Source organism: Arthrobacter terrae (assembly GCF_015708085.1).
In the GTDB taxonomy this organism is placed as follows: Bacteria; Actinomycetota; Actinomycetes; order Actinomycetales; family Micrococcaceae; genus Arthrobacter_M; species Arthrobacter_M terrae.
In genome coordinates, this window is sequence record NZ_JADNYM010000006.1 from 1 (window position 1) to 57,288 (window position 57,288).

Annotated in this window: 56 protein-coding genes (1 of these 56 only partly in view); 14 read left to right on the top strand and 42 right to left on the bottom strand. The window is 62.0% G+C overall.

The window, feature by feature from the left end:
- The first annotated feature begins 459 nt into the window (after nt 1-459).
- Both IV500_RS05350 and IV500_RS05355 read left to right on the top strand, forming a co-directional pair.
- A complete protein-coding gene (locus tag IV500_RS05350; protein WP_196395804.1) occupies nt 460-1,488 on the top strand; it encodes a hypothetical protein in 1,029 nt (342 codons plus the stop codon).
- A complete protein-coding gene (locus IV500_RS05355) occupies nt 1,478-1,780 on the top strand; it encodes a DUF4193 domain-containing protein (RefSeq protein WP_196395805.1) in 303 nt (100 codons plus the stop codon). The genes IV500_RS05350 and IV500_RS05355 overlap by 11 nt, the downstream gene beginning before the upstream one ends.
- Before the next feature lie 33 nt (nt 1,781-1,813).
- Here the strand turns inward: IV500_RS05355 and IV500_RS05360 are convergent, their stop codons facing one another.
- Genes IV500_RS05360 through IV500_RS05370 form a run of 3 tightly spaced genes read right to left on the bottom strand, consistent with a single transcriptional unit; the run spans nt 1,814 to nt 3,592 of the window.
- Nucleotides 1,814-2,287 (bottom strand): hypothetical protein, encoded by a 474-nt coding sequence (locus tag IV500_RS05360; RefSeq protein WP_196395806.1) that lies wholly within the window; start codon nt 2,285-2,287, stop codon nt 1,814-1,816.
- A 52-nt stretch (nt 2,288-2,339) separates the two neighbouring features.
- Nucleotides 2,340-2,936 (bottom strand): signal peptidase I, encoded by a 597-nt coding sequence (locus tag IV500_RS05365; protein WP_230854554.1) that lies wholly within the window; start codon nt 2,934-2,936, stop codon nt 2,340-2,342.
- Nucleotides 2,937-2,989: 53 nt separating this feature from the next.
- Nucleotides 2,990-3,592, bottom strand: a complete 603-nt coding sequence (locus IV500_RS05370) for a TasA family protein (RefSeq protein ID WP_196395807.1) — start codon at nt 3,590-3,592, stop codon at nt 2,990-2,992.
- 381 nt (nt 3,593-3,973) lie between these two features.
- Here IV500_RS05370 and IV500_RS05375 point away from each other — a divergent pair, with 381 nt between their 5' ends.
- Nucleotides 3,974-5,674, top strand: coding sequence for a P-loop NTPase family protein (locus tag IV500_RS05375; RefSeq protein WP_196395808.1), 1,701 nt, complete (start codon nt 3,974-3,976; stop codon nt 5,672-5,674).
- A 47-nt stretch (nt 5,675-5,721) separates the two neighbouring features.
- The gene (locus tag IV500_RS22480; protein ID WP_512699633.1) at nt 5,722-7,086 is read left to right on the top strand and encodes a DUF723 domain-containing protein; all 1,365 of its coding nucleotides are present in this window, start codon (nt 5,722-5,724) and stop codon (nt 7,084-7,086) included.
- 74 nt (nt 7,087-7,160) lie between these two features.
- Here IV500_RS22480 and IV500_RS05385 read toward each other — a convergent pair whose 3' ends face one another.
- The 14 genes from IV500_RS05385 to pilM all read right to left on the bottom strand — a co-directional run bounded on the left by IV500_RS05385 (nt 7,161) and on the right by pilM (nt 22,608).
- The gene (locus tag IV500_RS05385; RefSeq protein ID WP_196395810.1) at nt 7,161-8,297 is read right to left on the bottom strand and encodes a hypothetical protein; all 1,137 of its coding nucleotides are present in this window, start codon (nt 8,295-8,297) and stop codon (nt 7,161-7,163) included.
- 136 nt (nt 8,298-8,433) lie between these two features.
- On the bottom strand, nt 8,434-9,267 hold the full coding sequence (locus IV500_RS05390) for a hypothetical protein (RefSeq protein WP_196395811.1): 834 nt from the start codon (nt 9,265-9,267) through the stop codon (nt 8,434-8,436).
- 53 nt (nt 9,268-9,320) lie between these two features.
- Nucleotides 9,321-10,424 (bottom strand): hypothetical protein, encoded by a 1,104-nt coding sequence (locus IV500_RS05395; RefSeq protein WP_230854555.1) that lies wholly within the window; start codon nt 10,422-10,424, stop codon nt 9,321-9,323.
- A 45-nt stretch (nt 10,425-10,469) separates the two neighbouring features.
- Nucleotides 10,470-13,907 carry a fibronectin type III domain-containing protein gene (locus tag IV500_RS05400; protein WP_196395813.1) on the bottom strand — a complete coding sequence of 1,146 codons (3,438 nt, stop codon included), beginning with the start codon at nt 13,905-13,907 and terminating at the stop codon, nt 10,470-10,472.
- Between the two features lie 50 nt (nt 13,908-13,957).
- Nucleotides 13,958-15,238 (bottom strand): hypothetical protein, encoded by a 1,281-nt coding sequence (locus IV500_RS05405; protein ID WP_196395814.1) that lies wholly within the window; start codon nt 15,236-15,238, stop codon nt 13,958-13,960.
- Entirely contained in the window at nt 15,235-16,431 is a 1,197-nt protein-coding gene (locus IV500_RS21885) for an S-layer homology domain-containing protein (protein ID WP_196395815.1), read from the bottom strand. Before IV500_RS21885 ends, IV500_RS05405 begins: the two co-directional genes overlap by 4 nt.
- Nucleotides 16,428-16,631, bottom strand: coding sequence for a hypothetical protein (locus IV500_RS05415; protein WP_196395816.1), 204 nt, complete (start codon nt 16,629-16,631; stop codon nt 16,428-16,430). The genes IV500_RS21885 and IV500_RS05415 overlap by 4 nt, the downstream gene beginning before the upstream one ends.
- A gap of 105 nt (nt 16,632-16,736) precedes the next feature.
- Nucleotides 16,737-17,213, bottom strand: coding sequence for a prepilin-type N-terminal cleavage/methylation domain-containing protein (locus IV500_RS05420; protein WP_196395817.1), 477 nt, complete (start codon nt 17,211-17,213; stop codon nt 16,737-16,739).
- 258 nt (nt 17,214-17,471) lie between these two features.
- Nucleotides 17,472-18,731 (bottom strand): type II secretion system F family protein, encoded by a 1,260-nt coding sequence (locus tag IV500_RS05425; RefSeq protein ID WP_196395818.1) that lies wholly within the window; start codon nt 18,729-18,731, stop codon nt 17,472-17,474.
- 103 nt (nt 18,732-18,834) lie between these two features.
- Nucleotides 18,835-18,966, bottom strand: a complete 132-nt coding sequence (locus IV500_RS21890; RefSeq protein WP_281063989.1) for a hypothetical protein — start codon at nt 18,964-18,966, stop codon at nt 18,835-18,837.
- Between the two features lie 280 nt (nt 18,967-19,246).
- On the bottom strand, nt 19,247-19,798 hold the full coding sequence (locus IV500_RS05430) for a hypothetical protein (protein WP_196395819.1): 552 nt from the start codon (nt 19,796-19,798) through the stop codon (nt 19,247-19,249).
- A 136-nt stretch (nt 19,799-19,934) separates the two neighbouring features.
- The gene (locus IV500_RS05435) at nt 19,935-20,672 is read right to left on the bottom strand and encodes a hypothetical protein (protein ID WP_196395820.1); all 738 of its coding nucleotides are present in this window, start codon (nt 20,670-20,672) and stop codon (nt 19,935-19,937) included.
- Nucleotides 20,669-21,553, bottom strand: coding sequence for a PilN family protein (locus tag IV500_RS05440; RefSeq protein WP_196395821.1), 885 nt, complete (start codon nt 21,551-21,553; stop codon nt 20,669-20,671). The genes IV500_RS05435 and IV500_RS05440 overlap by 4 nt, the downstream gene beginning before the upstream one ends.
- Nucleotides 21,553-22,608 (bottom strand): pilus assembly protein PilM, encoded by a 1,056-nt coding sequence (pilM, locus tag IV500_RS05445; protein ID WP_196395822.1) that lies wholly within the window; start codon nt 22,606-22,608, stop codon nt 21,553-21,555. Before pilM ends, IV500_RS05440 begins: the two co-directional genes overlap by 1 nt.
- 141 nt (nt 22,609-22,749) lie before the next feature.
- Here pilM and IV500_RS05450 point away from each other — a divergent pair, with 141 nt between their 5' ends.
- Both IV500_RS05450 and IV500_RS05455 read left to right on the top strand, forming a co-directional pair.
- On the top strand, nt 22,750-24,459 hold the full coding sequence (locus IV500_RS05450; protein WP_196395823.1) for a GspE/PulE family protein: 1,710 nt from the start codon (nt 22,750-22,752) through the stop codon (nt 24,457-24,459).
- A gap of 13 nt (nt 24,460-24,472) precedes the next feature.
- Complete coding sequence (locus IV500_RS05455) at nt 24,473-25,606, top strand: type IV pilus twitching motility protein PilT (RefSeq protein ID WP_196395824.1); 1,134 nt, start codon at nt 24,473-24,475, stop codon at nt 25,604-25,606.
- A gap of 50 nt (nt 25,607-25,656) precedes the next feature.
- On the opposite strand, the gene IV500_RS05460 is transcribed toward IV500_RS05455, so the two are convergent.
- Nucleotides 25,657-26,352, bottom strand: coding sequence for a hypothetical protein (locus IV500_RS05460; protein WP_196395825.1), 696 nt, complete (start codon nt 26,350-26,352; stop codon nt 25,657-25,659).
- 164 nt (nt 26,353-26,516) lie between these two features.
- Between IV500_RS05460 and IV500_RS05465 the strand changes: the two genes are divergently transcribed.
- Complete coding sequence (locus tag IV500_RS05465; protein ID WP_196395826.1) at nt 26,517-27,203, top strand: prepilin peptidase; 687 nt, start codon at nt 26,517-26,519, stop codon at nt 27,201-27,203.
- A 63-nt stretch (nt 27,204-27,266) separates the two neighbouring features.
- On the opposite strand, the gene IV500_RS05470 is transcribed toward IV500_RS05465, so the two are convergent.
- A complete protein-coding gene (locus tag IV500_RS05470) occupies nt 27,267-27,428 on the bottom strand; it encodes a hypothetical protein (protein WP_196395827.1) in 162 nt (53 codons plus the stop codon).
- Nucleotides 27,429-27,561: 133 nt separating this feature from the next.
- On the bottom strand, nt 27,562-27,969 hold the full coding sequence (locus IV500_RS05475) for a hypothetical protein (protein ID WP_196395828.1): 408 nt from the start codon (nt 27,967-27,969) through the stop codon (nt 27,562-27,564).
- 104 nt (nt 27,970-28,073) lie between these two features.
- Here IV500_RS05475 and IV500_RS05480 point away from each other — a divergent pair, with 104 nt between their 5' ends.
- On the top strand, nt 28,074-28,295 hold the full coding sequence (locus IV500_RS05480; protein ID WP_196395829.1) for a hypothetical protein: 222 nt from the start codon (nt 28,074-28,076) through the stop codon (nt 28,293-28,295).
- Nucleotides 28,296-28,299: 4 nt separating this feature from the next.
- Here the strand turns inward: IV500_RS05480 and IV500_RS05485 are convergent, their stop codons facing one another.
- Nucleotides 28,300-29,169 carry a hypothetical protein gene (locus IV500_RS05485; protein WP_196395830.1) on the bottom strand — a complete coding sequence of 290 codons (870 nt, stop codon included), beginning with the start codon at nt 29,167-29,169 and terminating at the stop codon, nt 28,300-28,302.
- A gap of 193 nt (nt 29,170-29,362) precedes the next feature.
- Between IV500_RS05485 and IV500_RS05490 the strand changes: the two genes are divergently transcribed.
- The 5 genes from IV500_RS05490 (at nt 29,363) to IV500_RS05510 (ending at nt 34,640) form a co-directional block, all read left to right on the top strand.
- A complete protein-coding gene (locus IV500_RS05490) occupies nt 29,363-30,283 on the top strand; it encodes a hypothetical protein (RefSeq protein ID WP_312875839.1) in 921 nt (306 codons plus the stop codon).
- Between the two features lie 39 nt (nt 30,284-30,322).
- Nucleotides 30,323-31,150, top strand: coding sequence for a hypothetical protein (locus IV500_RS05495; protein WP_196395831.1), 828 nt, complete (start codon nt 30,323-30,325; stop codon nt 31,148-31,150).
- Nucleotides 31,151-31,477: 327 nt separating this feature from the next.
- Nucleotides 31,478-32,182 (top strand): hypothetical protein, encoded by a 705-nt coding sequence (locus IV500_RS05500; protein WP_196395832.1) that lies wholly within the window; start codon nt 31,478-31,480, stop codon nt 32,180-32,182.
- Nucleotides 32,179-33,912, top strand: a complete 1,734-nt coding sequence (locus tag IV500_RS05505) for an RCC1 domain-containing protein (protein ID WP_196395833.1) — start codon at nt 32,179-32,181, stop codon at nt 33,910-33,912. The genes IV500_RS05500 and IV500_RS05505 overlap by 4 nt, the downstream gene beginning before the upstream one ends.
- The gene (locus IV500_RS05510) at nt 33,912-34,640 is read left to right on the top strand and encodes a hypothetical protein (RefSeq protein ID WP_196395834.1); all 729 of its coding nucleotides are present in this window, start codon (nt 33,912-33,914) and stop codon (nt 34,638-34,640) included. Before IV500_RS05505 ends, IV500_RS05510 begins: the two co-directional genes overlap by 1 nt.
- 105 nt (nt 34,641-34,745) lie before the next feature.
- On the opposite strand, the gene IV500_RS05515 is transcribed toward IV500_RS05510, so the two are convergent.
- From IV500_RS05515 to IV500_RS05580, 14 genes are all read right to left on the bottom strand, one after another.
- Entirely contained in the window at nt 34,746-35,273 is a 528-nt protein-coding gene (locus tag IV500_RS05515) for a hypothetical protein (protein WP_196395835.1), read from the bottom strand.
- Nucleotides 35,274-35,322: 49 nt separating this feature from the next.
- Nucleotides 35,323-36,099: a deoxynucleotide monophosphate kinase family protein gene (locus IV500_RS05520; protein WP_196395836.1), complete on the bottom strand. Its 777-nt coding sequence runs from the start codon at nt 36,097-36,099 to the stop codon at nt 35,323-35,325.
- Between the two features lie 187 nt (nt 36,100-36,286).
- Entirely contained in the window at nt 36,287-37,477 is a 1,191-nt protein-coding gene (locus tag IV500_RS05525) for a fibronectin type III domain-containing protein (RefSeq protein WP_196395837.1), read from the bottom strand.
- 119 nt (nt 37,478-37,596) lie between these two features.
- Complete coding sequence (locus IV500_RS05530; RefSeq protein WP_196396008.1) at nt 37,597-38,811, bottom strand: hypothetical protein; 1,215 nt, start codon at nt 38,809-38,811, stop codon at nt 37,597-37,599.
- A gap of 177 nt (nt 38,812-38,988) precedes the next feature.
- On the bottom strand, nt 38,989-39,201 hold the full coding sequence (locus IV500_RS05535) for a hypothetical protein (RefSeq protein WP_196395838.1): 213 nt from the start codon (nt 39,199-39,201) through the stop codon (nt 38,989-38,991).
- 10 nt (nt 39,202-39,211) lie between these two features.
- On the bottom strand, nt 39,212-39,787 hold the full coding sequence (locus IV500_RS05540) for a hypothetical protein (RefSeq protein ID WP_196395839.1): 576 nt from the start codon (nt 39,785-39,787) through the stop codon (nt 39,212-39,214).
- 213 nt (nt 39,788-40,000) lie between these two features.
- A complete protein-coding gene (locus IV500_RS05545) occupies nt 40,001-41,140 on the bottom strand; it encodes a MoxR family ATPase (RefSeq protein WP_196395840.1) in 1,140 nt (379 codons plus the stop codon).
- Nucleotides 41,141-41,242: 102 nt separating this feature from the next.
- Entirely contained in the window at nt 41,243-41,797 is a 555-nt protein-coding gene (locus tag IV500_RS05550) for an RES family NAD+ phosphorylase (protein ID WP_196395841.1), read from the bottom strand.
- Complete coding sequence (locus IV500_RS05555; protein ID WP_196395842.1) at nt 41,797-42,267, bottom strand: hypothetical protein; 471 nt, start codon at nt 42,265-42,267, stop codon at nt 41,797-41,799. Before IV500_RS05555 ends, IV500_RS05550 begins: the two co-directional genes overlap by 1 nt.
- A 149-nt stretch (nt 42,268-42,416) precedes the next feature.
- Nucleotides 42,417-43,331, bottom strand: a complete 915-nt coding sequence (locus IV500_RS05560; protein ID WP_230854557.1) for a nuclease-related domain-containing protein — start codon at nt 43,329-43,331, stop codon at nt 42,417-42,419.
- A gap of 47 nt (nt 43,332-43,378) precedes the next feature.
- Nucleotides 43,379-44,047 carry a recombinase family protein gene (locus tag IV500_RS05565; protein WP_230854558.1) on the bottom strand — a complete coding sequence of 223 codons (669 nt, stop codon included), beginning with the start codon at nt 44,045-44,047 and terminating at the stop codon, nt 43,379-43,381.
- Nucleotides 44,048-44,204: 157 nt separating this feature from the next.
- Nucleotides 44,205-44,855 (bottom strand): PIN domain-containing protein, encoded by a 651-nt coding sequence (locus IV500_RS05570; RefSeq protein WP_196395844.1) that lies wholly within the window; start codon nt 44,853-44,855, stop codon nt 44,205-44,207.
- Between the two features lie 4 nt (nt 44,856-44,859).
- A complete protein-coding gene (locus tag IV500_RS05575) occupies nt 44,860-45,690 on the bottom strand; it encodes an ImmA/IrrE family metallo-endopeptidase (protein WP_196395845.1) in 831 nt (276 codons plus the stop codon).
- Nucleotides 45,687-46,019, bottom strand: a complete 333-nt coding sequence (locus tag IV500_RS05580; protein WP_196395846.1) for a helix-turn-helix transcriptional regulator — start codon at nt 46,017-46,019, stop codon at nt 45,687-45,689. Before IV500_RS05580 ends, IV500_RS05575 begins: the two co-directional genes overlap by 4 nt.
- Nucleotides 46,020-46,169: 150 nt before the next feature.
- Between IV500_RS05580 and IV500_RS05585 the strand changes: the two genes are divergently transcribed.
- Entirely contained in the window at nt 46,170-46,808 is a 639-nt protein-coding gene (locus IV500_RS05585) for a GIY-YIG nuclease family protein (protein WP_196395847.1), read from the top strand.
- Here IV500_RS05585 and IV500_RS22110 read toward each other — a convergent pair.
- From IV500_RS22110 to IV500_RS05620, 7 genes are all read right to left on the bottom strand, one after another.
- Nucleotides 46,751-48,592, bottom strand: coding sequence for a fibronectin type III domain-containing protein (locus IV500_RS22110; RefSeq protein WP_196395848.1), 1,842 nt, complete (start codon nt 48,590-48,592; stop codon nt 46,751-46,753). The genes IV500_RS05585 and IV500_RS22110 overlap by 58 nt on opposite strands.
- 207 nt (nt 48,593-48,799) lie before the next feature.
- Nucleotides 48,800-49,474 (bottom strand): helicase associated domain-containing protein, encoded by a 675-nt coding sequence (locus IV500_RS05595; RefSeq protein WP_196395849.1) that lies wholly within the window; start codon nt 49,472-49,474, stop codon nt 48,800-48,802.
- Between the two features lie 273 nt (nt 49,475-49,747).
- Nucleotides 49,748-50,110, bottom strand: a complete 363-nt coding sequence (locus tag IV500_RS05600; RefSeq protein WP_196395850.1) for a TA system antitoxin ParD family protein — start codon at nt 50,108-50,110, stop codon at nt 49,748-49,750.
- A 191-nt stretch (nt 50,111-50,301) separates the two neighbouring features.
- Nucleotides 50,302-53,331, bottom strand: coding sequence for a type I restriction endonuclease subunit R (locus IV500_RS05605; protein ID WP_196395851.1), 3,030 nt, complete (start codon nt 53,329-53,331; stop codon nt 50,302-50,304).
- Between the two features lie 4 nt (nt 53,332-53,335).
- Nucleotides 53,336-54,556 (bottom strand): restriction endonuclease subunit S domain-containing protein, encoded by a 1,221-nt coding sequence (locus IV500_RS05610; protein WP_196395852.1) that lies wholly within the window; start codon nt 54,554-54,556, stop codon nt 53,336-53,338.
- Nucleotides 54,546-56,063, bottom strand: coding sequence for a type I restriction-modification system subunit M (locus IV500_RS05615; RefSeq protein WP_196395853.1), 1,518 nt, complete (start codon nt 56,061-56,063; stop codon nt 54,546-54,548). Before IV500_RS05615 ends, IV500_RS05610 begins: the two co-directional genes overlap by 11 nt.
- Before the next feature lie 329 nt (nt 56,064-56,392).
- On the bottom strand, nt 56,393-57,288 hold the 3' portion of the coding sequence (locus IV500_RS05620; protein ID WP_196395854.1) for an RNase H family protein. Its footprint extends 70 nt past the window's final position; only the last 896 of its 966 coding nucleotides appear in the window; the start codon falls outside the window, past its right edge — the gene reads right to left on this strand; its stop codon occupies nt 56,393-56,395.

The window sequence follows — 57,288 nt, forward strand, 5'->3', positions numbered from 1 at the left end:
CATCAAGAAAATCATCACACCTTTATTATCTCACATTATGGGCGTAATTAACAGTTTCCAGGCAAGAAAAACCGCGGAGAATCAACAAACCATCCAACGCCCAGCCAGCTATGTCCAGAGCCCTGAGCACGGGGTTGCCTGACGGCTACAGCTACACCAGCCGAAAACGGCTTCAAATAGTGTCCCGTATAGCGGCCCTTCACCAGACTGATCACCGAACGCCCTGTGCAGACACTTCATGAGCCACCATTTGCAAAACAGCACGTCAGCGGCTGATATGCCCCGTGGAGGGCCGGCATATGGGACGCAGGGAGCGGCCGGTGGGGACCGTAACCGGATGGCCCAACTGTTCCCGTGACCAGCGAAAAGGACTACCATCAGCCCAGGACTTCCCCAAGTCCGGCGCGAGCCTGTCACAGGCCACCAGGATTTCGACGTTATCCGGAGGAGTGCAGGGCCATGGCTGATAAGTGCCCCGAGTGCGGTGCACCGCTCAGGAGCGATGGGTTCTGCGATCTCTACTGCCATAAAATACCCAAAGACCCTCTACCACGATTCGCTTACGCAGACGATGGCGTCAGAATCGGAACCGGTCAGCGACCACTCCACCCCGTCAAGAGGATAAAGCTTTATCAGTTCATGCAGGAGTGGCGCGAACAATCGATTTCAGAGCAGGAGATACGCGACGAAATTCTTGCCACGCTGCGGGGCCGGAACGACGTCGATATCGAGCATATGGTAGAGCTGGTTCTGGAACTGCTGGAGAGCACAGAGGAAGTCACCTGTCTCGAGATCGAGCCCACCGCATGGGACCGTGGCCCGGAGAAGAGTGCGGGAGTATTCCTCCGGGTTGGACCCGGTCAGTGGTTCGCGGCCGGCAATCTCACCCTCAAAAGTGTAAGCCTCCTGGTTTCGCTGCTCCTAGCGACTCATGGCTTGCCGCACGGGATTCTCGCCGTAAAAGATTCCGTCAAAGCAGTGAAGCTTTCCAAAGCTCTAACCAGGGCTTTGGTTACCCTTCCGGAAGGCTCGGTGGAGTGGGAGGTATTTGAGTCTCTTAACCTGTCATTGTCGATTATCCCGCTCATGAGCGCAAGGACCACGCGAAGGCGTTCGGTTTCAGGCCTCCGGCAGCTGAGGATATTGCCCAGGCGATCCATCGTGACGAAATCGAGGTACATCGGGCCCTTGAAGGACTTCAAAGCAGAAACATGGTCAAATATGATCTACGTCGTCAAGTGTGGAGCATCTGTTTTTAACACGACCACAAACGCCGCCCCGGGGGGGTGGATCGCTTTAACACGACATAATCACGGTTATCGGCCCTTTAAAACAGTAGTCGAAATAGGGGAGCGGCGGGCCGGAAAGGGAGCAACTAACTCTGCGGTAGACCGTGCAGCCGTTCGTGACTATGCAACCGTGCCGGCGTCCGGTATGTTGCATATCGGACACCGTGACACACCAGGAAAGAGTCGATGTGGCAACTGATTACGACGAGATACGCTCCGACGTCAAAGAATCCCAGGACAGCTCATTGGAGATCCTGCAGTCCGCGAACACCCCGGACGCCCGCGCCGTCGTATTGGACCTCGATGAGGCCGACGGGTTGGACCGTCTCGATATTCCCGGTGGCGAATTTATTGCCGAAGAACTGATCGTCCAGGTCATCCCGCAGGCGGAGGACGAGTTCACCTGCTACTCGTGTTTCCTGGTCCGGCACCGGTCCCAGATCGCCCGTCAGAAAGACGGCCACGCCTTCTGCTCCGACTGCGAAGGCTAAGCCGGTCTCGAAGGGTGTGCACGATGGTGAGGCTCAACGGCAGATGACAGTACCTTGGAGAGGTTTGCCCATCCACACATTGGTGCTGCCGGGAACGCGGTAATCGCCGCGGATTTCGTACGTCCATGCACCGGCGACGGCGCGGGAGTCCGAGTAACTTCTGCCGGCTTGGGTCGTCAGGTCCCCTTCCTGCTGGATCTCACCACTGGGGTCCCTGATGGTCAGACTGTGGTAGTTGGCGCCCGCGACGGATGCGAAAGCGTCTACCGATATGTCCAGATGGTGCTTCTTGTTTTTTCCGGTGCAGCTGGAGGCAACCTGCGTCCCGTACGACGCAGGTGCCTCCAAAAGCAAAGTGGAGGCTGAGACGGTCGCTCTCGCCGAAACGGAGAACATGGCCTGGGCGGAGGCGACGGGGATGGCGAGCAGCCCTGTTCCGAGGACGACGACGGAGGTCGAGCGCAGGGCGCGCCGGAGTACGCATGATCTCCTGGCATGGCTGGCCACGTCGTACTCCTTCCTTCGGCATCCGCAGGCGCGGGGGTGACTCGGCGCTCGGTCAGGCCGGTCGTGTTGTCGTGGTGACAGTTGTTGGGTCCGCTTTGTCAGGTTCTTTGCGCCAGATGGTGAGAAGCACACCGATGACCAGGATGGCTGGCACTCCGTACATGAGGATGGTGCTGACCACAGGTGCCCGGAGCGCCCGTATGGCCGCTCCCAGGTACGGGATGGTCCCGACGTGCCGGTAGATCGTCTGGCCCTGCAGGGTGGCCGTCCACGGGTCGATGCCCTGGTTGGCGTCCCCTTTGGTCCGGACAGCGGTCAGCCCATCGTCGCCGGTCTTGATTTCAACGACGCGGTGGGTTTCCACACGATGGTCCTCGATGGGGATGTGGTAGGTGATGACGTCACCGACTTTGATGTCAGCGACGGGTACCTGGCCGGCGACCACGACGTCCCCGGGGTTGATGCCGGGGGACATCGAGCCGGTCAGCATGGTGGTGGTCTGGTAGCCCATCAACCGTGGGCCAATAGCCAGCAGCAGGAACGCTGCAACAGCGATGACCACCAGGGCTGTTGTCACCCAGGATCCGATCCTACGGGCTGTGCTTCGGGTAGTGACAGACGGGATTGCCTGCACTGGGATGTTACTCAAGGGGATAGTTCCTTTCAGCCGTCACACCAGTGCAGGCGGAATCCGTAGGGTGGTTACTTGATCGCAGCTGTGCGCTGAGTGGAGTCGAACTGGAAACCGATCGCTGACTTCAAACCCTGGAAAGCGTTGTCAGCCGTGTTCGGCAGGGCGGCACTGACCTTGAGGTTGTCGCTCTTACCCTGGCTGAGGGAGGCGAGCGAGCTGAGCGTGTTCACACCGATCACCGGGGTAGCGGCAAGGACGGTGGATACGGAGCCGGGGCAGGTGTAGGGAGCTGCGGCGCCAACCCACGGCACAGAACAACCCTGGACGGTCAGCTGCAGACCTTTGGAGAGGTCGGAGGTCAGCGCCGTTGTGCTGGCCGTGGTGGTCGACAGGACGATGGATCCCAGGTCGGAGGATCCGGTGTTGGCGAGCGTCACCAGACGCTCCATCTTGTCTCCTGGCAGGAGTCCTTCGGCGGCGACGCTAAGGTTGTTGACACCGCCTGCACCTCCGAGGGCGATGTTCATTGTGCCGGCATTGACGGCGGCGCTGGCGGTCGTGGAGGACGTGAACGCACCGTACGTGCCCAAGCCCGCGACAGCAGCGGCTGTGCCGAGCAGTGCGGCGGAGGCGAGGATCTTGCCGGTGGTGGTCTTCAGGCTGATGCCCATGGTCTGTTTTCCGTTCGTCGTTTGTCGGGCACAACCAATTCCGGCGATCCGGCGGTGTGCTTCATGGATTGCGGCTGCCAGATGGCGTCTCTGCCCTGGCTTCGTCCGTGCAGAAGGCACGGCTGACTCCGCTTCTGCCTTCATGTGTGCGGTAAATAGGATCTCTCTCTCCCCGGTGTGTCTTCAGCGGGTCCCGCTATGTCCATCCCGCGGGCAATTGCGGTTATCGGCGCTAACCAGCGGAGGCCGGCCAGGTATTGAAGCCCGTGCATCTGCCCTACTGAAACGCCCTGCGTGACTGATGCGTCTGGCGATAGGCAGTGAAGGTATGTCTACGCATGTTTCCCGGTAGGGACATTGGCGAGACGAAAGGCCTACAGTATGGCTTCCAGCACTGAACGCATCCGGGTGAGACTCCCCGAAAAGTTCGATCCTGCCCGGCACATGGTCCCGTTGATGAAAAAGATCACGGACACCCACGGTGAAGGCTTTGAGGTGGATTCCATCGAGGACGGCATGGCTGTGGCCACACGCCAGGTAGCTGTCACTGAGGTCAGCCACAACATCAAGAGCAAAACCAAAGAGGTCCGCCTCCCCCGATCCGTAAAGCCGACCGACGGCGAAAAGATGTCCGTGAAACTTGCCGACCAGCACGGTGACGGCTGGGAGATGACCAAATTCGAGCCGTACCTTGGCAAGGCGGTCCTAACCCAGCTGAGCCCGGAAACAGCTCGCTGCCGTGGCGCCGCGGCGTTGGCACTGGGCGTGAAGCCCTGGGAGGTCCAGGTGACCCCGCGCAGGGACGGAGGCTTTGACCTGGAACTGCCGCGCACCTACATGCCTTCCAAGCATGACGCCAAACTTGAAGAAGTCGCCACCGGCGTTGTCGGCCGGGACGGCTGGTACGTGGCGGTAAACGCCCAGCAGCTCACAGCGTCCATCATCCCGTCCGCTCCCCCGACATTCCCGGAAGGCATTGCTTTCCCCCTTACCCGGCTTGGGAAGGGCAGCATCGACCGGACACCGTTCGGCATGGTCTTGCCGGATCCCGGCGCCGACGCAGGCGACGAAATCAGCATCGACTGGACCGCATCTGCGTGGGCGCTCGTTGCTGGTACTCCAGGATCTGGAAAAACAGTCACGCTGAATGCGATCATCGCCGACTCCCTGTCCAACGGATCAGCCCTCGCTATCGTCGACGACGTGTCAAAGGCTATCGACTTCGAGTGGGCTCGCCCGTTTTGCCGGCAGGGAGGCTGGGGTTGCGATTCACTGGAAGCCTCCGTCGGCACACTGGGTCTCATACGGGATGAAGGTGCCCGTCGAAGTAAAGTTCTCAAAGAATTGGGCATAAGCAACTGGCTGGACATGCCAGACGGGAGGCGCTTTCAGCCAATTCTTGTCATCATTGATGAGGTGTCTGCCCTCGTTGTGCCGGACCCGGTCCCAAAGGGCATCCCGAAAGATCACCCCCTATTCCTGGAGATTGGCGAGCGGAATCTCGCCAGGGCGATGATCCAGTCATACATGCGAAAGATCATCGCCGAATTGCGTTTCGTCGGGGTTCGTATGGTTATCTCCACTCAGGCGACCAATGCCAACACAGGTGTAGATCCAGGCCTTCGCACGCTCATCGGGCACAAGATTCTGCAGGGCGTGAACCCATCTAAGGCGGCGCGTTCACAGATTTTTGCTGACGAGTCGGCCGTGCTCAACGTACCAGAAAATGTAAAGTCCGGCGGTAAACGCGCAAAGGGCGTGGGAGTAGCCGCACTGGAAGCAGACGCACCAGCTGTCTACAAGTCCTACTACGCTACGACAGATGACTATCAGACGGCATTGAGGAAGCTCGGGATTGAAGAATCGTCGAATGCGGAGCCGAGCTCTAGAGATATCAACAAATACCTTCCCACGCTCGGAGACGAATCGGAAGCCACTGCCGCCCGCCGTGGAGCGATGAAAGACCCGATGGCGGAACTGATGGGCGATTCCGGCTACGACGAGAACGGCCGGCCACTGAAAGGTGCCGCACTGGCTGCGTCCCAGACCCGTGTGTTGTCAAACATGGCATCACGGGCCTAATCGTGGATTCAGCGCGCAGCCCCGTAAAGCCAGGCGCTCCCCTCTCGATGAGGACCCCGGAGCAGCTGGAAGAGCGCACCGCAAAGTACAAAGCGCGGGCAGAGGTCGTTCACAGACGGCGCTACATTTACGGCAACGAGATCTACGGGAAGATCAACGACCAAATAGCTGTGACCTGCAGAATTCACGGGTCGTTCTCACAACGCCTCGGTCATCATCTCAGAGGCGCGGGCTGTAGCCGATGCTCAACAGTCACCACGGCCCGGGCCAAGCGACGAGGAGCACGCGAAAGGTTTGCGGAGCGGTCCACCGCTCTCCATGGCGGCAGGTACGACTATTCGATGGTCAACTATTTCGACGCGCGAACAGAAGTAATAGTGCTCTGCCCTGTCCATGGGCAGTTCATGATTCAGCCAACCAATCATTTATCAGGCAGAGGTTGCCGAAAATGCGGTTACGAGTCTGTCAGTAGGGCTCAATCGGTGAGCCAAGACCACGTTACAGCCCGCTACAGAGCAGTACATGGTGATCGCTACGACTACTCCATGGTGCGATACAAAGATGCTCACAGCAAGGTAATTGTCCTTTGCTATTCCCACGGACCTTTTGAGACATCTTCCGCCATGCATGCGTCAGGCAACGGTTGCTCCCTGTGCAGTTGGGAAAGAATAGCAGCCGCACGCAGATTCACGACCGACGAGTTGGAAGCGCGGATACGGCAAGTACACGGCGACCTATACTCCTACAAAATCATCGACTACAAAAACAATCTGACCAAGCTGAGGATCACGTGTGCTACGCACGGCGAATTCCTCCAAGCGGCATCGTCACACATCACAGGTGCCGGATGCCCGCGATGCGCATCGTCGCGAGGTGAAAGGACCGTGGCAGCGGTACTGACAGCTGCCAGCCTCGATTTTGTCCAGCAGTTCATGCACGAGACTTGCCGCGGAAAATCCCGGCGGCTTCCGTTTGATTTCGCTATTCCTTCTCTGCGGATCCTTATCGAATTCGACGGAGTTCACCACCGAGAGCCCGTTCGGTGGGCCTATTCGATTACTGAGGAAAGAGCGCAGGAGATTCTCAAGCACCGCCAGTTCCTTGACTGCGTCAAGACTCAGTGGGCTGCGAACAACGGATGGACTCTGGTACGCCTAACTGACAAAGCCTCCGTTGAAGATGACCTTCGCGCTCACGGCATCATCACCAAGGCACAGATGGCCCAACTTGAGGACGCCTTCGAGGCACCGGAGGACCAGGACGACATCGCTACCCGGCGGGCGGCGATTAAAGACCCGATGGCGGATCTGATGGGCGATTCTGGCTACGACGAGAACGGCCGGCCGCTGAAGGGCGCCGCACTGGCTGCGTCCCAGTCCCGGCAGCTGTCCGGTATGGCCGGCCGCGGCTGACCTGCTCCGGACACAGCAAAGCCCCGGCAGGGATTCTGCCGGGGCCTTTTGTGCGGCAATGGAGCTTAGACGCTCTAATTTTCTTTCCTGAGACCGAATTGCCCGTAACCGGGCGTGGGTGCCTCGACCCGCCCATCAGTTGGTGCCGGGGACTGGACGGGTTCGCCGGCGGGTTCTTCCAGCGGCACCGGGGTGTCGAAGAAATGCGGGTCCAGGATCGCATCATCGCTCAGGTCCGGGGCCGGCAGTAGTACCTGGGTGAACGGTTCCGGGGCAGTTTCGGGTTCCGGCACCGGGAGGGTGGTGAAGAAATTCTCGGCTGTCGGCGCCGGGGCGGGGATCATCGAATCCCAGTCCGGTTCTGCGGGTGCCTGCAGATCTTGGGGTGGCGTGGTCAGCTCCGGTGCGGGAAGGGCCGCCAAGAAGTCTCCCACGGGCACCGGAGTGACCGGGTCCGGAACCGCACCCCGGGCCGCTCCGCCGTTATCGCACAAGGGTTCCGTCTCCGCAGGGAAGGCGACGGTGAACAGGTCCGCTGCTTCGGCGAGGGCCGGGTTGTCGGCGGCGATCGCTTCGATGATCCGGACCGCTTCGATGCGGATACCGGACTCCGCTGCGCGGACACCCGCTCCGAGGCGCTGCTCGAACGACTCCTGGGTCTCGCTGACATAGCGGGTGTGCGCCTCGGTGGCTTCCCGCAGGCTGTTCTCGACGTCACCGAGTCTGGAATACACGTCTGCCTTTGACGCCAGTTCTCCGCGCAGCCCGGCGCTGACGGCTTGCTCGGCTGCGAGGTCGGCGCGCAGGCCGGCGGAGATCCGCCGCTCCGCCTCCAGGGCGGATTGCAGCTCAGCGATTGTCCGGGCATCGCCAGCGGATCGGGTGGTGTCTTCGGTGTCCGGGATGATCTCCGTGTCGGGATCCTCCACGGCATCTGTGGCGGCATCTTCGGTCTCGTTCACCGGGCATACATGGCTGCGGGACGCTTCGAGTTCATTGGCCTGCTCCCCCACCAGAACCTCAAGGTCTGCCTTGGTCCGGAGTGCCTCTTCAAGTTCGGCGCCGGTGGTGCGCAGCAGCCCCCCGTGCTGGTACTGGAAGTCCAGGACCGAGGATTCCAGCCCGGAGACGGCGTCCAGGACGACGGCGAGGAATTTGTCACGGCCGTGCTGATAGGTCTCCAGCGGGCTGGTGGTAGTGGCGGTGGTCATCGGGCTCCAAAGTCTGCGGCGGAAAAATCATTTACCATAACAGTCTAACCTCTTTACGCCAAACGAACAACGCCACAAACGGCAGGGAAAAGCCCCGCTGCAGCAACTCACAGCGGGGCTTTTCGGCCAGGAAACCCTAGCGGGTTGCCCAGGCCTTGGCGACGGCGGCCTTGACGTTTTCCTTGATCGCGGCAGTCGCAGCGGCAGCCTTGACCTCCGCGGTCTTCTTAGCTTCGGCTGCCTTGGCCTCATCCGCCTTCGCGGCATCGGCCTTAGCCGCATCCGCAGCCGCTGCCTCTTCCGGAGACACAGAGGCAGCCTGGGCTTCAGCGGCGACCGAAGCATCAACCACAGCGCCTGTTGCGACATCAACCCAGCCGCCCTCCGCGTTCTTGGTGAGGGCCACTCCGGTATTCGGGTTGACGTAGGTCGGGGCGGCGCCGGCTGCCGGAGCCGTGTAGGTCGGTGCTACGTAGCCGCCACCACCCTGCGCTGCAGGCGCCTGGTAGGCAGGCGCAGGTGCCTGATAGGCAGGTGCCGGTGCCTGGTAAGCGGGGGCAGGAGCATGATATGCAGGAGCCGGAGCATGATATGCAGGAGCCGGAGCCTGGTATACCGGTGCAGGTGCCTGATAAACGGGGGCGGGTGCCTGATAGACCGGTGCGGGTGCCTGGACAGGGGCAGGGGCGGTCCCGCGGACCGGCGGGGCCTGGTAGACAGGAGCCGGGGCCTGGATAGGGGCGGGCGGCTGGTATGAGCCGCCGCCGCCGAAGTTACCGCCGGTATTGCCCCCGGTGCCTCCACCGCTGGCGTCTTCTGAGCAGTATCCTGCGCCGCCGCCGAAGTCGTTCCAGTGCTGGCCAATCGGGCAGCTCGCGGCACTGGCCGCTCCGGCGCCAAACAGCAGCGAACCCCCAAGCAGGGCGGCCGTGCCGGCTCCTGCAATTACACGCTTAATATTCTTCTCCATATTCCCGAGATTACACGTGGTGTTGCGTTTCGTCAACAAGCTGTCTCTCACTTTCATTTAGGGGAAGCATAGACGAAGGATATGTTCATATCCGTGGTATTGGCCGAGAGGGAGCGGGTCAGCACACTCTCTGAGACAGCGAGATTTCCGGAGACCGCTCGGTCCCAGGCTGTGACATCGACCGCTGCGGTAACCTTCGCGTCCCGAACTGCCGGGACGGCATTGGAAGGCGGCCGGGCCCCAAGGGGGCTCGATTGCCCTGCCACACTGACGGAGGCTGCGGACAGCGCGGCGCTTACGCCGGGATCCACCACCTGGTAACTGGATTGAGAGTTTTTACCGTTCGCGTCTTTGGCTGAGGCAAGGACCTTTCGCTGGGACATCATGGCGCTGGTGGCTTGTGTGAAATCGATCTGGGCCGGATCGACCCCGCCGGTGGCAAATTTTCCACTCCACATGTCTCCGTCCCGGCTGGTCCCTGACCAGGCCGTCCCCGGAGTGAAGCCGAACCCTTTCTGCAGGTAAGTGCTCAGAGCCGTTGCTTTTTCGCTGTCGCCCGGCCCTGCCAGCGAAGCCACCTCGAGTTGCGGGCTGTACCACATGGCGGCCTGCTGATCGGTAACGGCAGGGTTGAAGGATGCTACCGACATCATTGACTTGGCGGGGACAGGGTAGTCCGGCACCCAGGCCTCCGTGATTACAAGGACCTTGCCTTCCTGATGGAGTATCCGGTGGTCGTAACCGGAGGCTCCACTCAGCCATTCACGGACCTTTCCCATTTCAGTCTCTGTGGTCGCTTCGATGTAGAAAACGCGCAGTGGCCCGGTGCCGCTGATGGCCCGCGGTGTGGTGTCCTGGCTGCGGGAGTAGCCGACCTGCTCGATTTTCAATCCGTCAGGAGGGGTGAGGCCTTGAAGCATCAGCTCCTGGGGTGCCATTGCGCTGACCTTGGCCCACCAGTTGGCCGAGAACGGAGCAATGACGAAGGTGTCCGAATCAGCCGGTGCGTACATGGGTATTTCAGTGGCCTGGATCGGCGCAGAAGAATGGTTCTGTATTCCGAACAGGGTCACCCCGCCCGCGACGGCCACCACTGCGGCAGTTCCCGCAATCATGGCCGCCGCCGTGCGGCGCTTTCGCTGCTTACTTTGCTTCATGACATCACTATGCGTCGTGGACTGTGACGGCTGGTCTTTGCGCATTTACTTGGTCTGCCATTTCGGGCGGTTCCAGTACGCATTGTCCTGGCACGCCGTACCGTCGAAGGCGTAGCAGGCATCGCCCGGCTCTGCCAGCTGGTGGCCGGTCTGTCCCTGCGGCGCGCACCCGTTCTGGTAGGTAGCCCACATCTCAATCATGGGTGTCACGTACCGTGAATCAGGTTCCACGTACTGCTGGAGACCTCCGGTGTCGGGGTTGGTCAGTGAGAAGCTGATACCGCGGGTGACCACATCGAAGCCGTTCAGGAGTCCCTGGTAATACCCAACACCCTGACCGGATGCGAAGTCACCGTTCCTGGATGTCCACTGGCCATCCAGGTGATTGTTCCAGTTGGTGTAATAAAGATTCTTGGGGCTGCTGATGTTCGACCCCCAGCTTGCCAGTCCCAGATAGTCGGTACCGCGGGCGAGACCGTACCGCGGTGAGCCGTCCAGGGATTGCGGGTGGGCGGCGTCCGACTGGACCATCTTGGCTCCGATCACCTGATTCGGGTAAGGAGATGAGTAGGCGCCGCTGAAGAACGAACCGGTGTGACTGTTCGTATCGGTGATAGTGCCGATCTGACCCGGAGTAAACCTGCGCGGGTCCGAACCGGAGCACGTTGTGACCATCGTCCCGGCCTTTGACGCATCCGCCGGCGTGAGGACAGGCTGTGACTTGATGGTGCGCTTGAGACCGTTAGGTGCCGTCGCTGTCACTTCATACTGGAAGATGGCGCCAGGAGAAGCCAAGTCATCCCAAACGCCGGAGCTGCCGTTGTTCCACGAAGCCGTGCGAACAGCACTCCGCGACAAACCGGAGTTGTCTCCATCCGGGGAGACGGTGTCCCCCGCAATGGAGCGTCGGACTGCGTCGACCCGGGTGGCACCGGACGGCACACTCCATCGGACCGTGGTCGCCCCATTGGACATCGAACCGAGGTTGATGTTGGTGACGTCCAGGCGGTAGCGAGCAACCTGACCGCCATTTGCGTCGCCAACCTGGCCCATCACGGCAAACGTACCCGGATAGGTATTCACCGAAACGGTCGCCGGGTCGCTATAGCCGCCATTGGTGACTGCCACATTTTTGGACTTGGCGGTGAACGTCGTTGTTGATCCATCCGGGCTGCCGCCGGTCCATTTGACGGTGCTGCCGCTTTGAGTGTGCGGGGTGGTCAGCAGTGCTTTACCGGACCGGTACAGCACGTAGTCGCAGGTTGCCGAAGAGCAGAACTTACTGGCCCCCGTGTTCCCTGCATCGGCGTTCTGCACTACCTCGAAAGCGGCCGTGCTGTCAGTCAGGCTCGGATCGCGCGCCACCTTCATGGTCGGCACGTCGGGACGCTGAGTCAAGGTTTCTTTGAGGGAAAATTCGATGCTCAGGCCGGTGGCGTTGTATGCAATGACAGCGTAGTCGGATTGTGTGCCTTTCGCTGCCGTATCCTTCAGGGTCGTGGTGGTAATCCCGCCGTTGGTGGAACCGCATTCAGCAGTGATGCAGGTCTTGGTGCCGGTCTTATCGAACTTGGCCACCTGATACCCGGTAGCCGAGAGCGTCGGGTTCCAGCTCAGCTGGTTGTACCCGTCATAGTCCCGGGACGGAGCCCCGGAAGGAATGGGAGGGAACTGCAGCTGGGTCGCCTTTATAGGTGCCGGTTGGATGTCAGGCTGCTTGACGGCAGCCGAGATGATCGCCGTCGTGTTTCCGGCCAGGAGCATCGTTGACGCTGATGCCTTTCCGGCCGGCTCCCGGTAGGAGACGGTCGGCATGGTCCCTGTCGCGGCGGTGACGCCCGCTTCGGGGCTGGCGCTGGATGCTTTACCGTTGGCGGTGCCGCGGGGGCCGTCGTTGACGGCGGCGACGTAGTAGGTCCAACTCGTGCCGTACGGAACGGTGTCCTTGTAGGTGCGGGCCGCGGAAGCGCTGACGGTGGCGAGTTTGGTGACCGCACCGGTGCTGCCGCTGTTGTAGCGCCAGATGTCGTATTCGACGGCGGTGGGCGCGGCGCTCCACGTGAGGATGTTATCGCCCTTGGTCATCCGGTCCGCGCCCGTGCCGTACTGCGGGGTGATGTCGATATTCTGCGGCGCAGGCGGGTGGGTGAGGGTCGTGATGTGGGCGGACTCAGCGGACTGGCCCTGCCCGGCTCCGGCGTTCGCCTTGACGTACCACTCGTAGGAGGCGCCCCAACCGCCATCATCCCAGGTGAACGTTGTGGTTGCGGCAGGAAGCCCGGCCGCGGCCGAGTTGAACGCGGTCGTGAGCGGGTTGCCGGTGGCAGGATCCAGTTCACGGTACTTCAGGTCGTAGCTGGTTGCCCCGGGAACCGCAGCCCACTGCAGCAGGATGCGCGGCTTTTTGAGCCCGAGGGCCCCGTCGGCGCCGTCCGTCCATTCGTGGGCCTGGACAGCAGAGGGCAGCACGCCGGAATTTTTGAAGACAGGCGCAGCGATCTGAGGTGACCAGGGCTTCGGCGTGCAGGCGATGGCGGCCATGGTGCCGTCAGCGTTCCGTGGCTGAACCCGGTAGTTGATGACCTCGACCGGGCCGGGTGTCACCGTGGCATCGGTGAAGGATTTCTGTGAATCCGACGCGGCCGCCGTGACGTTGGCGATCTGGGTGGCATTACGGAACACCACATAGGAGGTGTAGCCGGGCAGTGTGTTCCAGGTGATGACAGGCTTACCGGCCGCATCGGTGTCCACCCGGACAGCGGAGCAGGCTGCAGCGGCTGCGGCGGTATCAGCCTTGCCGGAGACGCTGCGGGGGGCCGCGGAGGTTTTGTTCTCGACGGTGCCGGTCTTGCCGCCGTCGGAGGAAGTGCCGGCCTTGATGGACATGCTGACCAGCGCAATATCGTAGGTCTTCTTGCCGTCGGCAGGTGTGGTCCGGGCTGTTTCTGTCAGGGCCTCTTTCGGGGCCTTCACATCCAGTGCGGAGCCGTCTTTGTCGGTGTAGGCAAAAAGATCACCGGTCAGCTGCAGCTGGTCAACGGAGACCCGTGTATTGAGGGTGGAGCTGCCCGCGGGAGCGGTCGGCAGTGCACTGCGGTCGTACGCGGCCACGCCGGCGTCCCCTGACCAGGACTGCTGGTACAGCTTGTCGCCGTTAACCACCCAGCGGTTGATGACAGGGTTGTCCGCCTTGCCCGCTTCAACCTCGGTGGACCGGGTGACGAGCTCGTTGGCCCCGGCATACATGATCGTGTCCGATGCCTGGACGTTGGCAACGGCTCGGTCAAGCGCCTCGGAGATCGCCGTGTTCTGCCCTTGCGTGGAGGCAGCACCGGCCGCGGCGTTGTTGATCGTGGTGAAGTAGAGGACCGGACCGCCGATGATGACGGCGGCGAGCCCGATGCCGACAACAGCGTCGACAAGCCCTACACCTGCGTCCCGGCGGCGTTTGTTGTACCTGTCAAACATGTTTTTCAAGGCCATACCTTTCCTGTGTGCGGCTGAATCGTTTTCCGCCACACAAGTCCTGCCGTTCACTTGATGATCTTGCTGCCGGACGGCTGCTGGTAGTCGGCGAGATACCAGACAGTGTTATCGAAGATGCTGTCCCCGGTCGGGCCGATCGGTCCTTTGTGATTCGGATAATTGATGTCTGTGGTGTCTCCCTGGCGGAACTGCCCGGCAACACGGACGGTCATACAGGCCAGGGAGCCGGAGAAGTCCAGGCTTCTGGTTAGGGACCGGAAGCCGCCGGCCGCGGCGGTGGTCGTGGTGCACAAACCTTTCGGTGCGTAGACGAAAACGTTCCGGACCGCCAGGGAACTGCTGCTGGCCTCGTCGGTCGGGAAAGTGACGTTACCGTTCGTGTAGATGTTCAGCCCCGTCCCGGTGGCAGCGCTGACGTTCTGCCGGATCGTGACACCGCCGGAGACGTAGGCGTTGAAGGAACCGTCCCCTTGAATGACCGTGGGGACATCGAAGTCCATGGAGGCGTAGCAGCCGACGTTTCCGCCCGCCGTCAGTACCCCGCCGTTTCGGGAAGCTTTCCAGTCCTCCGGTCCGGCACCCCCGCAGGTGGCCATGTTATCGGTGATGAAGTTCGGATCCAGGGAGAGCCCTGCCGGGGTGCGCACAGCTCCTGACACTGACAAGGAGGTCGCGGCCGGACCGTACTGAAAATACGTGACGTCCGCTTTCGATGTCGTCCCGGAGGCCGCTTTGATGTCCATGGTGCTCCCGAGCAGCCCTACGGACCCGGTAAGGAAAGGGCTGGCGCCGGTGATGCCGTTGGTGGCTGTGACGGATTTGCCCATCAGCGTGTGGGTGAACGCCGTCGACGGTGCCACCTGGTAGGTGATTGATTTATCTGATTCTGCTTTGAAGCCTCCGACGCGGGTGCCCTGGGCGGTGGCCTGAACCTTGCGGATCGCACCCCGGAATGTGCCGGTTGCGTGCAGGACCGTTGACTTGCCGCCGGAACCCATGGTGACGGGGTCCGCATACCAAGTCCAGCTGCCGTCGTTGGCGGTTCCGCCTGTGCGCGGGGACTCCGGGCCCGGCAGGACCGCCGGCTGGGCCTCGTTCAGCTGGTACATGGCGTCCTGGATGGCCAGGTCCGCCAGCTGCCCGGACTGGACGAAGTCGGAGGTCTGCACGGAACTTGTCGTGGTCCGGTCAGTAGTTGAGATGAGCCAGTAAACGGTGCCGGAAACCATCACAAAAAGCATGATGGTGGAGACAAGGATGAAGCCCCTGTCCCGGACGCCCCTGCGGCGGATGTCCTCGAAGCGGTCCCGGATCCAATCGCCCGTCATTTTCCGAACTTCCCGTCAAACCGGTAAAAGAATGCGGACATGCCGTCACGGGCCACCTGATCGGAAGGCTTGAACGTCCCGTCCGGGTATCCGGTGGAGATGCCGGTGGTGCGCATCCAGGTGATCTCCTTGTAGAACGGATACCCCGTGGACACATCGCTGAACGGCGACGCAGTGGGAGCGGTGAAGGCCGGTGAACCGGCCATGCGGTACATCATCGCTGCCATCTCGCTGCGGGTGACCGGTGTGAGGGGGCTGTAGGTTCCGGACCATCCGGGTGTGTACCCCGCGGCTTTCAGCCAGGTGATTTCCTTGTAGAACTGGGTTGCCGGGGTGATGTCCGTGTAAGGGGGGACAGCAGGCGCAGTGAAGGCAGGAGAACCCATTTCCCGGTAGATGAAGGCTGCCATGGCGTCACGGTTCGTGGTGCTCAGCGGCCGGTACGTCTTCTTGCCATCGGATTCCGGGTAGCCGGTACTGATCCCGACCGATTCCATCCAGGTGATCTCCTTGTAGAACGCGTTGTCTGTCGCAACGTCTTTGAACGGTGAAACCGCCGGCGGAACGAAGAACGTCGATGAAGGGGCAGGAGGCGGCGGTGGAGGTGTGGGCGTCGGTGTCGGGGTTGGAGTGGGGGCCGGTGACGGCGCTGACTCCGTTGAACTGCGGATACCGGCAGGCACTGCTTCCCCGATGCCGGGAGTGATGTAGATCTGCTGGGGTTTCCTATGCGCCGTCGTGGGATCGCCGGTTACGTCCTGCCAGGAGACCTCGACGATGACCAGTTTCGTGCCGAAAGCTGACGTGCCGGAAGGCTTTTTCTGCCATCCGACAGCGGTGCGGACCGTGACCGGAAGTCCGCGCACTTCGACGGGGGCGGCTGTGGAGGGAAGAACTCCTCCCAGGACCGGGGTCACGCCGGAAGGCAGTGCCACCGCAGAAGCGGTGTCGGTTCCGACCTTGCTCCAGCTGGTGGCTTTGGCTTTTTCCAGCGCGTCCTGGGCCGCCTGGACGGCAATCGACTCGTTCACGGCGGTACGCTGCGTGGTGGAGGCCTGGGCTGAGACGTTAGTGTACCCGAGGGTCAGGACGGAGATAATCCCCAGGCTGACAACGCCTTCAAGGATGATGGAGCCCCTGTCCTGCTTTATGAACCTTTTCAGGACCTGGCAGCGGGCCCATGCGTCGTTCACGCTGTCATCTCCGCGAAATCGACAGTACGCGGGGCCGGGAGCCCGGTGTCGGTGGATTCGAACGATGCGAAATCCCCCCACGCTGCGGCGGAACGGTCGTGGACCCAGCGGCGGGACGGGAGTGTCTTCAGCAGAGCAGCCCCCATACTTGCCACGGCCTCGGGCAACGCGGTGTCCGTGGAGGATTCGTGCGCAGGCATGGGGGCCTTTCCGCTGAAGGTGGAGTTTTGGTGGACGGGGTGTGCAGGTTGCCTGGCTGAAGCAGCCGGTCCCGGCAGGGGTGCCGGCCGCTTCAGCTGTGCGGGTTACGGGCAGGCCGCGGCACCCTTTGCCTGTACGTCCAGTCCGGCGGTCGGCCCCTGGCTGACGTACCTGACGCAGTAGTTGGTTACCGCATCGCTGGAGGCCTTGATGACGTAGCCGAAGCCGTTGGCGTCAACGGTGCCGACGAAAGGCTTCGTGTCCGGCCCCTTGTTGACGGTCAGGAGCGAAGCAGTGACGTTGGCTGCGACGTACTTGGACTTGCCGGTCAGGGAGTAGTCGGATTCGACGGTCAGGGCCGCGTTGGAGACCTCACCGGCGAGGTTCTGAACGGCTGCCCGCTCGAAGTACTTGGAGAACTGCGGCAGGATCGCCAGCGCGAGGATGGCGATGATCGCCATACCGGCCATGATTTCAATCAGGGAGAAACCGGCGTCGCGGCGCTTACGCCCGGCCGGTTCCTTGCTGATAACACGGGAGCGGGCTTCCTGCGGATCCAGGATGCTTGCAATATTGCTCAAGGTGGAGCCTTTCTCAAGTCGGGCGTCGGTGCCTGCCCGGATGACGAGTGGTGTCTGTGTGGTGCCTACACCTGGGAACATGCGTAGATTTAGCGGCTGCACTCCTCCGCCTGGGCTTTTTCGGAAAAATCACATCTGCTACCGGAGAACATGCGTAGATTTCACCGTCTCTCGCCGCACCGGTGCGAACATTCGCCTCCGGGCACCGAAAAGCGCCCCGGCCGTGAATGGTCGGGGCGCTTTCTTTGCTGCGGCTGATCAGTACGGGGAGATGACGTCACCGAGGCTGAAGTACGGGAGGTAGATGGCCAGGGCGATGATCAGCACCATTCCGGCGATCCCGATAAGGAAGACAGGCTGGACGTAGGCTTCCATATTGTTGGTCGTGTGGTCGACGTCGCGTTCGTAGAGCTTGCCGACCGCCCGGAGGGATTTGGCGGTTTCACCGGTGTTTTCGCCCAGGGCCAGGAACTTGAGCAGCATTTTTGGGAACAGCGGTTCCTCGCGCAGCGGCTCCATAATGGACTGTCCTTTGAGCTTTCCGTCCCGGGCTTTCAGGATGGCTTTCTCCATGACAATGTTGCCCACCGACCCGGCGGTTATGGCCATCGCGTCGGTGATGTGGACGTTGTTTTCGGCCAGGGATGCCATGATGCGGCAGAATTTGGTCAGCGCAATATCCCGGAACAGCTTCCCGAACACGGGAACTTTGAGTTTTAGCGGGTCCACGAATGCGCGGACATTTTCTTCTTTGGAGTTTCTCCGGTACCAGATGGTGCCGACGACTCCGACGACCGCCAGCAGCGGGACAGCCCAGGCCATCTGGGCGGACACCGCCATCACGACCTGGGTGAGGAAAGGCAGTGATGCCTTGCCGTGGCTGAGGTCTTTGTACATGGCGCCGAACTTGGGCACGACCCACATCATAAGGAACGCGAAGATGGCGGAGCTGAGGGCCAAAACGACCATCGGATAGGTGAGTGCCTTTTTGACTTTGGCGCGCTGCTCGTCTTCGTTTTCGAGGTCGTCAGCTACCTGATTGGCGGCGTCGGCCACGAACCCGCCCTCATCACCGGCTGCCAGAGTCTTTGTCATCAGATCAGGAAAAATGTACGGATGCCTGGCCATAGCCACGTGCATCTTGACGCCCTCGGAGCTCATGTCTTTCAGCACCTGCGTCAGCCCGTGCGCGAGGACGACGTCCCCGATTTCCCCGTCGTCGAGGATTTCGGTGATGGCTGCCCGTTCGTCGTAACCGACCTCCAGGTACATGGCCAGCTGCCGGCTGGAGGCGACCATGGCCCGTGCCTTAGGCCGGGACTTCTTTCCGACGACCGTTGTCCCGGTCTGGCGGACCGAAAGAATGGAGGTGTACTCAGGGTTCGCCGCCAGTTTGGCGATCGCCGCCTCACGGGTGGAGGCAACAGCTGTGCCGGACTTGGGTTTGCCGTCAAAGCCTTCGGCCCGGAACGCGAAGGTCTGGTTTTTCTTGGCCGGTGCTACCGCGGTGGTCGTCAAAGGTGGCTCCTGGGGTCGTCGTGTCCCCGCGGCGTCGGGCCCCGGGCAGTCGTCTACCTGCAAACATGCGTAGACGCCGCGCGCACGGCCGGGAACCTGGTGCCTACCCTGCGAGGACTCCGGCCAGGGTGCCGCCGACCAGGGCGGCGAGGATACAGAGGGACACGACGGCCGGCCCGCTCCGGCGCAGCCTGCGGCGTGTGGTGCGAACGGTGCGGTGGAGGGTAACGCTCATGGATGTAGTCCTGTTCATGCAAGGGAACATGCGTTGATAACGAGCTGACGGGTGTTGAGGCCGGCCGGTGCTGCCGTACACATCAGGGATGCGAAATCAGCACGGAAACCGCCGCCACCTGACCGGTGTAAACGGTGACGGGGACGACGGCTTCCGTACACATAAAAGAGGTGAAAAACGGTACGGAAAATCAGCGGAGGCGCCCTGAAACGGGTAGCGGAAAAGCTGATGCCGCACACATTAGTGGTGTGACGGGGAACAGAGAAGGAGACGCTGTGGACTACTTTGCAGTCGCGCTGGAGGTAGCAGCAGGTGACGCGGACGTAGAAGCGGAAGCCGGGAATGTAATGACCCAGGCACCGTCACGGAAAGCCATCGTGTGGAACGTCTCGGCCAGGGCATCACTGTTGGCCACCTTGTTGCCGCCGGCTTTGATCGCCACAGCCTCCACGGGAACGGTAGCCTTCTGACCATCCACGACGATCTTGGACGCATCGACGTCCACGGTAACCGGTGACTTGGTATCGGACATTTTCAGCAGCACAAAATCGGAGATGGTGTTCTGCACCGTTTCGGTTGCCGTGTCCTTGTCCAGGAATTTCACCGCAGGTGCGAACGTCTCGGCGGTGGGGTTTTTGGCTACTGCTGCGGCTACTTCATCTGAGGTGCCGGCGGAGACGAAACCTTTGATCGCTTCAGATGCCTTGGCGCCTGTCAGCTGCGCGGAGTCCACGGCCGGGCCCGGTGCGCTGCCCTGGGAGCAGCCCGATGCGCCGAACGCGATTGCGGCGGTGAGTGCGAGTACGCCAAAGCCCTTAGTGAAGCTGTTCATGTCAAATCTCCTGTTGTCAATAGTGAAAAACTCTTAGACGACAAACTACGTGAGAGATTTGACGTAAATCAAGTTGAAGTGTAACAACTTTGCGAGCCGGGCCCCCCTATTGTCGACGGGGCCCGGCTTTGTACGTTTACTTCGCAGCGCTCGGTGCGGCAGGCACAGACCCCTGGGCTGCATCCGCAGCACCCGCCTTAGGCTCCACCAGCGGAGCGGCCAGGAACGTTTCCCCGTTGAGGGTCACATGGTAGCTGTTTTCCAGCTTTTCGATCTGAACCTCATGGGCCAGCAGCGGCCGCTTCAGGTTTTCCACCTTGACGATGAAAGCCTGCACCGCATCCAGTGAACCTTCGCCGTCAATTTTCAACGACACGCTGCCCAGCTGTGCAGTCGCCGATTCGGCGGGAGCCGCATCAGAGGTAGGCACCGTCGCCAGGCCGGGAAGATCCGACCCTGACTGCTTCGACTGGTCCGCCGGGATCTTGGTGTCGGCGGCGGGCGCCGCGGTGTCGGCGGATTTGGCTGCAGGAGCGTTAGGGCTCAGCGTCTTCAGCGTCACCCCTGCGGCACCTGCGGCTTCATTGATCGCATCAATCATCTCCTGCTGCCGGGCGTCGGCCGGGAAAGATTTGGAAAAATCCACGATCTGGGCTTTCAGCGGGTCAAGGTTTTTGGAGATCCCTTCCAGCTTGTCCGCCCTGGCGGTTAGCGCCGCATTGTTTGCATGCGCGGTGGCAGCCTGGGAAACAAACTTCTTGGATTCGTCCATTTTGGGGACGAAAAACATCATGTACGCGATGACGATCAGGAAGACCGACACGATCGCCGCAACGACGTACGGGCCTACGTTTTTTGAGGTGGTGCCGTTCACTTGGATGCTCCCTGGGTGGCCGCGGCCGGGTTGGTCGAATCAGTCGCCGGGTCCGGCGCAGCGGCCGGGGCCTCAATGGATGACAGCTCATCGGGGGACGGTTTGAACTTGTCTCCCTTGGCGGAGAGCGCCTGGCCGGTGTATCCGACAGTGAGTTTGAAGTCGACACCAGCTCCTGAGGACACCGATTCCTTCAAATACGGTTCGCTCAGCATGGTCTTGTCCCTATTCAGCGCAGCCACCAGCTGGGACACCGCCGCGATGCTCGGTGCATTACCGGAAATGTCCAGGCAGCCCAGCGACGACGATGCGGCAAACGGGCTCGACGATGTGCACTGCGTACCGGGGGCGGCCGTCTTAATGGCGGTGAACACAGCGCCGGAGGTATTGGCCTGCTGGACGGCCTGAACCACCTTGGAATAGGACACATCGTTCTGGAGTGCATCGGAGGCTGCCGCTTTACGCTTCACGAACCCGGTCGCATAGTCCTGGACGTCTCTGTTCTGTGCCAGGTAATTGGTTGTCGTAGTCGTAATGGCTGCCTCTTTATTCACCTCGTTCTGCGCCCCGGCCACTCCTGCGAGGACAAAGATGTAGCCGACCGCGGTGACCCCCATCAGGCCCAGGCCGATGAACGCCGACTGGCGCACCGCTTTCCTGCGCGCTTTCAGCCCGCGTGCCTTCACCGGTAACAGGATCAGGGACGGCTTGACCGGGGAAGCCCAGACAGGTGCCGGGGCCGCCTTCACTGCAGGGGTTTTCGGACCTTTACCCTGCTTGGCCGTTTTGTCGGGCTTGGCTTCACGTCGGGCTTTGGGCGCAGCCTCGGCCTCGGCCTTTTTCGTCTTCGCCGGCTTCGGCTCGGTGGTGGATATCGCCATCAGGCTCGTGCTCCCATCGCCAGGCCGACAGCGGCCATGTAGTCAGTGCTGAGGATTGGACCAAGGTGGTGCCGTTCCGGGTCTCCGGCGATGTCGATCGCGTATCGTCCGGTCATGGTCCGCCAGCCCGTTGATTCCTGCAAAGTGGCCGGCAGATTGTGCACCAGCGATCCTCCGCCGATCAGGGTCAGCCCCGCCGGTGGCATTGCCGGCTCCGGACGGGTCCGCTGGTAGCTGTCCACGGCGCCCTGGATGGTGGAGGTCAGCTTGAACGCGTACTGGTCCATAGCCTGCTGCACCCGGTAGTCGCGGCTGAAGCTGACTTTTTCCTTGATGACGCGCTCCTGCGCATCGTCCTGCAGTGCGGCGGCAATGAGCTTATCCAAATCCCCGCCGGCGGCTCCGCGGTGCAGGGTCAGGGCGTACGGCTTCCCGCCCTCATGGATCAGTACGGAGGTGACGTCCTGGCCGATGTCGATGAGGACATCGAGCATCCCCGGGGCGCGGCTGGCAATCCAGCTGGCCTTCAGGGAAGCCATTGCTGCCAGGTCCGCGCCGGCTGCGTTCAGGCCCGCCTTCTGCAAGACCTGCAGCTGGGTTTCTACGGTTTTCTGTCCGACCCCGATCAGCAGGGCGTCGATTTTGCGCCGGTTTTCAGCATCGGTGACCTCGTCGAAGATGACGGCGTCGATGATCACCTCAGGGGGCGCGCCCAGTAGCAGTGCTTCGTCGGCGATGATGTCGAAGCCCACGGCCGTCTGATAATTTTTCGGCTCGTGCCACGGGGTGAGGGCACGGTTGACGTACACGTCCGCGGCGGAGTTGATGCCCATGACGGCGTCTTTGGTGGTGAACCTGGTGGCTGCCAGGAATGCCTTCAACTCGGTGGCGACCAGTTCCGCGTTTTCGGGTTTGATACCGCCGCTGCTGATGATGCCGGGATCCAGCGGCATGAAAGCCTGCCGGGTGACGGTGACGGCCCCTTTTTCGATGCTCACTTCGGCGAATTTCAGGCCCGTGGACCCGAAGTCGATGCCAATGACTTTTTCAGCCAATGCAGGTTTCCTGCTTCCTTGTCGAAATCATTCAGGACTCTTCACCAGGGAACATGCGTAGATGCTGCGGGACGGCCCTGCGGTCCAGGTCTACGCATGTTTGACGGTGACACCCCGAACAGTCAGGAATGCCGCCACCAGATGAGCACCTCCACTACCAGCCGGCTAGAAACCCACTTCGTGCAGCAGGACATCCTCACCGCGCGGGAGTTCGAGACCGCCGAACAGCAGGCGGCCACGCAGGGCCTCAATGTTCTGGCCTTCCTCAAAAAGCAGGGCCGGATCAGCCACGAGCAGACCTGTGAAGCCTTTGCCTTCCTGAAAGGGTGGACGTACAAACCTCTCCGGGATGACACTGTCATCCCCGCCGACGTCATCGCCCTGATTGAATTCCAGCTGGCCCGCAAACTCAATATCGTCCCGGTGGCGTTGGACGGTGACGACCTGACCGTGGCGTGCGTGAACCCGTTTGACGTCAACGTCACCAAACAGCTGCAATCCAAGACCGGGAAAAACATTACGGCGGTCTACTCTTCAACCAACGAGCTCACCCGCGCCGTCGGGCGGTTCTACTCCGCGTCCATCCAGGCCCAGCAGGTCGGCAAGCTTGCCGCCATGGATGTGAGTTCCGAAGCAGCCAGAACAAAAAGGCCGTCCCTGGTTGTTGTCGGGGATGAAGGCAATATCGTCAACACCCTGGACGCCATCATTGAAGGCGCCCTTGAGGTCGGCGCCTCCGACATTCATTTTGAGCCGGCCTCCACTCACCTGACCGTCCGGTACAGCGTCGACGGCAAGCTCCGCAACGAACCCGACCAGCCAAAAGAACTCGCCCCGCGGCTGGCCGGCCTGATCAAAACCCGCGCAAGGCTGTCCTCCAGCGAACTCGTCAACCAGGACGGCGCGATTACCCACGAATTCCGGGGCAAATCCTATGACCTGCGGGTGGCGGTCCTTCCGGCGGCGTGGGGCGAATCGATCACATTGCGCATGGGCGCCTCGGAAGCCTGGAAGCTGGGCCAGATCGGTTTCTCCGAGGACACCGAAGCCCAATGGCGCCGATCCATCAACCAGCCCAACGGCATCTGCCTGGCGGTCGGGCCCATGGGGTCCGGTAAAACATCCCTCCATTACGCTTCCCTGGACGCGCTCATGGGTCAGGGCCGGAAAATCGTCTCCCTGGAAAACCCGGTCGAAATGAAACTTCCTAACGGTATGACGCAGGTCAGCATCAACGAACCCCAGGGCCTGACCTGGGACGGCGGCATGGAAACGGTGCTCCGGTCCGCGGCGTCCGTCCTGTTTGTCGGTGAAATCAACAAGGACGCCATCGCGCATACCGCCGTGACGGCCGCCATCACCGGTCACCTGGTGCTCTCCACCCTGCACACCAACGACGCCCCCGGCGCGGTGCTGCGGCTGCGCGAAATGGGGTTGCGGCCCTCGGTCCTGGCCGACTCGATGCGCGCCGTCTGCGCCCAGCGGCTCCCCCGACGGTTGTGCAAATGCAAGACTCCCACCCCTCCGGGCCAGGACATGATCCGGGACTTCAAGCTCACCGACGAAGACCTGCGGGCCGTTGACCCTGTGACCGGGCTTTCCCTGTGGTACGGGCCCAAAGGCTGCCCGGAATGCAACGGGACCGGTTACAAGGGCCGGCTCCCGATCCATGAACTGATGACTTTCCCGCGCCACATCAGGGACCTCATCACGGACGATGTGCCCAACCGGGTCCTTGCCGACGCCGCCAAAGCCAACGGCATGCTCACTCTCCAGGACGACGGGCTGCTCAAAGTCCGTGCAGGGCTCACCAGCCTTGAAGAAGTCCGCAGCCATATTCTGATCGACTAGGAAGGTAACCCCCATGACCGCTACCGCCGTCGCCCCTGCCCCTGCAGCCCCCGCCCCTGAGAAGAAACCCGCGAACGCGGTGGATTTCTTGCTGTACCGGACCCTTGACATGAAAGGCTCCGACCTCCATCTGGTCGCAGGGACGACCCCGTGGGCCACCGTGCACGGTAAAACGGTCCGGATTGAAGGGCTCGCCCGTGAACTGGATCCGGCGACCCTGCGCTCCACTCTGCGCCAGATGGTTTCCGCGGATGAGTGGACAGAGTTCTGGGACAAGAAGCGCCTGGACTTCTCCTACTCGACGGAGCGCGCCAACTTCCGTGGCCATTTCGCCGTCGCCGGCGGTGAACCGATGGCGGTTTTCAGGACCATCCCGTCCATCGTGCCGGACTTCGATGACCTGGGCCTGCCGGAAATCATCCGGTCCTTCATCGATTCCGAGGCCGGCCTCTATCTGTTCATCGGCGTGACAGGGTCAGGTAAGTCAAGTTCCCTGGCGGCGCTGATCAAGCTGGCGAAAGAAAAGTACGCCAAAAAGATCACCACCATCGAGGCGCCGATCGAATTCCGTCACACGAACGGCAAATCCCTTGTCGTCCAGCGCGAGGTCGGGAAAGGCCGGGACGTGGACTCTTTCGCCATCGGCATCGAGGATGCGCTGCGTGAAAACCCGGACATCATCCTGGTCGGGGAAATGCGTGACCCGGAGACCATGTCCGCGGCCCTGTCCGCCACCAGCTCCGGACACCTGGTCTTTTCCACCCTGCACGCCGGATCCACCGCCGACGCCCCCGCCCGCATCCTGGAGGCCATGCCGGCGGACCGGGTGGCCGACACCCGCGCGCAGCTGGCCCGGTCATTGAAAGGTGTGGTCTACCAGAAGCTGCTCCCCCGCAAAGGCGGGCAGGGCCGGGTTGTTGCCACCGAGGTACTCATGATGAACACGGCCATCTCCAACATGATCAAAAACAACAGCATTGAGGGGATCGCCGGTCAGCTGCTGGCCAAGGATTCTGGATCCATCCCGTTTGAAGTGTCCCTCGTCAACCTGGTCCTGGACGGGATCATCAATGAGAGCACCGCGCTGGATGCGGAACTGACCGAAGGATCGTACATGCGCCAGAAAGCTGCCGGGCGCCGCAGCTAACGCAATGGGCCCCGTCCGTCACGCGGGTGGGGCCCATGTCGCATGACGTCTTAGGACAGGAAGGAGATTGTTTCCCAGTGAATGGCCTTGTCAGTGAGGTTGGCTGCGTCATGGGCCGCTCTCGCGTGCCGGCAAACCGCGGCGACGTCCAGGTTCCCGCCTTCTGCGCCGAGGGTATCTTCTGCCAGGAGCATGCCGGTGCGCAGCGCCGCCAGATGGGTATCACCGACAACTGCAGCTTCCGCGCCGTAATGCGCGGCCAGAACCGACCGGTCAGCGGCCGCGGCACTACGGGCTGCGGCCTGGTACTCCCCCGCTGTGTACAACCGGTCAGCCAGCGCTGCGAGCCGACCGGCGCGGGCCGCTTCCGCGGAAGCGAAGGTGCGCAGGTCCCGGCCGCCCAGCAAGGCCTCGGCGAAGGCACCGGACTCGGCCGGATCCAGGGGAACATCAGTGAGGGTAATCGCGGGAAGGGCCGCTCCTACGGTGCCGGCGATCCCCCAGCTGTCCAGACCTTGCAGGAGCTGTCGGCGGAAGGCATCGGCCACGGCGGGCAATCCGTTGCCGGGCAAGGACAGGGACCAGAGCGGGCTGAGGTCCAACAGCGCCCTCGGGGACTTTTCCATCTCGGCGGTGATGGTCAGCGTGTCACCGGCAAGCTGGGCGTTCAGGGCATCCCACCCGCGGCCTTCAGCGGCTTTGCGGCCGGCAATTCTGTACAGGGTCTCCGCGGTGGCATTGCCCATAGTCGCTGCAGCTCTTTTCCTGCCGGATCTTGTTCCGGCGCTCATCTGGCCGGCACAGACACCGGCACCCTTAGTGTAACAGTTGAGAGATTTACCGCCAACGCTGCGTTACCACCATGGAGCGTTCCGGAAGCCTCCGGCGCGCCACTGCCAGAGGAGCTCCCTTGACCGTCCAGACCACACCTGCGGGCACACCGATGCCGGACACTATGGAGCCGGAAGACGATGACGTCAAGATCATCGCAGACATCGACGAACCATGGCTGCCGTCCATACTGACCATTGAGACAGGCCTGCCCACTATGGGTGTTGCACTTGGCGCCGGCCTGCTGGGCGTGTCGGTGAACTCAGGCCGAGGACCGCTGGTGGCCTTCATGATCGGGCTGTTCTCCGCCGTACTGGTGTTCCTGGCAGTGATCGACTGGAAAACCTACCGGCTGCCCGACGCCATTGTGCTGCCTTTGTACCCTGCTCTCGGCCTGGCTGTCGCCGCCGGCGTGGCCGTCGGGGCCATCACCCCCACAGCGGCGCTGACCGCGGTCATCTCGATGACCGCTGTGTTCGTCATTTTGTGGCTGATCGCGTTCTTCACCGGAGGGCTCGGGTTCGGGGATGTGAAACTTGGCGGGCTGCTCGCTCTGGTCTGCGGACTTGAATCCGGCTACGCCGCGGCTCTCGGCGCCCTGATACTCCCGATGATCCTGGGCGGGCTGGTTGCGCTGCCGTTACTGTTCGCCGGACGGCGAAAACACGAGTTCGCGTTCGGGCCCTACATGGTCGCCGGCGCCCTGTTGATCCTGCTGCTGCCGAACGTGCTCGTACCGATCAGCCGCGGGTCGCTGTTTCATTGACGCAGCTGGAGTGTGCAAAGGCCCCGCCTGGAATTCCGGGCGGGGCCTTTGACTCGGGATGCTTTAGCCCTTTTTGGTGGGCGTAATCCCCGTCTGGACGGGGGAAAAGTCGATGACACCCGTCACGGACAGCGCCATGAAAATCAGGGCAACGCCGAGGATGACCCCGAGGATGATGCGGCTCTTGGTGGACGTGTTGGCCCATTCACTGCGAAGGCGATCCATGGTTTCTCCATTTGTTCGGAGGTCCGGTTGTAGACCGGGCCTGGTGTTAGGTGTGCAAAACGTTGTACCTGCTATCGGCAGGAACCGATCCGGTGCATGCCTCTGCCAAGGAACATGCGTAGACATCGCCAGGTCAGCTGCCACGGGCGTGCAGCGTCTCCCCGCCGCAGACCACAGACTGCGGAAGGGTCACCGTGCACTCGACGCTTTCGCCGTTGACGATGGCCGCGAACGGCACACCGCCCACAAACCCCTGTTCCGCGATCGCCGACTGGACACCGTACTCTTTGGCCAGCAACGACCAGATGGCCACGTTGTAGTTCCGGTCATGGGTGGCGAGGATGTTCACCAGCAACGTCGATGAGACGATACCCAGCAGGGCTGCGACGGCGGCAGTCATCAGGGTACGGCGCCATGCTTTCGTCCCCCGGTCCGAGCGCGCGGTTCCCCTGCCGGCCAGGAAGGCGGCATAGAAAAAGACCCCCGCCACGGCCACCAGGATGGCTGCGACCGGAAAGACCGGTACGGGAGCCGGGATCATGCCCGGGCTCCGGAAAATTCCTGCTTCATGCCTAGCCCTATGCGCCTCGTGCGCCGGCGGCCGTTTTCTTCGGCCGCCGCGGTCTCTCACGTAGCGTGGACGCCATGACCACCACGACCCCTGCAGGTGCGCCCGCGCGCGAGGCGACTCTGGAAGATGCGCTGCTGGCTGTCGAGCTGGAACTGATGCGCACCCCGGCCCTGGCCCGGCTGAACGGTGCCCGCCGCCGGGAAATCTCCCGCGGCATCCTCGATGCGCTGAACGCCCGCGGCGTCCTTGCCGGCATCACCGACCCGCAGGTACAACCTCTACTGCTCGCCGCTTGACGCTTTAGCTCTCCGGAAGCTGTACGAGTTCAGGCTCCACTGCGCCGCACTCGTACTCCGGAACGCTCGCCCCCACCATTTTTCCCAGTTTTTGGTGCATCGGGCAGTCGAAGCGCTGGTAATCACCTCCGTCGTAGGACACCATGAAGGCCGCCGGTTCAGCCATGGCTGCTTTGATGGCCGGCCAGTCTTTTTCGGGGAACGCGGCCATACCGGCAGTGAGGTTACCGCTCTGGTCACCTTTGAAAGTCTTCAAGGTGCTGGTGGCTCCGACCGCAGTAGGGGTGTCGGCGTCACCGTAACCCAGAAGAATCGCGCAGGCCTCTGGCGCCTTGTTCTGAGCCGCCGCTACGGGAGCGCAGACGGGGCTGTCCCCCTTCCATAACGCGCTGACCAGGAACTTGGGGTTGCCGACCGGTTTGGAGACCATGTCTACGCCTTTGAAGGCAATCGTCCGGCCGGGGGTGGTGTTGACCAGCTGCATTTTCAGTCCCAGCGTGAACAGGGCGCTCATGAAGCCGGGTTTGTCATTGGCGACCGTTTCGCCCAAGTTGCTGGTGTTTACGGTGACGTCCAGATCGAACGTATAACCGTCAACGTCTTTGATCTTGGAGACAAAACTGCCTGACGGACCGACGCCGGAGGGAGCCTGCGGCGCCTGAGACGCAGCCGGCGCCGGCGAGGCCAGGGGCTGCTCAGTGGTCGGTTCGGGGCTCGGCGCTGCCACGGTTACCACCTGGCTCGGAGCGGCAGTAGTGTTCATCGGAACCTGCGTTAGCCCTGACGATGCGGCAGGACTTTGGGCGCAGGCGGCCAGCGACAGTACAGCGGCAACGGCCAGCCCGGTCTTCAGTTTCTTTGTAGAACGCCCCATCACAGCTCCATGCCTGTTCGCGCAGCCGTGACTGGCCGCTGAACAGAATCTAATGTGGACCGGGTCGGAAAACCAGAAAATAGGCTACTCGTTAATCGGCCGCAGATACTTGCTTGGGTACTGCCGTTTGTCGTCAAAATATTGGTGGCATACAGTAAGTGGATACTTTCAGCAGATACGGGCAGGGGCCGTTGTGGCAAAACCGAAAGACCACGTCCCGATGCCTGCGTCCCAGGCGGAAACGCTGGCAGCTTCCTACGCCGCTTTCCGGCAGGCACTGGATCCCCACGACCCGTGGGCGAACGGCCGGCTAGCCATCGTGATCCGCGCCGCGGACGCAGCCGGTTGGTCCCGGCGCAGCACAGCATCAGCATTGGGCCTGTCCCGGCTCCGTACTGACAGGGTCGCCGCTTTCCCCGCAACCGCGTCGTACCGGATACGAAGGTTTGAGCCCGGAGCGGTGTTCCCGGCTGCCGCGGTCGCCGCCTTCCGCAGGTACGAGGACGAAGTCAGCCTGCGCCGGATCCGCACCGAACGTACCCTGATAGCCACTATCCGGTCCGCGCACCATAACGCCGGCTGGCCGTACACCGCCTTGGCAGCCATTGTCGGTGCCAGCAGTGAACGGCTCCGCCAGATCGCCGAGATCGACCTGGATGTCAGTGCAGAACCGGCCCCGCCTTTCACAGAGTTCACCCGTGTGCTCAAAGATCGGAAAAGCCCGCCCCCACGGGCGACGCGGCCACTGGCTGACACAGAAACTGAGCGCCTGGCCCGCCTCGCCGAGCGGGCCAAACGGGCCACCAAAAACGTCGGTAAACGCCTCGGCTCCAGTCCCCGCCCGGAGAAGGTCCGCGAGTTGGAGGTGTCCCTGGAGGACCGGCTCGCCTCCGAGGAGCTCAGCGCCCTGCTCATCAGCCTCAAAAATGACAATGTCTCCTGGCTGGAACTGGACACCGCCTGCGGTTACCGCCCCGGCAGCGCCCGGGCCCGGGCACTGCGCCACGGCTACGCTCAGACGCCCCCCAGCATGGCTCCCTACACCCCAACACCGCTGCCTGGCTGGCCCCAGCAGAATCCCGTCTCTCAGTTGACAGATCGTTCCAGCGTGTAACGTGGCGTTCATCATGCCCCACAGAGAAAGGTGTTAGCCATGATAAATCCGCATATGGCGACCGATCCCTGGGCACAGCTCTCCGAACTCAGGATCAAAGCCCACGACGACAGCGCCAGCCGGATCCTTTTCGGCGCCGCGCTGCGCGACTTTCATGAAGCAGGCTGGACCTACCGGCAACTGGGGAAAGCCAACGGAGTCTCCCATGAATACATCCGGCTCGCCATCCTTGACCTGCCTGACGACGTTCCTGTGCCCTCGGGTATCGCCGTTCCGCCCCGGCCCAAGCGCCTGGACGTCATACCATTGCGCGAGCTCGACCCCGACATCAGAAAGACCCTGAAAAACTGCCTTGCGGCGGCAGTGGAAGCGGACCCCGCGGAACGGACCCCTTCGGGAATCAGCACCGCCGTTGCCGACTACTTCGCAGCTCTGCACAGCGCCTCACACGCCGGATGGGACGCCTACTCTCTGGCGCATGCCCTCGGCTCGCACCCGAAAGCCGTCTTCAAATTCGTTGCCCAGCAGGACCGCTACGGGGAAGGGCACGCCCCCGCTTTTCCCGTCGCCCCACACCGGGACGAACAAACACTTTGGCGTGCGAGTCGACCCACCCTCCCCCTGGTGCAGGTCCCGGATGAGGACGTCGCGGAGCTGCAGAGGCTAGAGGAACACGCTTGGACTGACGATACCGTCCACGCCGCGGAAACCACCCGATATCTGGCATTGCTGGGCGCCTGGTACCTGCTCGGGGCGAACCGCAATGAACTCGAACAGGCGACCGGTCACAACTGGGAAACCATCCGGAAACGCCTTGTCCGCGGCGGCTACATGTCAGGCCAGCACAGGGCTCTGAAGCGGAGATAACACCGCATGAACCACCGGTTCCCGGTCGGAGTCCCCACGACACCGACCGGGATTTTTCATGCCCAGAACGGACCGCCCAAAACCTTTAGCCGTCGCGGCTCGTACCCGCTGGCCGTCAGTGGACAGCAGATTTCCCGCCAGCCAGCCACCTGACAGTGTGTCCCGAAATATAGCGTCCACAACGTAGAAGTCGGCGGCCGCGCAAATCTGATCACGCCCGGATAGCGACGATCAAAAATCTACGCATGTTTCTTGATGGGCCGGAGGGATGGTCGCAAAAACACTGCTGAAGGGAATGAATTGTCCGTCGCAACCACACCGGGTCTCATGCCGCCTGTCACGAGCGAATCCACAGAGCTGCTGCAGGTCCTGGCATCCATGCCAATGTCCGATCCGGCATACGGCACCTGGTGGAGCACCGCCGAAGGCCGTTGGCTGTACAACGAGATCAGCATACGGGTCGGATCCCCGCTGGCCGCATCGCTCCAGCACAAATTCGGCGTCCACTACGAGCCCGCCGATGTCGCCAACACCGCGTTCATGGTCCTTCGCCAGGATTTCGTCTACGCGTACGTCCTGCGGGCAGACGACCCGTGGGCGTACCTGTCCCAGATGCTCAAACGGGAGATGCTCTCCGCTGCCGGTGCCTACTTCCGGGTCGAGCTCACCGACGACGCGATATTCGATTCCACCATCCCTCCGGCCGAGCAGGCCGCCGTATCAGTCCATGACGCCGCTGATCTGACATACAAGGTACTGGCACCATCCGCGCCCGAACACCTGCACTCCAGCTTGAAAGACGCCATCCTCTACTTCGCCGAACTCGGCGGCGCGCGTCTGAGCCACCTTTACACCCATGCGAGTTCGGACACTGAGCTCACCAGTCTGGGTCTGGTCCGTGATGAGATCCTCGCGAAAATTACCCGTTTTTTGCGCGGTACGGCACTTCTGTATGTGAGCCCGAAAGAAAAGGCCGCCGGCCCTGCCGTCCTCGATCCCGCCAGCATCATGATTTACGAGGCCCCGAAATGACACCTATCCTTCGCCGGCTCAAACACGTTGCAGCTGGACAGCTCCGTAATGAGCGCGGCTCCGTCGCCGCGTCCGTAGCCTTCACGGTCTTCACCGCCCTGATGATTCTCACCGTGGTTGCCGCCGTCATCGCGTCCCTGGGCACGACGACGATCATGAACAATCAGAGCGCCGTCAATGCGGGCTCCTCCCAGCAGCAGGACGCCTACCTGAACGCGGTCGTTCACGGCATAGCCGCTCCCACGGGCCAGAGCTGCGTCGGGGTCATCTGCTCCCAGATCACCGGCACCACCGACGCTGACGGCGTCCGCAGCGTCACCGTCGAAGGCAAAGTCGGTGACAAAGCACCTTCGACCAGGATCCAGACGCTCCGCCAGATCAGCCCGAACATGATCACCGGCTACGACGACCTGGGTAACCCGGTCTGGGCCAGTCAGAAGGACACCACCCCGTACAGGTTCACCAGCCTCATCTCCCGCGGTAACTCGAGCTGCGCAATCGATGCCGACAAGACTGCCTGGTGCTGGGGCGCCAACGACCACGGACAGCTCGGCGACGGCACCACAACGAACCGTTCTGTGCCCGTCAAAGTGCACGGCACCGCAAAATTCACCGCCCTGACAGGTGCCACCGGCGACACGTTCTGCGGGCTCGACACTGACGGTAAGGCCTGGTGCTGGGGAGATAACACCGCCGGTCAGCTCGGGACCGGCGCCACCACCATCGGCACCAGCTCCTCCACCCCCGTTGCCCCGACCGGGGACCACAAATTCACCGCCCTCTTCACCGGGCCGACCACGACCTGTGGGATCGACACCGACAAGAAGACCTGGTGCTGGGGCGCCAACCCCGGCAACGGAACATCCGACCCAGCGCCAGACCCGGCCGCTGTCCTTGGAAGTCACGACTTCACCACCCTGACCATGGACGCCAGCACCGCGTGCGGACTCGAGACAGGCGGGAAGGTCTTCTGCTGGGCAACGGCAGCCACCGGCCGGACCGGGACTGACCCAGCCCCCGGCAAAGGCACCCCCGTCGAGGTCGCCGGCGGCCGCACGTACACGCATATCCAAACCGCCAACGAGGTGCGCACCGATACGCCCTCCGTACTTTGCGCCATCGACACCGGCTCCAAAGCGTGGTGCTGGGGCACCAACGGCGCCGGCCAGCTCGGGAACGGCACCACCACCGACTCCCTGGTCCCGACGGCAGTTACCGGAGACCACGACTTCAAAGCTTTGACGGTTTCTCCGTCCGCAGTCTGCGGAATCGACAGCTCCAGCCACACCTGGTGCTGGGGTGACAACTCGGCAGGCCAGCTCGGCATCGGGTCGATGACCTCCACGAAGGACCCTGCCGCAGTTGATCCGGGAACGGAATATTCAGCCATCACTCCAGCCACGAACAACGGCAAGTCGTTCTGTGCCATAGTCACCGACGGCGCAGCAAAATGCTGGGGCGAAAACAACCTCGGACAGGCCCAGGAAGGCACTACAACGCCCGTCACCTCCCCGGCTTCGCTGGGAGCTTTCAAGGGCCTCAGAAGCCTCTCCGCGGGCGCTGCGTTCTCCTGTGTCACTGACGCCCGGAGCGAAACATCATGCTGGGGCCGCAACGACGCCGGACAGACCGGAAACGGTGCGTTCACGCCGACTAACGCACCCCTGCCGGCAGCGCGCAAAGACCTTTCCCCGCCCCCGTTCACCGGATACCTGAAAGGCGGCAAATAATGCTCCGCCGTGCACGACAGCACCTCCGCAACGAGTCCGGTGACTTCATGATCTCCACCATCATCGGCTCCATCATCATGATGGTCGTCATCGGTGCCATCGCTGCCGGCGTCCTGGGCATTGCCCTGTTCCAGAAGGTTGTCACCGAAAAATCCGATGTCACCAGCGAAGCAGCGATGGCCGATTCAACGCTGCGCTCCGACATCCTGTGGGCTTCCTCCATCACCGCCACCGACAATAAAAAGGTGGAACTCACCGTACCCGGCCGGGCAGGGGCATGCCGGGTCGCGACCTGGACAATCAGCCCCGGCGACGAAGGTAAGACCGCTGTCGGCGTCAGCGTCGTCAGCTACCCCACCACGGACGCCACAGTGAACCCGGTACGGTGCTCAGGAACGCCTACCGCGCCGTCCGTGCAGACGTTCATCAGCGACGCCGACCCGGCCAGTGCCTTCACATACGCCAATACCGGCGGCCGCGACCTGACCTACACTGCCGGCACCGCCACCGTGGCAGGACCTTCAGCTGTCCCGGCCGGGGTCACCGCCAAAGCGTGGGAGTCCGCGAACTTGTCCGAGGTCGCCCTCAACACCGCCGTGGCGAGCTCCACCGACCGGAAAACTTCTTATCGTTTCGCCCAGACGGCTGACAACCTCAGCATTATCCAGACAGCAGCGGACGCGCCTTCGCATTTCGTCCCCGAAGGAGACCTCACTGCCCTGCCCTAGACAGGTCCGCCGCGGAGATTTCCTGGCAGTCAGCCCCTGACGAAGCACAGCGAGAAGCCCCGGCTGCATGGAGCGGCCGGGGCTTCTGTGTCGAACTTGGTGGATCTAGCTCTGCTCGTTGACGAACAGTTCCACGAGACCGAGCTCTGAGAGGGTGCTCAGGAAGGTCGTTTCGGTGAACGGGTCGACCCACAGGACGTTACCGGTCGGCTTGGTCGCAGTGCTGTATGGTGCGTACTCGGTGGCGACCAGCACCAGGGGGACGTCCTTGTTGGTCCATTCGGTGATCTCGTCGATCTTCTCGGACCGGTCGGTGAAAATGGTGGTCAGGACGTCCTCAGATTGCGTGGACGGGTCGAAGGTGCCTTCCTCGGTGGCGTTGGCTGCCAGGACCTGCTGGAGGGTGTTCGCGATCTGCACGGCGGTCCGGTAGCGGGCGTACAGGGCATCCGTATCCCCTTCTTCCGTCTCAGGCAGCTCGGCGTAGCCGTCGATGAGCTCAGCGGTCAGCTCAGTGCGGGTTTCGGCCAGGATGGCGCGGTCCTCCCAGGCCAGGGCGAACGGGAACTGGGTGCCGTCTTCCCGGACCGGCAGGGTCTCGGGCAGCGCGCCGTCGATGATGATAGATGCCATAGTGATAATTCTCCTTGATAAACGTTCGGGGCTGAGCTTCTGGGAGGCTCTATGCTGCGGCCAGGACGGCGGGTGTCAGTTCCAGCGCATCATCGAGGGCGTCATACAGGTCGTCAACCGTTCCGTGATTGCTGATCGTGTGCGCGATGTACCTCCGGCTGATGCCGGCCTCGGAAATATGGCCGTTGACGGCGGCGATGCCGGGACGGGTGATCTCGACGATGGTGCCGCCGTTGGCGGTGATCCAGGCGGCTTCCTCGTTGAACCGGACGTCAGTGATGACAACAGCTGCGGGGCGTTCCTCGGCGATGCGGCGGGCCAGCAGCTGCACCCAGATGTCCTGGCCGAAATTGTCGCGGCAGACCTCCGTAGCGTAGATCTGCAGGTGCCGGCGGACTTCGGTGCCGTGGAAGCGGTGGTACTTCGCGGACTCCCAGTCACCGACCACAGAATCCAGCAGGGTCCGCATGGAGACGTCACCGTCCAGGAACGGATCCAGGGTCAGCAGATCCTCGCGGAGCTCGTCAGCGCTGCGGTCGAAATGGCCGAACACGCTGTGAACGAGCTGGTCCCGGTAGGCGGCCAGGGTCCGTTTGATCTCGGGCCCGTAAACGCGGTGGTTCTCGGCCTTGTCCCAGTCATGGTCAAGCCGGTCCAACAGCATGCTCAGCGTGATCGTACCGTTGAGCCGGACGTCCAGAAGGTACGCGTGCTCCTTGACGGGGTCCGCGCAGCCGTAACGGGTGTAGCCGTGGTTGTCGATAAGGTGCGCGCCGGCGGTGTCCTTGCCGGTATGGGCGAATCCGTGGATTCCTGTGATTTTCATGATGCCTTCCGTGCCCTGTTCTGCTGTCACTGACCCCTATGCGGCCCGGTCGGCTGCGGGTGTCACTTCGGGTGAGCTAGCTGCGTGCAGGGCGGCGGTGCTTGGCCGTTCAGGAACGGCAAAGGCCGGGAGTGCGCACTTTTGAGATGCATTCTCCCGGTCTTTGCCGTTCCCCGGCTGCAGCTTGCTAGCGCCAGATGAACAGTTGGAAGTTGTCCGTCATGGCGGTGTTCACACCTGTCACCATGGTCACGGTTACCCTCGCAGTTCCTGCCGGTGCCGTTACTTCAGGGGTATTTATGGCGTGCATGGAGCCCTTGGCAATGAAGGTGTCCTGGGTACCGCCGGTGATCTCCGCCCCGGAAGAATCCAGGAAGCGCATGTACAAGTGCGTGTCATCGGTTTGTGACTCAACCATGACGGACGCATGCATACTCTCCCCCACGGAAGCGGCAACTGACTGGCTGATTGTGACGGTGCTCCCGCGCTGTGCAGAGACAACGTTGCCGAAACCGCCAAGCCACGCTTCGGGCGCTATGGTGTGGGGACCCGTTATTGTCCACCCTTCCTCGCCCTGATCGAAGGTGCTGTTCGCGAAGACATTGATGCTCCCGGTTCTGTGAACGGTGACGGTGTTGCTTGCCGGCGACTCGCCGGAAGGGTTGCGAGCGTAAACCCGGTACTTGAAGGTGTCGCCCTCGAAGAGGAAAGCAGGGGAATTTCTCAGATTGGTGGTGTCGGCGACAGTTGTCCAGCCCCGACCGTCATTGCTTTCCACACGGTAGCTGGTGGCCCGGTCCGCTTCTGTCCATGACACGTGGGACCAGTTGTCGGAGCCCAGCTGGGCCGCCAGGACCGGAGCGGCCGGTACCACCTGTGGTCGACTGCTGCTGTCTCCTCCTGCCCGGTCGATGAGGGAGCGCAGTACAGTATCCGAGACGCATGCTGGCATTTCGGAGTTGGTCAGCTCCCGCGCCGACGGGGAGGTGCTCTCGGCGTAGAACAGTCTGCCGCTGCCTGAAAGTGCCACAGCTGTGTAGCAGGAGCCACCAGCGTCAGTCTCCGCGGCGATCTTGTCGGAAGCGGGAAGATACGACGACCAGACCAGGGAACTGCTGGTGACGAAGGCGGAGTCTTTCGCTTTGGCGACCCCTTCGGCCGTGCGGACGGCGGCGAGGTCCTGCATGGCGCCCTTATCCTGGGCGAACGGGATGACCCCGAAGACTGAGGTGAGCACTCCCGCAGTCAGGACACCCACAACAACGACGCCTGTCAGGATCGACGGCAGGTCGAAGGCGCCGGATTCACTGCGAAAAGTGCTGACGACACGCGGCAGGCTGCTTAAACGAATGGAGGGCGGGATCGGGTGTGGATTCATGGGAGAAGTCCCTTCATGGGCTGGTGCAAAGCGGAATAGCAGGTCACCCATAGAAGCGTCAGAGCGCGCAAAAACGGCCGTTCACCCTCAGAGGGAAACGGCCGTTTTTCGTTGTGCTGCTAGAACGCCTCGGGATCCAGATAGCGGGGGCTAGCCGGGTCATTTTTTTCCGGCACGGTCGGTGCCGGAGCGTGCACGTCCACCCGGCGGGCAGCGGGCAGGCCGGTCTTCCTGGTTGGGACCGGTTGGGCGTTCCGGGATGGGGCTGTGTTCACCGGCGCCGGAGCGGGAGCGACATTCACGACCGGGCTCACCCCGGCGGATCGGGAGGAGGCCACTGCTTCGGCGCGCATACGGGCGCGTTCCACGTGTCCCTGACCGATACCGGATTCCGGCTTGTGGCCGGTCGGGCAGGTGTGGGCCACCAGTGCAGAGGTGAAGCGGAGGCATTTGCCGCACTGGACGACAGCTGCCCGCTGGTGGGCGCGGACGAGCTTGTTGAAGACCTGGCCGGGACGCTCCGAGACTTTCACGGCTTCGAAGAACTGCTTGGAGACTTTGTGGCCGTACAGCTTGTTACCGATCCGGGTGGCCATCGTGTTCGTGTTCTCGTCGAAGCCGACTTCATCAATCCAGGACGAGGAAACCGGGGACAGTTCGGCGCCCTTCGCTGCCTCCCGGGCTTTGCGTGCCGCCAGCAGATCCGGGACCCTTGCCAGGGCCATGGTCACGCGGCGGGATTCCAGGACGGCCGCAACGGCTTCGGCGACCTGCTCGCCGGCGGGGCCGCCGTTACCGCCCAGTGTGGTGGTCTCCCAGGAATGCGGACCGCTCTTGGTGACACGTACCCAGCCCTGGACGGGGGCGCCGCCCTTCAGCGCCACGGACACCGGCACATCAAAGGTGGGGTTGCCGTTGTCGCCGGAGAAGCGGCGGATGGCCGTTGCGGACGGCATGCGCAGCTGGATGTCCTCGTTGCCGTAGTTCATCCGGTGCGTGCGCCGCTTACCTGACATGGCCTGACCGGTGTGCATGGATGGGGTGTCGTCGTCGGGCATCTGCGGGTACGACTTGCCTTCGGCACGGTACTCGGCGGCGACGAAGTTACGGTTCCACCATTCCTCACGGTGCTCGGTCGTGGTGGGTGCGTTCATCGCCTGCATGGTGGCTGCGGGGACAAATCCATGGGTGCGCAGCAGGTCGCGCCGAATAGCCATGGCCTGGCGGTGCCGGGCAACAGCCAGGACGGCCCCGGGCTCGGCGTGTGCGTATGCGGCGTACTGTCCGCCGACGGGGATGCCTTTAGGCTGACGGGGTGTGGGATCGTTGCTCATACTTAGCCTGTGTGCGGCTGCGGCACCGAAGTGACAGCTGCTCACCGACTTTTTGTTCTGGTGTACGCGTGTCCCGGCGGTAGCGGCTCGTACTCGTCAGATCTTCAGATCCGCGGCACCGCGTGTACGAACCACAGGCGACGTATTACATGCCGCCTGTGGCGTTTAGCGCTCCCGCTAGGGCAGGCCACCCTTGTGCTGAAGTTTCCTGCGCTTGTTGCTAAGCGCTCCTTGGACCGCTATGCACGAGAATACAATCACCACAAAGACGATCCACAGCGGCATGCTGATGTTCTGGTGGAACACCTCGGCCAGGATGAACCAGAGCGCGAACATGCCAACCACCACTACGCGTAGCGCAAAGATCCAGATTTGCAGACGTTCCCTCATTGCGTCCACTTTACCCTTCGCAGTGTTTGGTGGTGATGGGCATCCAGAAGTACCGGGGAGTAATCACCGGTACTGCCAGTGTTACGGGGCACCGCCCATTCTCCAATATCCACACCGTTACACCCGCCATAACAGCTGAGGCTGCCACACACCCGACCGTACCGATGCCGCTGGCGCACACAGACGCTGCAATTGCGGCACTACCACCGCCGGCCACTATGCCCTGCTCGGTGTAGTTGAGGTAGAGCCAGAGGGTGGCGGGCTCCTTCCATGTGGCGTACCAGTCAGGACGGACCTGCATGCCTTCGATGACGGCCGCTGCAGGTGTTTTCACAACGTCCAGCTTCACTCCGGAGTCCAGGGTGTAGGTCGTCGTTGCCCCGCTCTCGGTCCGGGGAAGGTTAGATGACTGTAGGCCGGTGACCATGGTTTCAATGTCGGCTTGTGTCGCCGTGCTTGGGGACGAGGTTTGCTCCGAAGCCGAAGCTTGGGGGGCAAGGGTTGCCGCTTGGGCTATTCCGCCGCCGCCTGCGACAAGGGTTGCGCTTACCGCGGCCCCTACGAGTAGTCTGCTGAGCTTGTTCATCGTTCCTCCAGATACTGGTGGTTCTCTGATCTTGCTTGGCGTACCCCTTCAGCCTACGCTCAAGTGTGATGAATATAACGGATTGATAACAACTATAGGATTACCGCCCGGGTTAACCCGATGGTTGACGGTGGATGCCCTTGGGTACCTTCCGGGGACGCGAAAAGCCGGGACCCTCCGCAATGGGAAGGTCCCGGCCCTAGCCGTTCGAGCCTACTTGGCGGCGACGGCCACCTTGTACTTGGTGTTGCCGAACAGTTCCATGAAAGCGTCCGCGAAGCGCTGCGGCAAACCCTTCACGCCCTTGGGCAGGTTGTTCGCGAGCTTCTGCGCGGAAGGGAACGCCACATCCGGCTTGCCACCCTCAGCGCACTTGGCGAGGACGATAGCGGCCTTGCGCCACAGTTCGCCATCACCGGAGAGGCCCAGCGCCGTCACACCCTGCACGAGGGCGAACAGGCGGTCGGCGCGCTCATTCTTCCAGTCCACCGATACGGTCCCGTCAATTACTTCGCGCGGGTCATGCAGATCGGCAGCAGCCAGCCACTTGAAATATTCGGTCGCTGCACCCTCACCGACAAGGCCCTCCACGACCAGGAACGCGGCTTCATCGTCGTATCGGTCCAGGTGGGCCAGGACGTTGATGACGTTCGTCCAGGAGCGCGGGGACGGCCACGCGCCACCGGCCTTGATCGGGTCCGTCGGCACCGCCGGGGTCATGAACTTGGAGTTGACCTTAAGGAACGTGGTCACGGCGGCGGCAACAGCAGCCTTGCGGGAGACCGGGTCAGCGGCCAGTATATCCGCCAGCGGGATCGGGTTCATGTTCTGGAAACCGGTGGCAACGTTTTCGAGCCAGTTGTTCGTGTCGAAAACCCACTTGAGGTGCATCATGCGGTTAGCCATCGGGGCCGGAAGGTCATAGGCGTCCACAGCGGTTTCGATCGGGTTCATCAGCGCCACAATGGAGACGGAGTCTTTGAGCTTCGTGTCACCGACGTAGCGTTCCTGCACGACACGGAGCATGCCCTTCATCGTGGACGGTGCTGACGTGTTGAACTCGTCGAGCAGGAGCAGACCCTTCGCGGCGTTGTTCAGGTTCTGGACCCACTGGAAGGAGGAGTACTTGATGGCACCCTCATCTTCGATCATCACGCCCAGGAAGTCGGTTGCTTCACGGTTGGAACCGATCACGGTTTCGCAGTGACGGCCCCAGCCGGACGTTGAGGATTCCATCGTTGTGGTCTTGCCCTGGCCGGGCTCACCGATGACACCGGTCGGGACGTTGGCCTGGACGCCAGCGGCAAGGGCGCGCTGGAACGGGGAGCCGGGGAAAGTGTTGATCGTAGCCATGATGTTCTCCTGAGAGGTAAGGGAGGCGGTTGCCTCGTTTTGCTTACCTCTCATGTGTGCGGAGTCCTGAAACCCTCTCACCGCTCTGCTGGCCGTTTCGGGTCAGCTGAGCGTTCTTCGGATTATGGAAGCTGCGTCCTGGACTGCCGCGTGACCTAAAGTAAGGGGCTCCGGGGCGCCGTCCACTGTCAGGCCCGTGATGTCCCACAACCCGAAGCTTGCCCAGATCGGGTCATAGTACGACCACCAGGACAGACCTGCGTAGTCGCCCGTTTCGTACATAGAGCGCGCCCACTGCTGAGTTGATGGCCGATCCTTGGAAACAACGCTACTGGGACGCAACGACCAGTCCTGGAGGGCCTGCGGGTCATCGAGGTTCAAGATGACCGGGTTACCCGTGTACTTCACGAGAGCCTTCACCGTGCCGACCGGGGCCCCAGGCGGCGGGTCAAGGACTTCCGGCTTCCAAACCGAAAATCCGCCGAGGGCTTCAGCTATGGCACCTGCCGGTGAATCGCCAACATAGAGCACCAGATAGTCTCGGTCCGGGTCATCGATCCGGCCGAAACCCTGCCTGGGCCAAATGTAGAGCGGGTGGCCGTTCGCAGTGGAGTCAGCGGCGGCGGGGTGATAGTTCAGTACTCGCCAGAATTCCACTAGGCGAAGGTCCCCTGCTCGTGGGCACGGATCGCCTCAATCACCGGGCCTGCACCCTCGAGCCGGTAGACGTCGACGGGTCGGGCATCAAGATACGCGTTATGCCCTTCCAGCCACAGGATGGCCTGAGCCGGGGTGAATGCGCTGTGGAGGTGGCCTACCAGTGCGTCCAGGTCGGCAAGGAGGGCACGGTTCTCTTCGTTCGGTGCGTCCTGACCGGACGCCCACCGGTTCGGGCGGTCCTTGCTGACACCCAGGAGAGCGGCAACAGTGTTGTTCCCCAGGGCGCTGACGAGCCGCTTCGTCACGGCGCTCGGGCTGTAGCCCGGAGCGTTCTTTTTCAACCCGCCAAAACTGATGGCGGCCGTCCCTCCCAGGACCCTGGTGCTCAGGTTCCGCTGTATATAGCGGCGTTTGATTCCCTGAGTGAGATCTTTAGGTGCCAGGCCGACACCGTTGCGGAAGCTCACAGAAAAAGTACGGCCGCCACTTTTCAGGAGGAACGTTTGGTCAGGTGTCGTGTTCTTTGCCTCCATAGCCCAACATTATCGGTTGGGCTGTGGAATAGAAAGGTCCGGATGCCGCATGATGGGCTACGGTCCGCAGGTTCCTGTGGGCCTTAGTGGTGCGCGGTCCAGGTGTCGGAGCGCCGGGCCACGCCGTACACGACGTCGACCCACTCAGGCGGAAAGACAGGAGCCGCGCCGTTGATGGTGCCCACCAGATCCACTCCTACCACCAGCCCCTCATAATTGCTGGCGACGCTCATTGTTGACCAGATGGCCACCAGCGGCCGGCACTGCAGGTCCATCCTGGCGGCTACAGACAGATGCTCCCCCGCTACGGTTGCGTCCCGGATAATCGACTCGACCCATTTCTGCCGGTACCCGTCCGAATACACCGCACCGTCAGCTTTGGCCGTGACGTCATACGTGGTGGACTTCGTATTGATCGCCCACAAACCGGTCGGGCCGATCACCAGGTGGTCGATGTCTTTCCGCGGGCTTAGCGGTACCGAATGCAGTATCCGGTAACCGGTCCGTTCCAGGCCGGCCAGGACCCCGGCTGTGCGCTGCTCGCCGGCGACCCCGGCCCGGTAGGAGGCGTCTTCATGACCGTCGATCAGTTGCCCTGGCCGATGGGCGGCAAGATCAGTCCATGGCAGGACATCCACGGCGGGAGGTGATGGCAACAGGTGGGTCTCGCCGGACTGCGCTGCGTGGATAAAGTGCCGTGCAGCGGTGAGTGGTGACAGGCCAGCGAGTGCACGCTGCAGCAGATCTCCGGTCCCTGCCGAATCCGGGACGGCATCGAGGGTGGCCAGGTCCAGGTAGCCGACCTTCGTCCCGTCAGACAAGTTGATGTACAGCCGGCGGAGGTCTTTCAGCTTCCACGGGTTGTAGACGAACTCGACCACGGGCTTGGCCAGCGGCACTGGAGGCGCCGCAGGTGCCGGAGGTTCAGCGACCGCCAGTGCACCGCCGACCGTCTCGGCTGTCCCGGATCTGGACTTCATCCACGCGAACTCGACCATAGTGCATCTCCCTTTGTCTGGCTTCTACCAGGGAACATGCGCAGACATCAGTCCCGGACCGGTAACGGCTTGCCGTTCGCGTATTGGGACCTCCCCCTGCCAAGAGCAACAGGCAGCTCCGGTGCTACCGGCTGTTCGGCACCTCGCTCCTTCAAATACCGGTACAGGGTGGCCCTGGACCAGCCCACCGTATCGGCGGCACGGCTGGCCGTCTTCCCCTGGGACAGCAGTTGACGGGCGACCTCCAGCTTGGCTTCCACCGTTTCCTGATTCACCGGTTTCTGGCCGAACTTCACGCCCCTGGCTTTGGCGGCCATGACCCCGGCACGGACCCTTTCGTTGATGAGCTCGCGTTCGTATTCGGCCAAGGTAGCGAACAAACCGAGCTGTAGGCGGCCAGACGCTGTGCTCGGGTCAATTCCATCGACAAGGGAGCGCAAACCGATCCCGCGTTTTTGCATGTCGGCAACAGTATTCAGCACATCGATCAGGCTTCTTCCGAGCCTGTCGATTCGATAAACCAGCACAGTATCCTCCCTGCGCGCATAGCCCAGAAGCGCGGTCAGACCCGGTCTTTCCTTCGCCGCTTTCGCCCCCGAGAGCTGGTCAAAGTAAATCTGCTCCTCCGGGACACCCGCTTCGATGAGCGCATCAAACTGCATCCTGCCGTGCTGATCCGTGGTTGAAACCCTGACATACCCCAATAAAAGTCCCATGCCGCACATACTAGGACCCGAGTGTGTCATTCTCCCTCGAGGAATCGTGAGACAGCCGCAGTGAGACGGACCCGGTGAGACACTCGCTGCCCCAAAGGGGCTCAAAAACAGCGTTTAGGGAAGTTCCTCACCAAGCTAGAGTTCGTGAGACCCTCCGCTAGCCGTTTGCGGGGATCCCTGGGGCTGCCTTCGACTTTGGCTTTTGGGCCCACAGCGCGGGTTTGAGAAGGGCGGTCTGGTCGATATGAACTAGGCCCGAATCGTACTTCCTGAGTGCATCGTAGGTCTTCTTCATCTCTCCGCGGTCCGCGATCAGGCCGCGTACGACCGCACTGCTCAAAATCCATGCTGTGTCGATGACCTTGATCCCGAATTTGCTCGCCAGCTGTTGACCCCTCCACTCGTCGATGACGACGAACACGACCTCACCCCGATCCTTGCGCACCATGGCGTGAGCGATGACCAAAATTTCTCCGAGGTCCTGACTCTCTGTGAGCCTTTCTGCAAGAGGTGTCCCTGTGAGCTTCTTCACCGCAACTGAGAGTGCTTCCGCATCTTCAGACGATACCGACGAGTCGACAACCTCGATGCGGTCATGCTCGACTAACCACGCCCAGTTGAGGACTGTTATCGGTGGGAAGTCTCGCCGGTTTGACCCGCGATTCGAAACCTCGTCGTTAACTACATCCGGAACGCGGATCTGATTAGAACCCCGCTGTAGGACTTCAACCAGCAAGCTCTGCTTGGCAGCGGCACAGAAGGTGATGCACGGTCCTGCGTCCAGAATAGTTATCTGTTCGGCCGCCACAGAGTCAGTCCGCCCCGAAGGCATCAAGGTCAGCCCATGCGACCTCAATTGTCTCTGGCGTTATGCCCGCCTCTTCAAGTTCGTGGAGCTGACGTTCCGGGTCCACACCGCTGAGCGCCGCAAGGCCCTGGACGGAGACAAAGTTTCGGATGTATCCCTCGGTGGTGTTTTCGATGAGCCGTTGCGGCGGCCTTGGCGTGCTACTCTCGGCGGCCATGGCCCGGTAGTCTCCGATCCATCCGTATCGCAGAGCAAGGCTCTGGGCGGACTCCCGCCACTCTTCCTTTTGTTTCGCGGTGATCCAGCCGTCGGAATGCATCTGGATGATCGCGATAGCGGGCGATACCTGGAAGTGGCGCACGACAGACGAGACATGCCGGGGGTTCAATTCGCCACGCACCGCGCCCAGGTCGTCAAGAAAGTCTGCCATACCCTCGACGGGAGCCAGAAGGTGGCGCGCGAAGGTGTCCGCACGGGTTTCTTCCGGAGTCCTCGCTGCCGGGTCGTGCCGCAGCCCCGCCTCGTAATCTGCAAACACGATGTGGCCGAGCTCGTGTCCCATCGACGATCGCTGCCGCTCCGGGACTCCGGTGGTAGCGACTCCGATGATCGACTTTCCCCGGACCGGGTCGGTCAGCACCATCCCGTCCATCCCCGAGGGCATGTCCAGGATTGCGACGTCGACGCTGGGAGCCACGAGTCCGATGAGTTCGTGGAGGTCCGCGATCGGGCCTGTCCCAAGGCCCTGGTCGCGCCGGATCTTCATGGCCGCGAGGCAGGCGGTCCGTTCACTGGCGCCGATGGCCGCAGGGATGACCGGATCTTCAGGCATCATGCACCGATGCCGTGCAGCGCCAGATAGGCGTCCATCTCGAGGAACAGCGTCAGTTTCCTCTTCACAGCCGCAGCGTCTGCCGTGGACGTGTTGGCCCGGCTGGCGACGAGAACGCGGTCCCGGACAGGGTTCTCGTCCAGGATGGCCTCGACAGGGCAGCCCAAGGCCCAAGCAATGGAGATGATGTCATCCATCCGAGCCGCGCGGCTGCCGTTCTCGATCCGGCACAACGTGGACTGAGAGATTCCCGTAAGGTTTTCCAGGTCCCGCTGGTTGAGGCCCGCTTCATTGCGCCGCTCGGCGATCCGGCGCCCAATATCTACAGCCACGACACAATCCCATCATTGAATCAGCATTTTCAAACCTTGATTCAATCATAGCGGACCAGCGGCTGGACACCTCCACAATCTCTCACCCCCCGATTGCTCCTAATATGGCGCCCATGGACCCCACCTGCAGGACACCTCAGTCCCCGGGAAATGTACAGCGACGAGCGATGGGCTGCCCTAGCCGGGGTCCACGAGGATGAGGGTCACACCCGCCTCTCGGATGATTTCTGCCGGCTCCAACGTGAGGCTGCCCTCGAAAACTTCGACCTGAACATGGTGTTCTTCGCGCAGATCTCGCAGCAGTCTTTCGGGGACGCACTGGCGGAGATGCTTGGGAAGCACAAGCGCCTGCGGCCTGTCACCGATCTGCGATCCCTGGACGGGGCCGAGGGGGTCTACGTGCTGGTGCTGGACAATTACCGGCAGGCCTACATCGGGCAGTCGTATGACATGCGTGCGCGCATCAGGAAGCACTGGACTGGAACGAAGCAGTTCGACCGGCTGCTGTGGGGCGGCGTCGATGAGTCTGTGCTGTCCATCGACTCGTTCCGTGCCCTGGATACCACTCGTATTTTTGCCGCGCGGACCATCTTTGCGAACAGGTTGGAAGCCAGGCTCGTGAAAACTTTCCCGCCAGACTACCTGCTCAACCGTATCGGCGGCGGGGCGTTAACGGGCTTACGCGGGAGCTTCATCGCCGCCGAGATGAAGCGGCGGAAACTGGCCCGGACTTATTTGGTGGTGACTTTGACGTTGTCGACGTACGCTTGCGACGGCCAGGAGGCGTAACCCCCGCCGGTTTGGATAAAGCTCAGTTTCACGTTCTGGCCCAGGTAAGGGGTCAGGTCAACGGTCATGGTTCTCATGGCCGTGACTGTGGAGGTGGACAGGACTGCCTTTGCGGAATTTCCGTCGGTGCCCTGGACCTGGACCTGGAAAGTCCCGGGGTAGGAGGAGCTAGGGGATGTCTGGTAGGAAAAGGACAGCAGTGTCGTGCCCTGAGCCGGTACCGAAACCGTTTGGGACATCGTGGACCCACCGGCGTTCGAATACAGGTAAGCTACCTGCTTCCCGTCCGTAGCGGAGCTCGAGCTCATCGAGGACGGTGCATTGCCGCTGGTCGTCCATCCGGTCATCCCCGACTCAAAACTGCCGTTAGCAACCCCGTTGGGGTTGACTGTGTAGGCAGGCGAGGGAGCGGATTCGGGAGAAGATCCCAAGGGGTTCGTGGACCGTACCGTGAAGGTGTACACGGTTCCGTTGGTGAGCCCTGTGATCACAGCCGTGGCAGCCGGTGGGTTTCCGGTGACGGTGACAGATGCCAGAGCTGTGGCCCCTTGGTATGGCGTGATGGTGTAGGCCGTGACTCCGGCACTACCAAGGGTCGGAGGCGTCCACTGCACAGTTGCCGTGGAGTCATTAGTCCACGCCGCTACACTGACTGGCGCATCTGGTGCTCCGGTGGTGACTTTGACGTTGTCGACGTACGCTTGCGACGGCCAGGAGGCGTAACCCCCGCCGGTTTGGATAAAGCTCAGTTTCACGTTCTGGCCCAGGTAAGGGGTCAGGTCAACGGTCATGGTTCTCATGGCCGTGACTGTGGAGGTGGACAGGACTGCCTTTGCGGAATTTCCGTCGGTGCCCTGGACCTGGACCTGGAAAGTCCCGGGGTAGGAGGAGCTAGGGGATGTCTGGTAGGAAAAGGACAGCAGTGTCGTGCCCTGAGCCGGTACCGAAACCGTTTGGGACATCGTGGACCCACCGGCGTTCGAATACAGGTAAGCTACCTGCTTCCCGTCCGTAGCGGAGGTCGAGCTCATCGAGGACGGTGCATTGCCGCTGGTCGTCCATCCGGTCATCCCCGACTCAAAACTCCCGTTTTCCAGCCCGGACAGTGCGATGACAGACGTACCGTACGGCGAATCGCCGGAGGCGTTCGTGGCAGCAACCCGGACGTAAAGTGTGTCACCTTTATTCACGTCGATGTTGACCGTGGTTTCCTTCTGGGCGGTCGTCTTAGACGCCCAGGACCCGGTATTGACCATGTATTCGACCTTGTATGTTTCGGCGTCCGCCACTGCCGGCCAGGTGAACTTTGCCCTAGTAGCCATCTCTACGGCAGATGAGACCACCGGCGCAGCGGGTGCCTGGATGCCGGAAAACCCGCCAACCCCGTCAACGAGGGCTTTGAGTGCATCAGCGGAAAGGCAACCGGTGTCTTTGTCACGTTCCAAGACCTGCGGGTCAGTCTGTGCATCGGTTCCGTAGAAAATAGTGCCGGTTCCTGATTTAGCCAGGGCGACGTAGCAGTGCCCGGAACTGTCGGTCTCGACGGAGGCGGTATGGGGAAGGCTGGGGAGGTAGCCGGCGGCGACGATGGGTCCGGATCCTAGAAAGCGGTTGTCTTTGGTCCTGGCAACACCTTCGGCCGTGCGCACCGCGGAGAGATCCTGCTTTGCGCCGTTGTCCTGGGCAAACGGAATGACTCCGAAGATCGCAGCAAGAACGCCTGCTGTCAGGATGGCCACTACGACGACTGCCGTGATGATCGAGGGAAGATCAAATGCACCCACCGAAGATCGCAAGTTGTCCAGTGCAACCCTGAGTCGCTGTCGGGGTCCGTTGTGCAAGGTAGAGAGCGTCAAAACCAGTCCATCCACGTCAGCCAAAAATCCTTCTCACCTACAGAAGGGGGCGACCGCGCAAAAATTGTGGCTGCCAGACCGTTATCTTCGATCGCCACTTTCTGCGGCTTTGAGAGCCAGCATGCGGTCTCTCCGCTAGCGTCGGAACGTGACGGTATATCGCTGCGTGGTGTTCTCTGCGATTACCTTCGAGTCAGCGGATCCCCTCGGATTCCAACCGGGCAGGTGGACAGTCAGCGCACGCGCTTTGGCGGACGGCAGAATATTCCGGGCACTTTTTTGGCGCTGTTCGTGGAGCCAGACCCCTAGAACCCGTTCATGTTCATCAGCAGCGGTCTTCCACTGTGGCCAGGAACCGGGTTCGCGCAGGTAATCGGTGACCTCTTCCAGTCGGGTCCACCACCGTTTCTCATCGGCCAGGGCACGGCTGCTGTACCGCCACGGTCCGGCGTCGTCCAGCTTTTCGATCCGGTCCGCGCTGAGCTCCCCGCGGCGATGACGCCGGCGCTGCTCGGCAAGCCAGCGGGCCAGGAATGCCTCGCCGTCCTCTCCGGCGGGGTTTGGCCAGCGGCCCGTATCGGCGGTGAACGTCATCAGGTCCGTGGATACCCGGTGCCAGGCCCGGGCTGCCGGCTCCACGGAATGCTCCTCATGATTCCGGCTCAGCATCGGGTCCAGCACCGTTCGCTTGCGGAAGTACGCGAACACCGTGGAGCGCGGGGCGTGGCATAGCCGGGCGATCCGGTCGCAGCTAAGACCTGCGGCATACATCAGGTCCCATTCAGTGTGGCTGCTAACCCGGACAGCCATCACGTTGGCCCGGACAAAGCTGACATGCCACCATGCTAGCTGTAGGCATCAGCACGCGCCCGCGACGGTGAACCGTTCGTCTATGGCTGTCCCGTTGACGACCAAGGTGACACCAAGATGTAGATCAACGTCCTACCACGGCACCTATTTGCCTTGGCCGCGGTCGTAGTTCTTCCGCAGACGTCTTTGGCGCCCTGGCGCAGTGCAGTGATCAGAAAATCTGCGTTACGCAGCATGATTGAGAAGACTACGAGCGTCCGGTGAGTGTGGAGCTCACACTTGGCTGGAGCCGGGGTTGCGAACAACGGCGTGACCCTCATTATCCGCTTCCACCCAGGGCTGACCGGCTTCTTGCAGGTGGTCTTCGAAATTCAGTCCCGTGATCTTTGCCGAGATCTGTCCACTCCAGGCCACCCGAATTACGGCCTGTGCGGAGTCTGGACGACTGTCATCGGACGCCTGTCCTGTCAGCACTTTGACAATCGCCCGGTGAGTGATCATCGGTGGCGCTTCCAGTTCGCGGCCTATGCGGGCCCAGTGGTCCAACTGCTGCGCAGCGCTGCGGCTCTGAATTTCGCCGGCGACTTTCGCGGCCGCGAAAAGTTCTCCATCGATGCGCGTCGGCTTCGTCTTCATAACTGGAGCGTAGCGTCCAGTTACACCCGACACGATGGCCCTGCGCGAAACGGGTACATTTGCCACCACGCCCGTGTACGGACCTTAACCGGGAACTGTGTTCTGGCTTTGATCGAGATGCCGAGGTAGGTTAAACGACGGCCCCGCCACCGTCGAGGATGATTTGTTCTTTCATTCCGCCATGTGTGCGGCTAATAGTTTTCGGAGACGTAAGCGTAGGCGTGGTCGAAGAGGTCCCCGGAAGCCGGCAGCCCGTAGCGGACGAGGACTTTGCGAATCGCGATACGGACCGCCTTGTCGCCTTCCTTGGTGTTGTTCCACCCGTCCCAGCGGACTTCCTTAACGATGGCGTCGATGTCGGCGACGACCTTTCCGACGATGACCGGAACACCCTCGGGCCTATATTCTTCGAAGATCTGAGTCAGGGCTCCGGTGTTCGGGTCGGGCAGGAGATCCAAGCCCGGGACACCGGATTCGTCTTCGGCCTTTTCAGCGGCGGCCACGTCGCGGGCCAGGTCGAGAAGGTCACGGAGGAAGTCCACAGACTCCTGGGCTTTAGCGAGTTGGCGTTCGCGTAGGCGCTCCAGCCTTTCAGACAGTGTCTTATAAACGGGGTGGTCTCCGTTGGTACCTTCCAACCTTTTACGCAACCGGGAGGCGATGTTGTCGACCACCTCGGCCGCTGTCGTGACCTGAGTTTCTCCGCTGCCGGCGTCGGGGTCGATGACGCCAGCTTCAATGAGCCGTTTGATGGTGCCTTCGTCAGCGATCACGACGTCTACCCCGGTGTCTCTGACCGTGACTTCGCCGATGTGCCCGTGGACGAGCTCCAACGTTTTTGCGCCGAGACGGTGCCAGAGCAGGTCCCGTGTGTCGTCAGCAGGTGCGACGGAGGCGTACACCTTGGACAACCATTTGTAGTCGGACCGGTGGTTCTCTAGCCGCAGGTCCGGATATGCGGCTTCCCAAATGCCCTGGAGCATGCCGTACTGGGCGGCAAAACGCTCCAGGGCTTTGTCGTCCGGCAGTCGGTCGTGGGCTGCCTGGAGGGCTTCAAATCCGGTGTTGTTCCGGTCGATGCCGGCGAACCGGTCAAGGACGTTGGCAATCTCGATTTCGAACTGCTCCAGCAGGGAGCCGATTTCAATCTCCTTCCGGGCGTGCTCCGGGTTGGCCGGGGACATCGCGCGGGCGAAGCCGTCGCCGAGCCCGACGTAGTCGACGATGAGTCCGTAGCGTTTCTCCTGCCCGGTCAGCGGGTTCTTCCAGTTCCGGTTGGTCCGGGTGATCGTCTGGTAGAGGGTATGCAACTTCATAGGTTTGTCCAGGTACATCACACCCTCGATGGGTGCATCGAACCCGGTGCCCAGCTTGGCGGTGACGACGATGAATTTCAACGGATCACCTAGTTGGCGAAACCGGTTCAAGATGTTCTCCTCACCGAGATCGGTGAGTTTGTGCTCCTGCCACCCAGGCTCGTCCTTTGACTGGACGGACATAACGATGACCGCCTCATCAGGGGTACCGCCGCCGGCACGGGCCTTCAGTTGACGGGCGAGCTCCTCCTGATAAGCCACGCATAAGGCCCGGTCGTAGGCGACCACCTGCGCTTTCATACCCAACGGGTCGATGATCGAGTAGAAATGGTCGATGATGTCGGCACAGACCTTCTCCACGCGTTCCAGGTTCGCGAAGAACGTGCGGGTGTCCGTGGCTTTCGCCGCCACATATTCCTGCTCGTCCTCGGTCAGGCCTTCCTCTGCGGCCAGTTCGTCGAATGCTTTATCCAGATCCGTCTTGCGGATGTGGAAGTCCACCAAGCGCGGGGAAACATGCATGGGGACGGTGGTGCCATCAGCGATGGAACGGTCCGAATCGTAGGTGTTCATCGCATGGTTCGGGTCATCCGGGTCACCGAACAGCTCGTACGTGTTGCGGTCCTCATCGGCGATCGGGGTGCCAGTGAAACCGAAGAAACGGGCGTTCGGGAAGGCGGCGCGCAGGAACTTGCCCAGCTGCCCTTCCTGGGTGCGGTGCGCCTCATCGACCAGGACGATGATGTTCTCCCGGGTGTTCAGCACCCCGGCGTTCTTGAATTTGTGCACCGTGGTGAAGATGATTCCGCGCCGGTCCTCTCCCAGAATGCGACGGAGGTCGGCAGCATTCTCGGGGGCCTCGAGGGAGGGCATGCCGGCGCGAAGAAACTGGCGATACATCTGAGTGACCAGCTGGACGCGGTCCGCGATCAAGACGATCGACGGGTTTTTCAGCCGTGGTTCGTTGACCAGCTTGACCGCGGCGAACAGCATGGCGAGGGTCTTGCCCGAACCCTGGGTGTGGTGAATCAGGCCCTGTCTCTTGGTGCTGTGCAAGGCGCGGGTGTGAATGGCGCGGACGGCTTCGACCTGCGGGTACCGGGGCACAATCTTGTTCAGCCGTGGCACCCCGGAATGCTTAGCCTTCAACTCGAAGACAGTGAAGTCCGCGACGACTGACAGGACTGTCTCGGGGTTCAGCAGCAGTTCGACGCTACGCTTTACGCGTGGCCAGCCTGCTGGGAGAATCTCTTCCTCCGTGTTCCCCCAGACACCCCATGATTCGATGTCCTGGCCGGCGGCGCCGTAATGGAAGTCCTTGCCGTCGGTCGCTACCGAAAACGCATTCGGAACGAAGAATTCCGCCCAGCCCGGTTCGTAGATGGTGTGGATCTCATGGGCAGCTTTCAGCCACGTGATTCGGGCGTCCAGGCGCGTCTTGGTTTCGATAACCACCAGCGGGATGCCGTTCACGAACAGCACGAGATCGAACCGACAAAAATGGCCTTGGGTGCCGAACGTGACCTCATCGGAGACGACCAGGATATTCGCGGCCGGGTTGGTGAAGTCGATCAGCTGGACCGGATCGAAGACGTCGCGGCCAGTGAAGCGGTGAGTTTTCTGGCCCCGCAGCCACTCCAGGAAGTGCTGGTTGGTCGGAACCAGTCCATCCTCCCGGGCTGAGAGCATCAGGCTGCGCAACGGAGACAGCAGCTCCGCGGCGCGCTCCGGGGCCTCGGCAACGGCGGGATTGAGCCGGGCAAGCGCCGTCAACAGATCAGCCTCGATCAGCACGTCCTCGGTGTGCCGGTCGAGCTGATAACCCGGAATATGCTTCCATCCGGCGCCCACCAGCAAATCCAAGATCGGCCGCTGTACCGTATTCGACTCGTTGAACCCCGCCATGAAATTACGCCCCCATTAGTTCGTCATACGTCTCAGGCATTCTATGTGCACCCGATAGCAGGGCAGAAAGTAGTTCGGCCCGGAGGGAGCGAAGTGACTGTGCATGACTTTCCTGCTCGTTCGAGACTGAGAGGAACGATTCCGCCAACTCACAGAACGCCGACTGGTCTTCTCGTGAAACCGGAAGAATGATCTTGGTGTGAGTCAAGTACTGAGGAATGTTGAGGTTGCGGATGCCGGTAGTGAACTTCTGAAACGGCAGCGGGGCGTCTTGCTTGTACATCAGCCACATCACCCAGAACACGTAGGACGGATCGACGATGGCAGTGTCCGGTCTCAGAAGGCGCATGAAGTCCGACGGAACAACATTTGGTGGTGTGTTGCGGCCACGAATTACGCGCCCCACAGGTTGAGTTGGTGAGCCACCGGACCGCTCAAGGACAACGTCACCAGCTTGGATGGTTCGGACTGCGGCACGCTTGAAAGAAAGACTTCTGCGGCTACCCAGCGCCGCGTCAACTTCCGTATGCCCATTGGCGTAGGCACTCGGACCGATTGCGACAACGTCCGTGTCCTCGGCGCCTGGCTCGCTTCCCCATGATCCACCGATGACGTGGCTGAACACCGACTCCAGAGGGAGAGGTGTGCCAACCATTCCGGCGTACGCCGAGGCCAGACTGCGGACGCTAACAGAATCAAGGGTCTGCCGATTGGCATTGGCTGATTCGATGGCATCGTCCACGGCGCCGATCAGGTCAACGATGCGCCGCTGCTCGTCCAGAGATGGGACCGTCAGCTTAAGTTCCAAGAATCGATGGACATCGAGCCGAACCCGGTTCGTTGTGCCAGCTGAGACTTTGTCGCACAGGTCGGCGAATGCCGCACTCCGGACAATGATGCTGAAGTACTTCTTTGAGACCACGGCTTCATCGACGACATAGGACAGGAAATCGCCTGTGACTACGGCGCCGTCCAGCTCCGGTGGAAGGAGCGAATTCGAGCCTTTGCGTGCATCGATCTTGGAGATCATTAGGTCTCCCGTGCGCACCTCGAACCGGGCAGTCCCGAGTTCTGAGCCAAAGCAAACCTTTCTGAGCCTGGCCCCTTTCCCGTAGAGCGGAAGCGTGACCATTTTGTAGGAGGCCTCGGGGTCGATCGTGGCCTTTCTTCGAATCGGCGAGAGGAAGTCCGAGAATCTCATGCCTACCCGCGCTTCAGAAGTCAAAGCCAGCCGCCTTCAGCTTGTCCGCCAGCACTTCTTCGACCGCTGCGAGCCGTTCGCGGCTTTCCTGGTAGGCGATGAGGGCTTCCTCAACATTGGCTTCGCCGACACTCTCGGTCTTGATGTAACGGCCAATGTTCAGATCGAAACCGTTCTCCTCAAGCTCCTCCATGCCGACCAGACGGAGGCTCAGCCCGCCTTCACCGTCGATGTCTTTGCCTTGCTTGTAGGCCGCGTCGATGACCTCGATGTCCTCATCCGACATGGTGTTCTGGTTCTTGCCCGAGACGAACCGTTTGGACGCGTCGATGAACAGGACCTTGTCCCGGCGTTCGGCCGGTTTCTGCCTCCGGAAGATGAGCAGACACACCGGGATGGACGTCGAGTAGAAGAGGTTGTTAGGCAGGCCAATGACGGCCTCGAGCAGGTCCTTGCGGATCAGGCATTCCCGGATGGCGCCTTCTTTGCCACCGCGGAACAGCACGCCGTGCGGCATGACGACGCCGACCCGGCCGGTGTCTTCCTTCATGGAGGCAACCATGTGCTGGATCCAGGCGTAGTCGCCGTTCTTGGCTGGCGGGACACCGCAGATGACCCGGCTATAGGGGTCGTTGGTCCAACCTTCGGCACCCCAGTTCTGCAGCGAGAACGGCGGGTTGGCGATGACGACGTCGAATTTCTGCAGACCGTCGCCGTCCAGAAGCTTCGGTTCCCGGAACGAGTCACCCCGGACGATTTTGAACTCCTTGAGCCCATGCAGGTACAGGTTCATCTTCGCGATGGCGCTGGTGGTCAGGTTGATTTCCTGCCCGTGCAGGTGAAGGGTCCGGGCGTCCCCACCGGCCTCCTTCACCGCCGTGACCGTCTCGACGAGCATGCCACCGGAACCGCAGGCAGGGTCCGCGATGGTGTCCCCCGGCTTCGGGGCCAAGATCTTCACCAGAAGGTGCACCACATGGCGCGGTGTGAAGAATTCGCCGGCCTTCTTCCCAGACGCTTCGGCGAACTCCCGCAGCAGATACTCATACGCGGAGCCGAGCATGTCGCCGTTGACGCTGTCCGGGTCTAGCCGGACCGAATGGAACGAGTTGAGCAGCGCGGCCAGCGCGGTTTGGGGAAGGCGTTCCTGGTTGGCCCACTGCACGTCGCCGAAGACGCCGGCGAGGGCGTCCGGGTTAGCCTGCTGGATGCGCTGCATGGCGTTGTCCAGCTTCACCCCGGTCTGGTGCGCGGTCTCGATGACATCAACCCAGTGGCAACCGTCCGGGATGGCGAACGTATGGTAATCCGCCTCAATCTCATCCGTCAGGGCATCCCCGAAGTCTTCGATTGCGCGGACCCGCTCGTGGTCCCAACTGTCGCTGATCCACTTGAAGAACATCACCGGGAAGACATAGGCCTTGAAGTCTCCAGGATCAACGGGCCCCCGCAGGGCGTTGGCAGCCGACCACAGGGTCGATTCCAACTGTCGCTGGGACAGGTGTCCGGGCTCGGTGGTGGAGAGCGTCAAGATGATCCTCGTTCAGTCGTCAATGGGCTGTGTCTCTATCCGTAAACATGCGTAGACACGGCGGGTAGGGATGTAGTCCCCCAAGGCCACCATGGCAAGCATATGTCCGGCCGGGTATTTGCGCCGTCCAGGACAGCGCATGTGGCGACCGATTGCCGAGTACGGGACTGAGCAATTCTGAATAGTGGCGTCCTGCGCGCTAGTTACGCCGCCCAGAGGAGGCAGTCGCCCGTATCGGCCAAAACAGGAATGCCCTGACCACCGAGGCGGTGCCCACGACGATCACTTCTACGACCGCCCGAGCGGCTCCGGACACAGGGCGTTGGGCTTCATGCCGCCTTTGCAGCGCGCTGGGCGGCGAGCCATTTCCCCATCTGGATGTCTTTGGTGTCCTGGCGGATCGTGGCGATCATCCGGGCGTTCGTTATGTCGTCAACACCCATTTCCCGGTTCCGGCGGGCCAAGACCGCCAGACGGTCAGCCAGTTCGTTCAGCGGGTGCCCGTTATGGCCGCGGACCCATTCGTAGGAGATATTCACCCCGCGGGCCGACCCGAGGATCCGTTTGCATTCGTTGACCGAGTCGGTGTCATCACATGGCTGCAGGGCGCCGGTGGAGACCCGGTCCAAGACCTCCAGTGCGGCCTTGGAGTCGGTGAGGACTTTCAGGTCTCCGACACCTTCGCGCAGGACCGGGTGGTGACCCAGGGTGGATTGGAGCCCGCGGCGGATCGCTGCCAGTTCCCCGGCACGGATGCCGCCATGGGTGCTGACGGACGTGTACGCGCCCAGGATCGGATCAGCGCCGTTAGAGTACGCCAGGACGTAGCCACAGCCGTTGACGGTCCTGCCGCGGCCACGGGATGAGTCACAGGCCAGGACCAGGCCGGAGACAAGGCCGCGTTCAACTTCGGCCACAGCGTCCCGTGCCGCGGCCAGAGCGGCCGGCGGGGCTGTCAGGTCGGTGACGGGCAGGTCGGTTTTGGCGCGCAGCAGTTCCGCTGTCGCCCAGTCGCCGGTGAAAACCTGGGAGGGCATTTCCCCGGTGCGTTTGACGACACGGCCGACGGCCTGGGTGATCTGGGCTGCCAGTTCCCTGTTGGACGGGTTGGTTGACTGACCATGGCCGGGTCCGGAGATGATGAAATCTTTGCCGTCAACAATGGTGTGGACAGCCCAGCGGCACAGGTTCGGCTGCCGGTCCACCAGGACTGTCACGCCATGGC

What these genes read in the sequence shown, in the direction of transcription:
- IV500_RS22480 (WP_512699633.1), top strand. Translation starts at nt 5,722, where the DNA reads ATGAGGACCCCGGAGCAGCTGGAAGAGCGCACCGCAAAGTACAAAGCG.
- IV500_RS05495 (WP_196395831.1), top strand. Translation starts at nt 30,323, where the DNA reads ATGATAAATCCGCATATGGCGACCGATCCCTGGGCACAGCTCTCCGAA.
- IV500_RS05405 (WP_196395814.1), bottom strand. Translation starts at nt 15,238, where the DNA reads ATGACGGGCGATTGGATCCGGGACCGCTTCGAGGACATCCGCCGCAGG.
- IV500_RS05600 (WP_196395850.1), bottom strand. Translation starts at nt 50,110, where the DNA reads ATGAAGACGAAGCCGACGCGCATCGATGGAGAACTTTTCGCGGCCGCG.
- IV500_RS05595 (WP_196395849.1), bottom strand. Translation starts at nt 49,474, where the DNA reads ATGGCTGTCCGGGTTAGCAGCCACACTGAATGGGACCTGATGTATGCC.
- IV500_RS05545 (WP_196395840.1), bottom strand. Translation starts at nt 41,140, where the DNA reads ATGGCTACGATCAACACTTTCCCCGGCTCCCCGTTCCAGCGCGCCCTT.
- IV500_RS05585 (WP_196395847.1), top strand. Translation starts at nt 46,170, where the DNA reads ATGTACAGCGACGAGCGATGGGCTGCCCTAGCCGGGGTCCACGAGGAT.
- IV500_RS05440 (WP_196395821.1), bottom strand. Translation starts at nt 21,553, where the DNA reads ATGGCGATATCCACCACCGAGCCGAAGCCGGCGAAGACGAAAAAGGCC.
- IV500_RS05520 (WP_196395836.1), bottom strand. Translation starts at nt 36,099, where the DNA reads ATGAAAATCACAGGAATCCACGGATTCGCCCATACCGGCAAGGACACC.
- IV500_RS05450 (WP_196395823.1), top strand. Translation starts at nt 22,750, where the DNA reads ATGAGCACCTCCACTACCAGCCGGCTAGAAACCCACTTCGTGCAGCAG.
- IV500_RS05530 (WP_196396008.1), bottom strand. Translation starts at nt 38,811, where the DNA reads ATGAGCAACGATCCCACACCCCGTCAGCCTAAAGGCATCCCCGTCGGC.
- IV500_RS05470 (WP_196395827.1), bottom strand. Translation starts at nt 27,428, where the DNA reads ATGGATCGCCTTCGCAGTGAATGGGCCAACACGTCCACCAAGAGCCGC.
- IV500_RS21890 (WP_281063989.1), bottom strand. Translation starts at nt 18,966, where the DNA reads ATGAGCGTTACCCTCCACCGCACCGTTCGCACCACACGCCGCAGGCTG.
- IV500_RS05525 (WP_196395837.1), bottom strand. Translation starts at nt 37,477, where the DNA reads ATGAATCCACACCCGATCCCGCCCTCCATTCGTTTAAGCAGCCTGCCG.
- IV500_RS05515 (WP_196395835.1), bottom strand. Translation starts at nt 35,273, where the DNA reads ATGGCATCTATCATCATCGACGGCGCGCTGCCCGAGACCCTGCCGGTC.
- IV500_RS05390 (WP_196395811.1), bottom strand. Translation starts at nt 9,267, where the DNA reads ATGGAGAAGAATATTAAGCGTGTAATTGCAGGAGCCGGCACGGCCGCC.
- IV500_RS05565 (WP_230854558.1), bottom strand. Translation starts at nt 44,047, where the DNA reads ATGGGACTTTTATTGGGGTATGTCAGGGTTTCAACCACGGATCAGCAC.
- IV500_RS05605 (WP_196395851.1), bottom strand. Translation starts at nt 53,331, where the DNA reads ATGGCGGGGTTCAACGAGTCGAATACGGTACAGCGGCCGATCTTGGAT.
- IV500_RS05505 (WP_196395833.1), top strand. Translation starts at nt 32,179, where the DNA reads ATGACACCTATCCTTCGCCGGCTCAAACACGTTGCAGCTGGACAGCTC.
- IV500_RS05510 (WP_196395834.1), top strand. Translation starts at nt 33,912, where the DNA reads ATGCTCCGCCGTGCACGACAGCACCTCCGCAACGAGTCCGGTGACTTC.
- IV500_RS05350 (WP_196395804.1), top strand. Translation starts at nt 460, where the DNA reads ATGGCTGATAAGTGCCCCGAGTGCGGTGCACCGCTCAGGAGCGATGGG.
- IV500_RS05460 (WP_196395825.1), bottom strand. Translation starts at nt 26,352, where the DNA reads ATGGGCAATGCCACCGCGGAGACCCTGTACAGAATTGCCGGCCGCAAA.
- IV500_RS05370 (WP_196395807.1), bottom strand. Translation starts at nt 3,592, where the DNA reads ATGGGCATCAGCCTGAAGACCACCACCGGCAAGATCCTCGCCTCCGCC.
- IV500_RS05575 (WP_196395845.1), bottom strand. Translation starts at nt 45,690, where the DNA reads ATGATGCCTGAAGATCCGGTCATCCCTGCGGCCATCGGCGCCAGTGAA.
- IV500_RS05375 (WP_196395808.1), top strand. Translation starts at nt 3,974, where the DNA reads ATGGCTTCCAGCACTGAACGCATCCGGGTGAGACTCCCCGAAAAGTTC.
- IV500_RS05385 (WP_196395810.1), bottom strand. Translation starts at nt 8,297, where the DNA reads ATGACCACCGCCACTACCACCAGCCCGCTGGAGACCTATCAGCACGGC.
- IV500_RS05475 (WP_196395828.1), bottom strand. Translation starts at nt 27,969, where the DNA reads ATGATCCCGGCTCCCGTACCGGTCTTTCCGGTCGCAGCCATCCTGGTG.
- IV500_RS05430 (WP_196395819.1), bottom strand. Translation starts at nt 19,798, where the DNA reads ATGAACAGCTTCACTAAGGGCTTTGGCGTACTCGCACTCACCGCCGCA.
- IV500_RS05535 (WP_196395838.1), bottom strand. Translation starts at nt 39,201, where the DNA reads ATGAGGGAACGTCTGCAAATCTGGATCTTTGCGCTACGCGTAGTGGTG.
- IV500_RS05455 (WP_196395824.1), top strand. Translation starts at nt 24,473, where the DNA reads ATGACCGCTACCGCCGTCGCCCCTGCCCCTGCAGCCCCCGCCCCTGAG.
- IV500_RS05400 (WP_196395813.1), bottom strand. Translation starts at nt 13,907, where the DNA reads ATGGCCTTGAAAAACATGTTTGACAGGTACAACAAACGCCGCCGGGAC.
- IV500_RS05485 (WP_196395830.1), bottom strand. Translation starts at nt 29,169, where the DNA reads ATGGGGCGTTCTACAAAGAAACTGAAGACCGGGCTGGCCGTTGCCGCT.
- IV500_RS05395 (WP_230854555.1), bottom strand. Translation starts at nt 10,424, where the DNA reads ATGAAGCAAAGTAAGCAGCGAAAGCGCCGCACGGCGGCGGCCATGATT.
- IV500_RS05560 (WP_230854557.1), bottom strand. Translation starts at nt 43,331, where the DNA reads ATGGTCGAGTTCGCGTGGATGAAGTCCAGATCCGGGACAGCCGAGACG.
- IV500_RS05540 (WP_196395839.1), bottom strand. Translation starts at nt 39,787, where the DNA reads ATGAACAAGCTCAGCAGACTACTCGTAGGGGCCGCGGTAAGCGCAACC.
- IV500_RS05500 (WP_196395832.1), top strand. Translation starts at nt 31,478, where the DNA reads ATGCCGCCTGTCACGAGCGAATCCACAGAGCTGCTGCAGGTCCTGGCA.
- IV500_RS05480 (WP_196395829.1), top strand. Translation starts at nt 28,074, where the DNA reads ATGACCACCACGACCCCTGCAGGTGCGCCCGCGCGCGAGGCGACTCTG.
- IV500_RS05415 (WP_196395816.1), bottom strand. Translation starts at nt 16,631, where the DNA reads ATGCCTGCGCACGAATCCTCCACGGACACCGCGTTGCCCGAGGCCGTG.